26 protein-coding genes, 9 tRNA genes, 3 rRNA genes and 7 pseudogenes (2 of these 45 running past the window's edge) are annotated in these 57,671 nt (G+C 41.5%); 9 read left to right on the plus strand and 36 right to left on the minus strand.

What is annotated here, in order from left to right; genetic code table 11:
- Together SPPN_RS10745 and SPPN_RS10750 are read right to left on the minus strand one after the other, a co-directional pair.
- Positions 1–767 carry the 5' portion of a restriction endonuclease subunit S gene (locus tag SPPN_RS10745; protein ID WP_000162947.1) on the minus strand. The gene continues 445 nt to the left of window position 1, outside the view, so the window shows 767 of its 1,212 coding nt (coding positions 1–767); the start codon lies at positions 765–767; its stop codon lies beyond the left edge, outside the window.
- Complete coding sequence (locus tag SPPN_RS10750) at positions 764–1,840, minus strand: AbiH family protein (protein WP_000413036.1); 1,077 nt, start codon at positions 1,838–1,840, stop codon at positions 764–766. Before SPPN_RS10750 ends, SPPN_RS10745 begins: the two co-directional genes overlap by 4 nt.
- A 260-nt stretch (positions 1,841–2,100) precedes the next feature.
- Between SPPN_RS10750 and SPPN_RS10755 the strand changes: the two genes are divergently transcribed.
- Complete coding sequence (locus tag SPPN_RS10755) at positions 2,101–3,342, plus strand: Fic family protein (protein ID WP_001109411.1); 1,242 nt, start codon at positions 2,101–2,103, stop codon at positions 3,340–3,342.
- Positions 3,343–3,495: 153 nt separating this feature from the next.
- On the opposite strand, the gene SPPN_RS10765 is transcribed toward SPPN_RS10755, so the two are convergent.
- Entirely contained in the window at positions 3,496–6,864 is a 3,369-nt protein-coding gene (locus SPPN_RS10765; RefSeq protein ID WP_237701458.1) for a type I restriction endonuclease subunit R, read from the minus strand.
- Positions 6,865–7,293: 429 nt separating this feature from the next.
- Between SPPN_RS10765 and SPPN_RS10775 the strand changes: the two genes are divergently transcribed.
- Both SPPN_RS10775 and SPPN_RS10780 read left to right on the plus strand, forming a co-directional pair.
- Complete coding sequence (locus SPPN_RS10775) at positions 7,294–7,842, plus strand: ImmA/IrrE family metallo-endopeptidase (RefSeq protein ID WP_000335401.1); 549 nt, start codon at positions 7,294–7,296, stop codon at positions 7,840–7,842.
- Between the two features lie 10 nt (positions 7,843–7,852).
- Positions 7,853–9,130: an FRG domain-containing protein gene (locus tag SPPN_RS10780; protein WP_000926700.1), complete on the plus strand. Its 1,278-nt coding sequence runs from the start codon at positions 7,853–7,855 to the stop codon at positions 9,128–9,130.
- 115 nt (positions 9,131–9,245) lie between these two features.
- Here SPPN_RS10780 and SPPN_RS10785 read toward each other — a convergent pair whose 3' ends face one another.
- The 13 genes and pseudogenes from SPPN_RS10785 to SPPN_RS12505 all read right to left on the minus strand — a co-directional run.
- On the minus strand, positions 9,246–10,493 hold the full coding sequence (locus SPPN_RS10785) for a toxic anion resistance protein (RefSeq protein ID WP_000134328.1): 1,248 nt from the start codon (positions 10,491–10,493) through the stop codon (positions 9,246–9,248).
- A 21-nt stretch (positions 10,494–10,514) separates the two neighbouring features.
- The gene (locus SPPN_RS10790; protein ID WP_000834992.1) at positions 10,515–11,321 is read right to left on the minus strand and encodes a hypothetical protein; all 807 of its coding nucleotides are present in this window, start codon (positions 11,319–11,321) and stop codon (positions 10,515–10,517) included.
- A 661-nt stretch (positions 11,322–11,982) separates the two neighbouring features.
- A pseudogene (locus SPPN_RS12500) lies at positions 11,983–12,393 on the minus strand (transposase); the annotation flags it as partial.
- Positions 12,394–12,467 (minus strand) — tRNA-Pro (locus SPPN_RS10805).
- 15 nt (positions 12,468–12,482) lie between these two features.
- Positions 12,483–12,556 (minus strand) — tRNA-Arg (locus tag SPPN_RS10810).
- 11 nt (positions 12,557–12,567) lie between these two features.
- Positions 12,568–12,653: transfer RNA gene (locus SPPN_RS10815), tRNA-Leu, on the minus strand.
- A 7-nt stretch (positions 12,654–12,660) separates the two neighbouring features.
- Positions 12,661–12,732 (minus strand) — tRNA-Gly (locus tag SPPN_RS10820).
- Between the two features lie 22 nt (positions 12,733–12,754).
- Positions 12,755–12,827, minus strand: a tRNA-Thr gene (locus SPPN_RS10825).
- A gap of 18 nt (positions 12,828–12,845) precedes the next feature.
- Positions 12,846–12,927, minus strand: a tRNA-Leu gene (locus SPPN_RS10830).
- Positions 12,928–12,932: 5 nt separating this feature from the next.
- Positions 12,933–13,005, minus strand: a tRNA-Lys gene (locus tag SPPN_RS10835).
- A 24-nt stretch (positions 13,006–13,029) separates the two neighbouring features.
- Positions 13,030–13,102: transfer RNA gene (locus tag SPPN_RS10840), tRNA-Asp, on the minus strand.
- A gap of 69 nt (positions 13,103–13,171) precedes the next feature.
- A pseudogene (locus SPPN_RS10845) lies at positions 13,172–13,900 on the minus strand (group II intron maturase-specific domain-containing protein); the annotation flags it as partial.
- 30 nt (positions 13,901–13,930) lie between these two features.
- A pseudogene (locus SPPN_RS12505) lies at positions 13,931–14,131 on the minus strand (helix-turn-helix domain-containing protein); the annotation flags it as partial.
- A 255-nt stretch (positions 14,132–14,386) separates the two neighbouring features.
- Here SPPN_RS12505 and SPPN_RS12510 point away from each other — a divergent pair.
- The 4 genes and pseudogenes from SPPN_RS12510 to SPPN_RS10870 all read left to right on the plus strand — a co-directional run bounded on the left by SPPN_RS12510 (position 14,387) and on the right by SPPN_RS10870 (position 17,268).
- Positions 14,387–15,189 (plus strand): IS5 family transposase gene (locus SPPN_RS12510; protein ID WP_148255728.1). Its coding sequence is split into 2 segments (ribosomal slippage): positions 14,387–14,480 and positions 14,480–15,189, totalling 804 coding nucleotides; the frame shifts between segments, so codons are not numbered across the junction.
- A gap of 128 nt (positions 15,190–15,317) precedes the next feature.
- Positions 15,318–15,795: pseudogene (locus tag SPPN_RS10860) on the plus strand (DUF4231 domain-containing protein).
- 274 nt (positions 15,796–16,069) lie between these two features.
- Positions 16,070–16,312, plus strand: coding sequence for a hypothetical protein (locus SPPN_RS10865; protein ID WP_000851052.1), 243 nt, complete (start codon positions 16,070–16,072; stop codon positions 16,310–16,312).
- Positions 16,313–16,419: 107 nt separating this feature from the next.
- Positions 16,420–17,268 carry a YSIRK-type signal peptide-containing protein gene (locus SPPN_RS10870; protein WP_000916010.1) on the plus strand — a complete coding sequence of 283 codons (849 nt, stop codon included), beginning with the start codon at positions 16,420–16,422 and terminating at the stop codon, positions 17,266–17,268.
- Here SPPN_RS10870 and rrf read toward each other — a convergent pair.
- The 14 genes from rrf to SPPN_RS10940 all read right to left on the minus strand — a co-directional run bounded on the left by rrf (position 17,268) and on the right by SPPN_RS10940 (position 35,296).
- Positions 17,268–17,383: ribosomal RNA gene (rrf, locus tag SPPN_RS10875) — 5S ribosomal RNA — on the minus strand. The genes SPPN_RS10870 and rrf overlap by 1 nt on opposite strands.
- Before the next feature lie 76 nt (positions 17,384–17,459).
- Positions 17,460–20,361 (minus strand): 23S ribosomal RNA (locus SPPN_RS10880).
- Positions 20,362–20,486: 125 nt separating this feature from the next.
- Positions 20,487–20,559: transfer RNA gene (locus SPPN_RS10885), tRNA-Ala, on the minus strand.
- 51 nt (positions 20,560–20,610) lie between these two features.
- A 16S ribosomal RNA gene (locus tag SPPN_RS10890) occupies positions 20,611–22,156 on the minus strand.
- The 16S, 23S and 5S rRNA genes sit together here with 1 tRNA gene alongside, the layout of an rRNA operon.
- Complete coding sequence (locus SPPN_RS12515; protein ID WP_000499440.1) at positions 22,152–24,401, minus strand: YSIRK-type signal peptide-containing protein; 2,250 nt, start codon at positions 24,399–24,401, stop codon at positions 22,152–22,154. Before SPPN_RS12515 ends, SPPN_RS10890 begins: the two co-directional genes overlap by 5 nt.
- Before the next feature lie 558 nt (positions 24,402–24,959).
- Entirely contained in the window at positions 24,960–25,394 is a 435-nt protein-coding gene (locus SPPN_RS10900) for a protein-export chaperone SecB (protein ID WP_000096817.1), read from the minus strand.
- A complete protein-coding gene (locus SPPN_RS10905; RefSeq protein WP_000055346.1) occupies positions 25,394–25,738 on the minus strand; it encodes a hypothetical protein in 345 nt (114 codons plus the stop codon). The genes SPPN_RS10900 and SPPN_RS10905 overlap by 1 nt, the downstream gene beginning before the upstream one ends.
- Before the next feature lie 14 nt (positions 25,739–25,752).
- Positions 25,753–26,322: a hypothetical protein gene (locus SPPN_RS10910; protein WP_000509515.1), complete on the minus strand. Its 570-nt coding sequence runs from the start codon at positions 26,320–26,322 to the stop codon at positions 25,753–25,755.
- Positions 26,323–26,644: 322 nt separating this feature from the next.
- Positions 26,645–27,160, minus strand: a complete 516-nt coding sequence (locus SPPN_RS10915) for a hypothetical protein (RefSeq protein ID WP_000837197.1) — start codon at positions 27,158–27,160, stop codon at positions 26,645–26,647.
- A gap of 668 nt (positions 27,161–27,828) precedes the next feature.
- A complete protein-coding gene (locus tag SPPN_RS10920) occupies positions 27,829–28,152 on the minus strand; it encodes an IS1096 element passenger TnpR family protein (protein ID WP_420173521.1) in 324 nt (107 codons plus the stop codon).
- Positions 28,153–28,452: 300 nt separating this feature from the next.
- Positions 28,453–30,333 carry a beta-N-acetylhexosaminidase gene (locus tag SPPN_RS10925; protein ID WP_000251428.1) on the minus strand — a complete coding sequence of 627 codons (1,881 nt, stop codon included), beginning with the start codon at positions 30,331–30,333 and terminating at the stop codon, positions 28,453–28,455.
- Positions 30,327–31,196, minus strand: a complete 870-nt coding sequence (locus SPPN_RS10930) for an ROK family protein (RefSeq protein WP_014017372.1) — start codon at positions 31,194–31,196, stop codon at positions 30,327–30,329. Before SPPN_RS10930 ends, SPPN_RS10925 begins: the two co-directional genes overlap by 7 nt.
- Before the next feature lie 83 nt (positions 31,197–31,279).
- Positions 31,280–33,925: an alpha-mannosidase gene (locus SPPN_RS10935; protein WP_000432738.1), complete on the minus strand. Its 2,646-nt coding sequence runs from the start codon at positions 33,923–33,925 to the stop codon at positions 31,280–31,282.
- Between the two features lie 90 nt (positions 33,926–34,015).
- Complete coding sequence (locus SPPN_RS10940) at positions 34,016–35,296, minus strand: glycoside hydrolase family 125 protein (RefSeq protein WP_000640545.1); 1,281 nt, start codon at positions 35,294–35,296, stop codon at positions 34,016–34,018.
- Positions 35,297–35,466: 170 nt separating this feature from the next.
- Here SPPN_RS10940 and SPPN_RS10945 point away from each other — a divergent pair, with 170 nt between their 5' ends.
- Positions 35,467–37,563, plus strand: a complete 2,097-nt coding sequence (locus tag SPPN_RS10945) for a GH92 family glycosyl hydrolase (RefSeq protein WP_000803388.1) — start codon at positions 35,467–35,469, stop codon at positions 37,561–37,563.
- Between the two features lie 113 nt (positions 37,564–37,676).
- Here the strand turns inward: SPPN_RS10945 and SPPN_RS11450 are convergent, their stop codons facing one another.
- The gene (locus tag SPPN_RS11450) at positions 37,677–44,528 is read right to left on the minus strand and encodes a DUF1542 domain-containing protein (protein WP_000359091.1); all 6,852 of its coding nucleotides are present in this window, start codon (positions 44,526–44,528) and stop codon (positions 37,677–37,679) included.
- A 591-nt stretch (positions 44,529–45,119) separates the two neighbouring features.
- On the opposite strand from SPPN_RS11450, the gene SPPN_RS13620 reads away from it, so the two are divergent.
- The gene (locus SPPN_RS13620) at positions 45,120–45,371 is read left to right on the plus strand and encodes a hypothetical protein (protein ID WP_014017373.1); all 252 of its coding nucleotides are present in this window, start codon (positions 45,120–45,122) and stop codon (positions 45,369–45,371) included.
- A 308-nt stretch (positions 45,372–45,679) separates the two neighbouring features.
- Here the strand turns inward: SPPN_RS13620 and SPPN_RS14450 are convergent.
- From SPPN_RS14450 to SPPN_RS10975, 5 genes and pseudogenes are all read right to left on the minus strand, one after another.
- Positions 45,680–46,399, minus strand: a pseudogene (locus SPPN_RS14450) (hypothetical protein); the annotation flags it as partial.
- A 177-nt stretch (positions 46,400–46,576) separates the two neighbouring features.
- Positions 46,577–47,101: pseudogene (locus SPPN_RS10960) on the minus strand (PD-(D/E)XK nuclease family transposase); the annotation flags it as partial.
- A 100-nt stretch (positions 47,102–47,201) separates the two neighbouring features.
- Positions 47,202–48,890, minus strand: coding sequence for an alpha-L-fucosidase (locus SPPN_RS10965; protein WP_000251210.1), 1,689 nt, complete (start codon positions 48,888–48,890; stop codon positions 47,202–47,204).
- Position 48,891: 1 nt separating this feature from the next.
- A pseudogene (locus SPPN_RS14455) lies at positions 48,892–52,680 on the minus strand (DUF4982 domain-containing protein).
- A 237-nt stretch (positions 52,681–52,917) separates the two neighbouring features.
- On the minus strand, positions 52,918–57,671 hold the 3' portion of the coding sequence (locus tag SPPN_RS10975; RefSeq protein ID WP_014017374.1) for a ZmpA/ZmpB/ZmpC family metallo-endopeptidase. 982 nt of this gene lie beyond the right edge of the window; the window shows 4,754 of its 5,736 coding nt (coding positions 983–5,736); the start codon falls outside the window, past its right edge; its stop codon occupies positions 52,918–52,920.

Genomic DNA, 57,671 nt, shown 5'->3' on the forward strand with positions numbered 1-57,671 from the left:
TCTGTTAATGGATTATTGAACACGTTCACATAAGTTATAAATTTTCCTTCCCCATGTCCAAAGTCTTCTTTAGTTTTACCCGATAATCCTGTATAAGTTTCTCCAACTTCCCCCAACTTCACTTCCTTCCAGTCATCTTCAAATCCTGCGAAGCGAAGGGCTGGTTTGGTTTGTCCTTTGGCTGGGAAGAGGAGCTTGAGGTAGGTTTTTTTCTGCTCTTTGAGTACCTCTAACTTACGCTGTTGAAGGCTAATAAGCTGGTCAATATCTTGGAAGAAAGAACCAATAGCAGTTTGCTCGGAGAGGGAGGGGAGGGAAATATCTGTCTCTAAAATATTCTTATTGTATAATCTTTTTATTGTAGTTCCTTCAATTCCTGACCAAGATACAATCTTATAAAAAGCTTTAAGAAACTTGTTGTTAATTTTACCATGGTGATTCAACCAAACAATATTTGAATCTTGGTAGTAAGCTTCATCTCCATCGTACTCAACAACGCGGCCAATACTTCCTGAAGCAGATAACAGTAAATCTCCTCTTTGAGGATAAGCAAATTTTGTTTTATATTCTTCAAATTTTTCTCTAGTTATATAAGTATCAGCTTCCCCTCCAAAAGTACCAATTTTGAAAAAAGGAATTTCAAACTCCGCAGAAGTTTCCTCTTTGAAAATCCTCCTACACATTTCAACTGACCCAAGATTTCCCAACTTCTTCTCTTCCCAAACTTCAGTATACCCCGTAAAGCGATAACTTGGTTTTTTTGTCATATTACTCCTCCAACTATTTCATCTTTATTTGTATCTATAAATTGCAATTGATAAGCTTTACGAGCCCCCCATGCCTTAAGTGTTTTCTTAATAGTATATTCATTCTGCTTATCGAACTGGTCTACATAAATGCTCACATCCGGTGTCTGTTTAAAAATTTCTTTAAAGTACGGAGCATCCACTCCATCCTCATCCCGAATACCAAAACCAATGAAGTAGATTTCTTTGATAGAGCTTAAACTTTTGAAAAACTGTATATTATTAGTTAATATACTATCAACTGGTTTCTTTAACTTATTAACAACTTCTTCCATATATGCTCCTACATCTAGAGGATTGAAATCACTTACTTCATCATCAAAACCATGTCCAAAAATAAATTTTTCCCCACCAATAACTCCATGTAAATGAAAAACTTGCTCTTCAGGGATTCTATATAAATCCTCTAACGTTTTTGTATAATTGAAATTTAGAAATGTTGCATCAGAGTTTTTCAAAACTGTAGCTTTTAACAATTTATAACACGAATTTTCACCATTTCTAAGAATTCTATCAGTCCATTCAAAATATGTTTCTTCTATCCACAATTTAAATAATTTATTTAAAGAATATAATACATATTTAGCTAGAATTTCTCCTATTTCATTAGCATTACTAGCCATTATACTGCCATCCAAATCTCTAGCGTTATATATACAATCTGTATTAACAATAGACACTTCATTAAAATCTGCTAATTTCTCTTCAAAATCAGACCAAAATTTCTCAGTTTCCGTAATTTGACTCATTAGCTGATACAGTAACTTATACAAAATTACATCATCTGGATATAGATCTCCTCCATCTGGTGCCATTTCCATTTCAGGTATGGTATCATCATCAATTTCTTCTAGCAATATTTCTTTATCAATTCTATTTAGATATAATTTTATGGCATTTTCACTTTGCAACGACTCTAACAGTTCATCTTTCCCATAAGCCTGCTGATAAACGAACTTCTTGAAATATAGATAATTCGTCCTTAAATCATGTGCTATATCAAAACCATTTCCGATAATAAATAATTTTTCCACTATATCCCCTCCTTTCTATTACTCAATTTTCTTATTTCTACACTTTAGGTTTTCTTTTTTGATTTCTATTCTTCAATTTTACCTATTTTTGCACTTTAGAATGTCTATCTGTCATTTCTATTGTTCAATTTTGGCTATTTTTGCACTTTAGATAGGCAACTATGCTATTCTATTATTCAATTTTACCTATTTTGAAACAATAGATAGGCTGATTTTGTGATATAATGTTAAAAAACGTTGAAATGCGAGGATGACTACATATGAACTATAGAGAACTTAGAAAAATCTACTACAGTCATCGTGACCGATATGAGGAAGAGTATCAACTACGCTTACAGGGATACAGCTCCATTAGGACATCTCTTTATCCTCATTTAATGCAACGCGATACTGTCAAAACAAGCCAATACCCTCTATTTGTTACCCTGCATCTTGGGATTTCCCAACTAATGGAAACTATCTCACAGCAGTCTCAACGAATTAGTGAAATAGCTGATACCCTCCCTAAGATTGCCCACGATCAGTTTTATAAAGAACAGCTCTACCAATCGATTATTTCCACAAATGAGATTGAGGGTATCCATACAACTCGTAAAGAGTTGGTCGATGTGGAGAAACTCCTAGAGGAAGACCCCTATAAGACCGAACAAATCAAACATCTTTCCACCTTGCGAATGTACCAACAAATCTTGAAGGATGAATTTCTCCAAATCCAATCTCTTGAAGATATCAGAGGGATTTATGACCAATTAACACAGGGAGAAATATCGCCAGAGGATGAACTCGATGGAGAGTTTTTTAGACAGAAATCGGTCTTTATCCAAGACGACAAGACTGGCAAAGTCATCTATATCCCACCTCAAAAGGAGGAACAGATTCAGGTTATGCTGACAGAGTGGATTCGTTTTATCAACGACCATTCTATCCCAAACCTTATCAAGGCTTGTGCTGGACACTATTTTTTTGAAAATATTCATCCATTCTACGATGGGAACGGTCGGACAGGACGCTACATCCTCGCCAAGTACTTGTCTAGAAAGCTCGATAAATTCTCAGGTCTGGTTTTGTCCCAACAAATCAATCACCATAAGCAAGACTATTATAAGGCTTTTAGGAATACTGGCGATCATCTCAACCGTGCCGATGCTACTTTCTTCGTTGAAACTTTATTGACTTTTATCAAGGAAGGGCAGGAAAATATTATCCAAACCCTCCTTGAAAAACAAGAGCAACTGCATCGCTATAAAGTTAAGATAGAGCAAACAGAAGGGCTGGAGGAAGTTGAGAAATACATCTTGTTTCTCCTCGCTCAGTCCAAGCTCTTTGTCGATGATAAGAGAGATGGCATAGAAGATAGAAGCATCATCCAACTGGCCAATCAGTCCAACCATCATTACTCTAAGAAAAAGATCAAGGATGCTTTCTTGCATCTTGAAGAGAGGGGAATTTTGACCCTAATTGGTCGAAAACCTTCCCAACATTATCTTTCTGACTATTTTTAATACTCAATGAAAATCAAAGAGCAAACTAGGAAACTAGCTGCAGGCTGCTCAAAACACTGTTTTGAGGTTGCAGATAAGACTGACGAAGTCAGTCACATATATACGGCAAGACGACGTTGACGTGGTTTGAAGAGATTTTCGAAGAGTATAAACCTATCTCCCCCTTAGCGATAAGATATCCTCTGAAATCATGCGCATATAGTCCTCTTTGAGGGCTTTTTTGTATTTGAGTTTTGGTAGTGCCTTGTCTCCGTGGGCTTCCTTATAGGCCAGATAGTCCTGAGATTCCGTAATGGCTTTTTCACCATTTTGCTTGTCTCGTCCGATGCGGTAGTTGTCCACTACGAACTGGAGTTCATCCTCTCCTATCTGCCAATAATCTGCCGTTTCACTAATCTTTTTCTGGGTTGTTAGCTCAATCATCTCATCCAACTTATGGGTCACAGACTGCCCCTGATAGCTCTTAGCATCTGCTTGGACATTCTGCCAGAGTTTGGAGATGAGGCTGGATAACTTGGGATTGGATTTGTTCAAATCTTCGATATAGTTATCTACCAGACCCTTTTCCTTTTTACCGATAAGGTTTTCCCGATTTTCGATCAAGGCTTGGATGAGAGAGAGGATATAGTGATAGTTTATCTCGTCGGTGCGGATGGATTCGAGCTCATACTCGATATCCAGCAGCACACCTTCCTCTTCTTGGTCTTCTTTTCTGCGTCTGCGGAGTTCTTCGATGACATTTTGATATTGGCCGGCAAAGTTCTCGATGTCTTCTAGGCTAAGTCCAATCTCTCTGAGGATGACTTTCTCATCATAGTCAGAATAGACTTGTATAGAGGATAGGAGCTTGTCAAATTCTTGGAAGGCCTTGGCAAAGCGTTTTAATTCTGCATCTGTCGCTGTATCCAAATCCGGCACCTGCTCTGGACTTGGAGCGATGGCTAATAGTTGATGAACCTTCTCCAGAAACTTGGCCTTCTCCTCCTGCCATTCTGGGGCTAAAACACTGCTTTCGCCACCATTTGAGTAGAGGCTCAGAGCTTCATCCACCTTTTCTTTAAAACGGTCAGGCGTTTGGAAAGTAACGATTTGGCCGAATTTCTTGCCTTCATCAAAGAGGCGATTGGTTCGTGAAAAGGCCTGAATGATGTGCTGGGGTTTCATGGGCTGACGGTCCATGAATAGGGTCGATAGGCAAGGGGCATCAAAGCCTGTCAACAAGCGGTCCACAACGATAACCAAGTCCAACTGTTCCTCACGGAAGGCAAAGCGTTCTTTCTTACGGGCCAGACGGTCGTTGAGGTCACTATTGTAGGATGCAATGGTTGCTAGGCTAAAATGGGTACCAAACATGGCATTGTAGTCTTCTAAACTCTCCTCCATATAGGCTTGGTTGACATAGGAGTTTGCTTCATTTTCTGTCACAGAGTAAGTAATGGCAACCTTAGGGAAGTCTGGCAAAACCTTTTTAACATTTTCCGAAATGCTTAGAGACTTCTCTCCATTTTTGACTTGCTTAATCAGGTTATAATAGGCCTGCGCACGGACAATGCTTTTGACAGTCAAAATGGCTTCATAGGTTTTTCCTACCCCATTTTGGAAACCGAGTTTGCGTCTTGAGCGATTGAGAATAGCATCTAAAACGGCAAGCATATGTCCTTCGTCATCATAACGCTCCTCGTCAATCTCATCTTCTGCCCAACCAGGCATGGTCGTCTGATACTCCACATTAAAACCAAGAACCGCCTTGTCATGGATGGCTTCTTTGACGGTATATTGGTGGAGGCAGTCACCGTACTGCTCTTCGGTCGTCTGAGCAAGGTCTCCTTTTTGTTCACGTTTATTTTCTGTAAAGATAGGAGTTCCTGTAAACCCATACCAGAGAGAATTTGTAAAGAAGTGCTCTAGGTGGCGCTGGCGTTCAGGAGTCACTGCGCGATGGCATTCATCAACAACAAAGCCTAGTTTGAGTTGTTTGATACGATTGTAGACCTTTTGGTGACGGCCTTCATCAAACTGACGAATCATAGCATTGATTTTCTGGATGGTCGTCACAACGACACGGCGGTCATCAGAAGCTAGATTTTTAACCAATTCCTGTGTATCATCGGTCTCGTCGATATCAATCATATCGTTCTCTGCGTAAGACTGAAAAGAACTGGTCGTCTGCTGATCAAGGTCTGTCCTATCAATCACAAAGATTGTCTTCTCAATGGATGGTATCTGGAGCAGATTGCGCGAAACCTTATAGGAAGTCAGGGTTTTTCCTGAACCAGTCGTATGCCAAATATAGCCCGACTGGCGCTTGCGACTGGCTTCACGGATAGCCTCAATGGCATGTACCTGATAGGGGCGTAATAAAATCAAGGCCTTCTTGTCATCATCAATGACAGAATACTGCATGACCATCTCGTGGGCTCTCGGTATCGACAAGACAGACTCTGCAAAGTCAAATAGTTGAGGTTGAGGTCTATTTTCACTATCCACCCACTTGGTCAAGAAGCGCTCATTTAGCTTGTTGGCTTTGGCAGCTGCGATGTAGCGGGTGTCTGTGACATTAGAGACGACAAACATCTGAAGACTTGAAAAAATGCCTCTGAACTGTCCTTCTTGGTCGTATTTTTTAATCTGACGGAAGGCATCCATGTAAGGATGAGAACGGCTTTTTAGTTCAATCTGAATCATAGGCAGACCATTGATCAGCAAAGTCACATCCCCACGACGCTGGCGAATCCCTTCTCCGCCTGTGATGACTTGATTGACAACCTCATAGCTGGATTTGCCACCAGCGACATTGTTTCTCCACAAGACTTCCAAGCGAATGGTGCCTAAACTAGCATCTTCACGTTGAACCTGCACCTTGGCAATGCCATTTTCCCCTGCTATCCACTTGGCTGCTTCGTAGAAGTTGACGAAATTGAGCTGGTTTTTAATTTGATTTTTCTCTAAATTTGTAAGGGGATGGTCTTGCAAAATGCGGACATTATTGGCTTCCAGCTTGGCAAAAAAGTTTCCCCATAGGAGGTCTTCTGTATTTAACTCAGGTCGATACACCCATTGACTTTCTCCCTTTGTCAACTGGTTGATCAAATCTCGCTCGATAGCCAATTCCTGTTTGGTTTTGGCTTTACCTGCTACAGGGATAGCAGTCTCATCTTTGGGAGAGAGTCTCTGGCTGATATGGAAATCCTGCAAGGCGGCTTGATTGAGATATTGCAATTTTTTGAGAAGATCTTGCTCCGTCCCTTTAATGGCTTGATAGGCTGCCGTCAAGTCTTTATCTGCATCTAGGTAGTGATGGGGATTCTTCTTTATTTGAATATAACCCTGCACTAAATCTTCTAAACGTCTCAGCTGAATAGCAAGCTGGTTCTGGAGTTCCTGAGAATTGCTTCCAGATGCTCCTTTCTGGTTGATAGCTTCTAGGTATTCTACGATGGCAGTATAACTAGGCTGTAACTCAGGTGCTGAAACGATGAGTTCTTGTTCTAATTCTTTTGATAAGGTGTAAGCCATGTTCATACCCCATTTCTACAACGCAAAAAGCCTACCAAAAAGATTGGCAGGTTTTGAAAATGGGTATGAAAACGCGAGTTTATATATATATATATATATATATATATATGTGTGTGTGCAAGCTAGTTATTTGCTTAAATCTGAAAACCATAGGGACTCTTCCTTTTCATTCATCCAAGGCGTTGCGACATCGAAAAAACAGCGCCTTTACTTCCTTCTATTGTATCATAAAAGACTAGTAGTGAAAAGGTTTCCCATGGTTTTATCTCTTATTTCAGAGTAAAGGTAGTTTCTTTCTTAAATTTTCAATCTATCTATAGACTAAAAGATCTTTTTAGTTTAGAATAGTAATATAAACTATTTTTGTATCATGATAACTTAGAATAATTCATAATTTTTTAATAAAAATAAAAAATATAAATAGGAGAATTTATAATGTGTAAAGTCTATAAATATAGCGAACTATACTCAACAGATTTTATGTCTTATTTTGACAATAAAAAAGAAGTAATATCAGACATTGAACTTCAATCAGATGAATATAGTATAGATATTGATAAAATTATTGCTGAATTAGGAATTGAGGTTATAGAAACATACTTCGATTCGCATTCTGGAAAATATGATGCTGACACTAAAAAAATGTATGTTAATATTTTGGAACCGCTACAGCGTCAACGATTTACTAAGTCTCATGAATTAGGCCATTTTGTGTTAAAACATGAAGGAATTTCTGAACGTGAACAAACACCAGTAGCGAATGCTAAAGAAAGAGCTGCTAACCAGTTTGCAGCAGAACTACTAATGCCGCAAAAGTTAATCATAAAAGCAATCGATAGAATGGCAATAGATTATTCTATGACCTGGGAGGAATTAGATACTTTAAATGATGAAATTATTATTACTTATCTTGCTGAAAAATTAAATGTGTCCAATCCGGCTATGAAATATAGACTTATTAATTTGGGTGTATTGTCCATTTAAGGAGAATTTTATGTTACTTAGGGATAAATTCTATGAAAATTTAGGGACCTATTATTCATCCCCTGAAGAAATAAAAAATCAACTGAATTCAAAAATCTTTAATGATTTTAAAATAGTAATAAATATAATTGGAATAAACCAACCTCAGGAAGATTTAACACCAATTTACAAAATTCAAAATCTAGAACTCTCATCAACAAATAAAAACTCTAAATTGCAAGATGAAATCGATGATATCAATAAATATTTATTAAGTGCAGGTACGGGATTAGGATATAAAGATGAAAAAAATTCATGGAGTTTATTTTACTTAATAAAAGAAATGATTACATCGTTTCAAAGACAAGGCTATAATTACTATAGGGGACAAAGAGAAGATTGGGAAACAGTACCAGGGATATTTAGAAATTTACAAAATAGTGAAGGAAATAAATACTGTAACACTTTTGAATCTCTTTATCTAAATATCTCTAGAGAATTTCCTGATGAAGTTAAATATGTCCCTTTAAATCAAGAAATGTTAGATATCCGAGCTGATGAATTAGCTATCTTACAACATTATGGTTTGCCAACAAGTCTACTAGATATTTCCGAAAATCCATTCATAGCCATGTTGTTTATGTTAGGTTTTGGGAAAATAAAAAATCCTCAGTTAGAGTTCTATAAAATTGACTCCAGCAATGATAGTGAGAATGGAATAATTTCTTTAGTTCATAAGAAAATTACAAATAAGAGAATACGGGCACAAAAAGGTGCTTTTATAAATTTTGATAAACTTATTAAATTTATAAATTTTAAAAAAAATGAAATAGAATTAGAAAATTATAAACCTATCGATAGAATTATTCTAAATATCAAATTTAATATAGAGGCCTCTATTAAGTCTTTAAAAAATCAGCAAAGCTCTAATCATACTAAGCCAGAAGATGATCTATCTTCTAAAAATTTAGACGGAGTAATTAAATTTTTAGAAGGAAAGTCTGTCAAATCAGGTTCTGATAAAAATAATCAAGAGGAAAGAATTTCTGGCGACTACTATGAATTAATTCAAAGAGAACTTTTACGAAAGTTAAAAGAGTACAATTATGAAACAAATGCCTTATTTCCAGATTTTTCAGACTATTTGATTTATAAATCTAAAGAATTCGAATTAAAAGATGATAAAAAATCTAATAGAGCGGTACTTAATGAATTAAAAAAAAATTCAAATAACCTGCCTTATCATAAAAGCAAAAAGAATAGAAAAGGTAAATATAGAATCACAAGAATCTGGAGAAAAAGTCTTTGAAATCAAAAAAACGCATAGTATCAAGAATTAAACAACCTTGATATTATGCGTTTTATTGTAGAAAGATTTACTTCATTTTCTCCTGAAATTGAGTTTTTCCCAGCATCCTTGTGTATTATTCTTGTACTTCTTTCTGAGCAGCCTTGCCTTGGTCGAGAAGGGCTTGGACGATTTTCTCATCGCGTAGTTTGACAGAATCGTTGATCATTTCTGCGGACTTGACGATGGTTGTTTCTAGTTGGGCACGTTTCTGGCGTCCCAATTCAATAGCTGCGACGATACCTTGGTTTTGAGCGACCAGACTTTCAGCCAATTTGGTAACAGACTCAACAGCGACTGTCGGGCTTTGGGCAATTCTTTCCATCTGCGGAATCACTTCCTTGCTGGTCTCAGCTAGCATCTGAAGGGCAGCATTATTGGCATTGACAATGGCATCTGCCACGACACCTGATTTCATGGATTGTTGCAAAATACCCAGTTGGGCAATGGAAAGTTTCATTGTCGGAATCGTATTACGACGAAGCATTCCCAATTTTTGGCGCATATCAGATGACACCTTCACAAGATTGCGCATCTGAGGTGTTGTTGCCCAGGCAACATAGAGACGGCTGACATACTCAGTGTGCTGTTGTTCAAGGGTATTGACCACTTCAGCCATGCGGGCCAATTCTTGTGACTTGGTTTGGTATTCTACCGTACTTGTATCGAGTTGGTCAGCTTGAGCTTTCAGTTCTGCAGCGCGCTTGCCAGCTTCTGTCTGGCTGGCTTCGATAAAGGAAATCACTCCCACTAGATTTTCAATGGATTTGGTATTGTCCTCAATCAACATCTCAGCAGAGACGATATTTCGAGCTAGCACATCTTCTTGCTTGACCACTGCGGCAGCCATGCCATCGAGCTTTTGCTCTACTGTTTTTGAGTCAAAGTAAAATTCCTGTAGGGTATTCTTGCTCTTGTTAAACAATCGTTGCAAAAAGTTTGGCTTTTCTTCTAACTCAGCAATTTCAGCGTTCTTGTATTTGACTACAAAGCCTTGCAACTCACGGTTGGTATTCTTGAGAAGATCATCCACTTGGGGAATCTGCAGTTTCTTTTGTTCTGACAAGATACGGTTGACCGTATTGTTCACACCTTCTACAGCAGATTGGCCAAAATCCAAAAGAGCATTTTGATTGGTGACAAACTGGTCTACCAACTGGGGCACGTGCGCCTTAATCCCTTCTTGTTGCTCAGGGCTCAGCTTCTCAAGGAAGGTCAAGGTCTTGTCTGAGCCAGTATTGGTCTCGATGATTTGGGTTGTCTTATCCACCTTAGCTACCGTATTATTGGCAATCTGGTCAATATCAAAATTAAATTCTGTCATGGTTACTCCTTTGTTTCTAACCTATTCTTTACGATCTTTTTCTAGGATACGCAAACTAATATCAAAATCACGCATATCTGTTTCATTGAGTTCTCTCAACACCTGGTCCAGCTCAAGGTCAAATTGTTCGATAGCTGATTTAGCTTGCTGTAAACGTTCTTCTGCTCGATTATAGTTTTTAGGATTGGCCTTAATCTTTAAATAGCCTTCTAAAATCGTTTTGAATTTCTCCATCTTCAAACTATGAATGGCCGTCAATTCTTCCTTATCCCCCTCGGCAGAGGTGGCAATCTTGTCTAAAATAGCCTGATGGTCAACGGCAATATTATCCAAGGTCTGAGACAATTCTGGAGCTAGTTCCTCTGGCTCCGCATTTTCAAGTTCTACCTGACTTTCTCTATCCAAACGTTCTAGCTGAACATCGATGTTTGCCCTTACTGTACGAACCTTTTTGTCAATACGGTTGTAGATATCAGCATCGATATAGGACTTGAGACAATCCGCCTCCTGATGGATTTCCCTCAGTTCGATCAATACTTGATTGGCCAGACTCTTATAGGAATCTGAACCTTTTTCTACTAAAGTTCCCTCCAATTGCTGAATATCCTTGTCCGCCTGACGAATCCTGGCTTTTAAAAGCTCAATCCGATCATCGAGCGAACGATCCTGCAAAAGAGGATAGCGCCAACGTTTATAGAGACGATAACCACCATAGCCTAGCAGGACACAAGCCGCAAGTGGGAGAGCATATTGAACCAAAAGGCCCAGTAAGAACAAGAAGCCCCAAAAATAGAGACAGCCTTTCCAAAAACCATTACCTGATTTCATAAACATTCCTTATTTTCAATTTATAAATCTATTTTAGCACAAAAGAGCAAAATGAGGGCGGAAATCCCCTAGAAAAGAGTTGATTTCTTTGCTGTAGAATGGAGGCTAGTAGAGCGTGGGCTAATTTCAGTAAAGCGGACTCAAACCACAGGCTTCAGTGTTATAAGATTGCGAAATGACCTCTGAGGACATATCAAAACAAAAGCTTGAAATATCGGAGGGGTTGTGTTAGAATGAACTTACAATGTGAGTAAAGTTACAGCATATGTAACTAAAAAGCCCCACCGTGCCACCGATGGTTTTTTTTGCTACCCTCTTAAAGGGTTAACCATTACTTCTTACGTTTCTTAAGCCATAACTTGAAAAGCTCAGATAACACGTTAATAAGTAACAGAGCTAGAAACACTGTGAGTAAAGTTTCTAGCATATGTAACACCTCCCTTCCTTAAATTGAGGGGGCCAAAATATAGTAGATTGAAACTAGAATAGTACATCTGGATTTCTAAAATATTACTAGAAATTGATTTGATTGTCCTGATTGATTTGTCCTATTTTTATTTTATTTCACTATATTATATCATCAAGATCACGTAATTCCCAAACAAAAACGCCTTTATGTGTATGTACTGATGTACTGACCCCAAAAAGTTAGACAATTAATTTAAGCAAAGGATTTAGTTCTGTATTGCACAGGGCTAAGTCCTTTTAGTTTTACCTTAATTCGTTTATTGTTGCAGTAATCAATATAGTCTACAATAGCTTGTTCCAATTGATTAAGCGATTGAAACGACTTCTCATAACCGTAAAACATTTCCGATTTCAGAATCCCAAAGAAGGACTCCATCATACCATTGTCTGGGCTGTTACCCTTACGTGACATAGATGGTTAGATTCCCTTATTCTTTAAAAAATGACGATAGAAATCGTGTTGGTATTGCCATCCTTGGTCACTATGGAGAATTGTATTTTCGTAATGGTTCTCTGTAAAGGCTTGTTCTAGCATAGCTTTCATTTGTACTAAGTTCGGCAAATAGGAGATAATTTCACTGTTAAAGCCATCTAAAACTGGTGATCGGGAAGACAGGATTCGAACCTGCGACACCTTGGTCCCAAACCAAGTACTCTACCAAGCTGAGCTACTTCCCGAGTTAAATAGAAAAATGCACCCTAGAGGAGTCGAACCTCTAACCGCCTGATTCGTAGTCAGGTACTCTATCCAGTTGAGCTAAGGGTGCTCATTAGTTTATGCCGAAGACCGGAATCGAACCGGTACGATCGTTACCAATCGCAGGATTTTAAGTCCTGTGCGTCTGCCAGTTCCGCCACCCCGGCCTCTCTAAGCGAACGACGGGATTCGAACCCGCGACCCCCACCTTGGCAAGGTGGTGTTCTACCACTGAACTACGTTCGCACTATTTTCTTCTATCTAAAAATGCCGGCTACATGACTTGAACACGCGACCCTCTGATTACAAATCAGATGCTCTACCAACTGAGCTAAGCCGGCTCATCTATTATATCTCAATGCGGGTTAAGGGACTTGAACCCCCACGCCGTTAAGCGCCAGATCCTAAATCTGGTGCGTCTGCCAATTCCGCCAAACCCGCAGATATGACCCGTACTGGGCTCGAACCAGTGACCCATTGATTAAAAGTCAATTGCTCTACCAACTGAGCTAACGAGTCTAAAATAACTTGCGTTACCTTAAACGGTCCCGACGGGAATCGAACCCGCGATCTTCGCCGTGACAGGGCGACGTGATAACCGCTACACTACGGGACCTTTAATCGAGTAGGAGATAATCTCTAGCCCCTCTCACACCACCGTACGTGCCGTTCGGCATACGGCGGTTCAACTAACTTTTAACGCATGTCGTTCAAGGTAATAATCCAAACACGAAACCAGTCCACGTTTTTCAAGGACTGGTTTTGATATAGCACGTTTAAGTACCGACTTCTGAGCTACTAATTGATAATGGTCACCCCAGCCAGATACCTTATCTGCTATCCATTTAGGAACTCCTAACTTAAGCAATCCCCATAGTCGTCTCGATTTTTTCTTCCATTGCTTCCAGATAATCACTCGTAGGCGAGTACGCAAGCGCTCATCTATGCTGGTGACAATACTTTTCATATTTCCCAATGAGAAATAGTTTATCCATCCTCGAATGGACAAATTCAGTTGTTCAATACGTCTTGTTAGGTCTATACTCCATTTCCTCTGTGTTAGTTTCTTCAATTTAAACTTAAATCTCCGAACACTATCTTGATGTGGACGACTTTTCCAACCAGATGATGATTTCCAGAACCCAAAACCTAAGTATTTCAGCTCTCTTGGTCTGGTAATCTTAGTCTTGGTCATATTTACTTTCAAACCTAGCCGTTTCTCAATAAAACGACTAACTGAATACATCACACGCTTAGCGGCTGCCTCGCTTCCGACCGTCATCACACAATCATCTGCGTAGCGCACAAATCGAAGTCCCCTCTTTTCTAATTCCTTGTCCAATTCATTAAGCATGATATTGGATAAGAGAGGAGATACATTTCCTCCCTGTGGTGTGCCAACTAGCGTTTTATGACAAAAAATGGTGAGATTGAGGGCAATTATTTTGCTTTCATCAGGGATTGCATGTTTTGGTTTTCGATTTCTGTTTCCGTGTCTGAAGGCTTCTTTTCCTTTCTGTTGATAGGCTAGTAGCAGACGATTGATTTGTCTTTCAGAAAGATTCAGTTCGACACAGGCTCGATTCTTTGTTTTCTTTCCTTGGTCTATAGCTTTTATCACAAGATATTTTTTCGTTTTATTCATATTCAGTTGGATACTTTTCATACGACTATTTTATCAAATGGGACATTTTCACGTTCGATTTACTAAAGACATTCTCACATTCGAATTACAAAACCGAAAAAATAAAATGTTTTTCCTTGCAAAATTCGGGGGGGGGGTGGTATAATTATCACTAGACTGTATATTCTTCATAGGAGGTACAGTGGGGTAAATAGTCGTAAGTTGCTATTTATATATTAGACTTTCCTGCGAAACAAAATATGGTACAATAGTTCTATGAATTATGAAGCAAGTAAACAACTAACTGATGCACGATTCAAGCGTCTTGTTGGTGTTCAGCGCACGACTTTTAAAGAGATGTTAGCTGTATTAAAACAGCTTATCAACTTAAACACGCAAAAGGTGGAAGAAAACCTAAACTAAGCCTAGAAGACCTTCTTATGGTCACTCTTCAATATGTGCGAGAATATCGAACTTATGAACAAATTGCGGCTGATTTTGGTATCCACGAAAGCAACTTACTCCGTCGGAGCCAATGGGTTGAAGTAACTCTTGTTCAAAGTGGTTTTACGATTTCAAGAACTCCTCTCAGTTCTGAGGACACGGTAATGATTGATGCGACGGAAGTAAAAATCAATCGCCCTAAAAAACAATTAGCGAATGATTCTGGTAAAAAGAAATGCCACGCTATGAAGGCTCAAGCGATTGTCACAAGTCAAGGGAGAATTGTTTCTTTGGAGCTCGCTGTGAACTATTGTCATGATATGAAGTTGTTCAAAATGAGTCGCAGAAATATCGGACAAGCTGGTAAAATCTTGGCTGACAGTGCTTATCAAGGGCTCATGAAGATATATCCTCAAGCACAAACTCCACGTAAATCTAGCAAACTCAAGCCGCTAACAGCTGAAGATAAAGCCTGTAACCATGCGCTATCTAAGGAGAGAAGCAAGGTTGAGAACATCTTTGCCAAAGTAAAAACGTTTAAAATGTTTTCAACAACCTATCGAAATCATCGTAAACGCTTCGGCTTACGAATGAACTCGATTGCTGGCATTATCAACCGTGAACTAGGATTCTAGTTTTGCAGGAAGTCTAGTTTTACAATCTACAAGTTGATTCACTTTCTATTATGTATTATTATGATAGTGGTAAACAAAACAGAGAGGAGTTCTATATGACACCAGAAGAAGTCTATATGACAGAGTGATTGGAAAAGCAAATCACCTGCTTTCAGGGGAAAAGTTTCCAGCATCGCAGACGCTACAAGGTCTTGGAGATTGCTGAGATTGTTTCCGGTTTTTTGATTGCGATTTTTTGTGCCATTCCCATGCCGGGCGATTACTATCGCCTTGTCTCTGTTGTGCTTTCAAGCATGGGGTTGCTTTGTGAGGGATTGCTTGGTATTTATAATAGCAAGGAACACTGGATATCCTATCAGAAGGCAGCGCAACTTTTAGAACGAGAAAAGTTTCTCTACCAGTGTCTGACTGAGAAATAAATACGCAGGTGAAAGCAAGCCTTTTACATTCTTTGTCAAGATCTGTGAAGGGATAATCTCTGACGAAATAATCAAGTGGGAAGGCATCCAGTCTAAAGAAGCGGGTGTGCCTGCGGAAACTCCACTCCAATGCAAGAAAAATCGAGGGGGTAAAAGAAAACCTATAGTCAGGGAAAGAATAGCCTGACTGGAAAGCAGTATGAAAAAATGGAATTTACAGCGTAAAACAACTCAAGGTCCGGTTTGTTTTTTGTGCTTAAAAGACAGGAACTTCCTTGAAACTTGAGTTTGTCTCGGTGCATTTGAAAGAAAACTCAGTTTAGACGGAGACTGTTAAACAAGCTTATGGTCTAACCAGTACGGATGTGGTTGAGTAGCTAGTAGATGGTTTTTTAGAAATGGAAAGAGTGCAGATTTCAATGTTTCAACACCTAAAGGAAGATAACTAGGAGGTGATTAAGGTGAAAACAAAACGGATAAATGGTGATTTATTTTCAGGTCTTATCGCTGATGTCGACGAAGAAATCATGAATAGCGATGACAATCGTTTAGCTATCGATAGGATTGTCATCCAACATAATGGCGGTTTGAGCGATGAAGGAGCACCTGGTATGTATCTACAGGCGTTGGTACCTCTGCTTATTACCAGGCTTGGACTATCCAGAGCATGTTTTTTGCCCTGTAGGAGTCTTTGCCATCATTGATACTCAGGAAGCAGACGGCTACACTTGAGGCTTTCTGAAGTCAGAAAAAAGCTGGCTGGCCTTGGAGTTCACAGAAAGAATTACTTAGAACATAAGGAGAAAAATAATTGTTGAAATTGATACAAAATAAGAAAAAAGGTGGAGAGAAAGCCTTTCGCTACTCTCTCAGAAAATTTAAATTTGGCGCGGCATCGGTTTTAGTCGGACTTGCATTTTTAGGTCTTGGTGCGGAGTCAGTGTCTGCAAGCTTTGAAACGTTAGGAAATGTAACCTATCTTGGTGACACTGATTCCGAGGTTCAAGAAACGAAGAAATCAGTTAAGGTAACTACTGAAATAACGAACAATGGACAACATGTGAAGTATACAGTGATTTTTAATGAGCAGCATGAGAGATGGAGCAGACCTGGGCTCACTGTCTGGTTGCCAAAAGGTTTGGATGCATCTACAATTAAAATCAGAACCTATAACAGCGATGCTGTGACGGGGGGAGGAGGACGACCATGGAAACAAATTCATGATCGGAATTTAGATAGTTTCCCAGGTGCTACAAGAACGTTGGTTAAGAATCCAGAGTTAGATCCTAAAAACAGAGGAAGATGGGATGAATTTTGGAGTAAAATAACAGGAACTGGCCAAGGTTCAGAGATTCCTACTCAATGGAAAAATCAAAATTTATTAGCCTATGGTCTCGATTCTTGGGAAAATATTTCAAGGAATGCCTATAAGTGGGAACTTGAAGCGGATGTTTTGCCCGGTGTAACAATTTCGCAAATGCCTTTTGTGGCAGGGATGAAGAGTCCAACAGGATACCCTCGATACGTCGCAATAGGAGCAGATGAACAATTCGATACAGATGGCGATGGCGTCACTGATAAGGTAGAAAAGAGGCAGGATCAGATCCAAAAGATCCAGCATCTACTCCAGACACTGTCGATACAGATGGCGATGGCGTAGCTAAGCGACTTCCCTATCTCACAGGGGGCAACCCCCAACTACTTCCGGCGTTCTAGGGCTTAACTTCTGTGTTCGGCATGGGTACAGGTGTATCTCCTAGGCTATCGTCACTTAACTCTGAGTAATACCTACTCAAAATTGAATATCTATTCAAACCAAGAAAACCGTTCGCTTTCGTATTCTCAGTTACTTTGGATAAGTCCTCGAGCTATTAGTATTAGTCCGCTACATGTGTCGCCACACTTCCACTTCTAACCTATCTACCTGATCATCTCTCAGGGCTCTTACTGATATAAAATCATGGGAAATCTCATCTTGAGGTGGGTTTCACACTTAGATGCTTTCAGCGTTTATCCCTTCCCTACATAGCTACCCAGCGATGCCTTTGGCAAGACAACTGGTACACCAGCGGTAAGTCCACTCTGGTCCTCTCGTACTAGGAGCAGATCCTCTCAAATTTCCTACGCCCGCGACGGATAGGGACCGAACTGTCTCACGACGTTCTGAACCCAGCTCGCGTGCCGCTTTAATGGGCGAACAGCCCAACCCTTGGGACCGACTACAGCCCCAGGATGCGACGAGCCGACATCGAGGTGCCAAACCTCCCCGTCGATGTGAACTCTTGGGGGAGATAAGCCTGTTATCCCCAGGGTAGCTTTTATCCGTTGAGCGATGGCCCTTCCATACGGAACCACCGGATCACTAAGCCCGACTTTCGTCCCTGCTCGAGTTGTAGCTCTCGCAGTCAAGCTCCCTTATACCTTTACACTCTGCGAATGATTTCCAACCATTCTGAGGGAACCTTTGGGCGCCTCCGTTACCTTTTAGGAGGCGACCGCCCCAGTCAAACTGCCCGTCAGACACTGTCTCCGATAGGGATCACCTATCTGGGTTAGAGTGGCCATAACACAAGGGTAGTATCCCAACAACGTCTCCTTCGAAACTGGCGTCCCGATCTCGTAGACTCCTACCTATCCTGTACATGTGGTACAGACACTCAATATCAAACTGCAGTAAAGCTCCATGGGGTCTTTCCGTCCTGTCGCGGGTAACCTGCATCTTCACAGGTACTAAAATTTCACCGAGTCTCTCGTTGAGACAGTGCCCAAATCATTACGCCTTTCGTGCGGGTCGGAACTTACCCGACAAGGAATTTCGCTACCTTAGGACCGTTATAGTTACGGCCGCCGTTTACTGGGGCTTCAATTCATACCTTCGCTTACGCTAAGCACTCCTCTTAACCTTCCAGCACCGGGCAGGCGTCACCCCCTATACATCATCTTACGATTTAGCAGAGAGCTGTGTTTTTGATAAACAGTTGCTTGGGCCTATTCACTGCGGCTGACTTAAAGTCAGCACCCCTTCTCCCGAAGTTACGGGGTCATTTTGCCGAGTTCCTTAACGAGAGTTCTCTCGCTCACCTGAGGCTACTCGCCTCGACTACCTGTGTCGGTTTGCGGTACGGGTAGAGTATGTTTAAACGCTAGAAGCTTTTCTTGGCAGTGTGACGTCACTAACTTCGCTACTAAACTTCGCTCCCCATCACAGCTCAATGTTATAGAATTAAGCATTTGACTCAATTCACACCTCACTGCTTAGACAGACTCTTCCAATCGTCTGCTTTAGTTAGCCTACTGCGTCCCTCCATCACTACATACTCTAGTACAGGAATATCAACCTGTTGTCCATCGGATACACCTTTCGGTCTCTCCTTAGGTCCCGACTAACCCAGGGCGGACGAGCCTTCCCCTGGAAACCTTAGTCTTACGGTGGACAGGATTCTCACCTGTCTTTCGCTACTCATACCGGCATTCTCACTTCTATGCGTTCCAGCGCTCCTCACGGTACACCTTCATCACACATAGAACGCTCTCCTACCATACCTATAAAGGTATCCACAGCTTCGGTAAATTGTTTTAGCCCCGGTACATTTTCGGCGCAGGGTCACTCGACTAGTGAGCTATTACGCACTCTTTGAATGAATAGCTGCTTCTAAGCTAACATCCTAGTTGTCTGTGCAACCCCACATCCTTTTCCACTTAACAATTATTTTGGGACCTTAGCTGGTGGTCTGGGCTGTTTCCCTTTCGACTACGGATCTTAGCACTCGCAGTCTGACTGCCGACCATAATTCTTTGGCATTCGGAGTTTATCTGAGATTGGTAATCCGGGATGGACCCCTCACCCAAACAGTGCTCTACCTCCAAGAATCTCTAATGTCGACGCTAGCCCTAAAGCTATTTCGGAGAGAACCAGCTATCTCCAAGTTCGTTTGGAATTTCTCCGCTACCCACAAGTCATCCAAGCACTTTTCAACGTGCCCTGGTTCGGTCCTCCAGTGCGTCTTACCGCACCTTCAACCTGCTCATGGGTAGGTCACATGGTTTCGGGTCTACGTCATGATACTAAGGCGCCCTATTCAGACTCGGTTTCCCTACGGCTCCGTCTCTTCAACTTAACCTCGCATCATAACGTAACTCGCCGGTTCATTCTACAAAAGGCACGCTCTCACCCATTAACGGGCTCGAACTTGTTGTAGGCACACGGTTTCAGGTTCTATTTCACTCCCCTCCCGGGGTGCTTTTCACCTTTCCCTCACGGTACTGGTTCACTATCGGTCACTAGGGAGTATTTAGGGTTGGGAGATGGTCCTCCCAGATTCCGACGGGATTTCACGTGTCCCGCCGTACTCAGGATACTGCTAGGTACAAAGACTATTTTAAATACGAGGCTATTACTCTCTTTGGCTGATCTTCCCAAATCATTCTTCTATAATCTTTGAATCCACATTGCAGTCCTACAACCCCGAAGAGTAAACTCTTCGGTTTGCCCTCCTGCCGTTTCGCTCGCCGCTACTAAGGCAATCGCTTTTGCTTTCTCTTCCTGCAGCTACTTAGATGTTTCAGTTCACTGCGTCTTCCTCCTCACATCCTTAACAGATGTGGGTAACAGGTAGTACCTGTTGGGTTCCCCCATTCGGAAATCCCTGGATCATCGCTTACTTACAGCTACCCAAGGCATATCGTCGTTTGTCACGTCCTTCTTCGGCTCCTAGTGCCAAGGCATCCACCGTGCGCCCTTATTAACTTAACCTTATTTTCTGACCTTTTCAGTCATAAACTCTTATTAATACTACAGCGTTTTCGGTTTATTTTCTTGTTACTATTTGATATAGATATTCAATTTTCAATGTGCATTACTTGGTAATCTCTCACCAATGGAGCCTAGCGGGATCGAACCGCTGACCTCCTGCGTGCAAAGCAGGCGCTCTCCCAGCTGAGCTAAGGCCCCACAAGACCTCTCAAGACTAAACAAGACCAATGCGCAGTTCCTTTTCCTTAGAAAGGAGGTGATCCAGCCGCACCTTCCGATACGGCTACCTTGTTACGACTTCACCCCAATCATCTATCCCACCTTAGGCGGCTGGCTCCTTACGGTTACCTCACCGACTTCGGGTGTTACAAACTCTCGTGGTGTGACGGGCGGTGTGTACAAGGCCCGGGAACGTATTCACCGCGGCGTGCTGATCCGCGATTACTAGCGATTCCGACTTCATGTAGGCGAGTTGCAGCCTACAATCCGAACTGAGACTGGCTTTAAGAGATTAGCTTGCCGTCACCGGCTTGCGACTCGTTGTACCAGCCATTGTAGCACGTGTGTAGCCCAGGTCATAAGGGGCATGATGATTTGACGTCATCCCCACCTTCCTCCGGTTTATTACCGGCAGTCTCGCTAGAGTGCCCAACTGAATGATGGCAACTAACAATAGGGGTTGCGCTCGTTGCGGGACTTAACCCAACATCTCACGACACGAGCTGACGACAACCATGCACCACCTGTCACCTCTGTCCCGAAGGAAAGCTCTATCTCTAGAGCGGTCAGAGGGATGTCAAGACCTGGTAAGGTTCTTCGCGTTGCTTCGAATTAAACCACATGCTCCACCGCTTGTGCGGGCCCCCGTCAATTCCTTTGAGTTTCAACCTTGCGGTCGTACTCCCCAGGCGGAGTGCTTAATGCGTTAGCTACGGCACTAAACCCCGGAAAGGGTCTAACACCTAGCACTCATCGTTTACGGCGTGGACTACCAGGGTATCTAATCCTGTTTGCTCCCCACGCTTTCGAGCCTCAGCGTCAGTTACAAGCCAGAGAGCCGCTTTCGCCACCGGTGTTCCTCCATATATCTACGCATTTCACCGCTACACATGGAATTCCACTCTCCCCTCTTGCACTCAAGTTAAACAGTTTCCAAAGCCTACTATGGTTAAGCCACAGCCTTTAACTTCAGACTTATCTAACCGCCTGCGCTCGCTTTACGCCCAATAAATCCGGACAACGCTCGGGACCTACGTATTACCGCGGCTGCTGGCACGTAGTTAGCCGTCCCTTTCTGGTAAGATACCGTCACAGTGTGAACTTTCCACTCTCACACTCGTTCTTCTCTTACAACAGAGCTTTACGATCCGAAAACCTTCTTCACTCACGCGGCGTTGCTCGGTCAGACTTCCGTCCATTGCCGAAGATTCCCTACTGCTGCCTCCCGTAGGAGTCTGGGCCGTGTCTCAGTCCCAGTGTGGCCGATCACCCTCTCAGGTCGGCTATGTATCGTCGCCTTGGTGAGCCGTTACCCCACCAACTAGCTAATACAACGCAGGTCCATCTGGTAGTGATGCATTTGCACCTTTTAAGCAAATGTCATGCAACATCTACTCTTATGCGGTATTAGCTATCGTTTCCAATAGTTATCCCCCGCTACCAGGCAGGTTACCTACGCGTTACTCACCCGTTCGCAACTCATCCAGAGAAGCAAGCTCCTCCTTCAGCGTTCTACTTGCATGTATTAGGCACGCCGCCAGCGTTCGTCCTGAGCCAGGATCAAACTCTCATTAAAAGTTTGAGTTCTCACTCATTTCTGTCACTGACAGATTTATTGTTTTTTCATTGTTCAGTACTACAACGAGCGCTTCATCTACTTGGGTTTGATCTGCATTAGCATCAGCTATTACTGTTTGTCCATTTTTTATCGCTTCATCATACGCATCCTTCTTTGTTTTGTCTGCGTTATAATATTTAAAGTTTCCTTTAACGTCAGCCTCTTGACCTACTACTTGTCTTAACTCTGTCTTGTTTCCTTTTTCAACTAACAAGCTTTTAGCGTCATCTAATTTGCGTTTTACTTCCTCTACTTTTTGTAATACTTGACTGACCTCATCTTTAGTTGCATTTCCTTGTTTTTCTAAGATAGTCCTTAGTTCTTCTTTTAGTGACTGGATATCCTGACTATACTTATCAAACTCCTCATTGTATTTATCAATGCTTTTAGGCGTTTTATTTTCTGTTGATACCTTTTTCAACTGCTCAACTTGCGCAGATAGATTACTCTTTTCTTCATTTGTTGCAGCAGGTACTAAAGCTTCTTGTTTTTCTAAAAGCGCCGAAAGAGCTTTTTTATAATCTGCTGTTGTTTTTAACTGTCCAGTAAGAAGATTATTTACTGTTTCAAGCTCAGCTGTATATGCATTGACAGTATCATCCGTTTTCCCCGCCTTATCTGCCGTTTCCGTTTCAAGTGATTTATTATAAATTCTTTGTAAGAGGTTTTTGGCTAATTTTCGAGTATCTTGTTCAATTGAAAAGCCTGTTCCTGTTACAGGTAACGCATAATGTCTAAGCGGAGACTGGTATCCCATCCCTAGTCTTTCTGTATCTGTTACTTTAATTCGAACTGTAAAGTCAGTAACTCCTATCGGCAAATCTATATCCGAACTTGTAAACGTTCCAGCTTGACCGTTTGGTCTATTTGCTGCTTCTGCCATTTTTGTCTCTACTTCACTCTTGTTCAAAGTATGATTATTAAAGTTACTTCTTACATACAACCATCCTGTACCATCCTTAGCAGGAGTTACTGTTCCTTGTTCATTTGTCACAATACTCCTAGGTTGCGGTTCAAAAATATATTTGTAAGCTACTACTTCTTTATTATTCTGACGATATACAACCTCTACTAAATATTTTGCTTTTGTACCATTTAAGTCCCCAGTAAATCCCGTTTTAAAGGCAACTTTTACCTTAGACCCCGTTGCTGGTGAATGAGCCTTGAAAGTTTTCTCAATCCCACTAAAACTCTTAATCCCAAAAGAGTCACTTCCTCCTAAACCTGTTCGCCTATAAGACTGTCCATTAAATGTTTCTTCTGTTTGACTAGCAATAGTTCTAACTTTCGCTAGGAATAACATATATTCTTTTGTTCTATCGAAAGCTTGTTCCCCTACATAAGTATCGTATGTTCTTGCCCCATTATTATATACTGTATTTACAGTTTCAATTGGGAAAATACCACTTTCTGTTTTTCTAGCAATAGCAAGTTTTCCAGCTGTGCCATCTGACTGACTAATTGCATTCCAACCACCAAATGATTGAATTTCTAGCACTTCACCTTTTACAACCCCAGTTTGATTCCCTAATTCATCCATATCTTGAATCTTTTTATTATTTTCAACTACATCAGGTAATTCTGACAAAGCTGTTGCTAATGTTTTTAAATCAGCATTTTCTACAGGTGCTGTGTAAGTCTGGTTTGCCGATGGGTCATCCGTTGCAACATCTGCATCTGGAGTGGCACTTATATCACGTTTTTTACGTGATTTTGGTTTCTTGCTTTCTGTTGTTGCTGCTGATGTAGTAGATGTCTCTTCAGTTTTTACTCTTGTTTTGTCTTTATTTTCTACGCTATTTGCTTCTGTAGATGGCACCTCAGTATTTTTCTCTGCTGACTTTTCTTCTGTTGCTGAAACAGTAGGTGATTCGACTGATGGTGCGCTTGCATCAGTAGATGTTGGAGTACTTGTTTCTTCTTGACCTTCCGAAGCAGTAGTCTCACTACTACCAGAATTTCCATCCAACTGACTGACTACTGGAGTCGCCCCGTAGGTTCCATTCTGGACATCTGGGTCTTTCAGTGGTGAGCCTTGTCTTCCCTCATTAGTTGGGGTTACACCTTGCTCTGTGGCAGACACTGTCCCATTTCCTGGAAACATGAACAAGGCTGCTACTGCAACACTAGCAGCTCCAAAACTAACCTTACGAATCGAAAACCGCAAGCGCTTTTCTCTATCTTCATTACCTTTATAAAACATATATCATTTTGCTCCTTTTCCGATAATTATCGGTTAATATATAATGGAAGGGCAAATAAAAAGCCCCCCTAAAATATTTGAGCATACTTTAGGTAGGTTTAACTCATTATACTCTCTTTCTTTTTATAAATCAAACATTATGAACTAAGCTTGATATCATATATCTTATCGTGGAAATATTGACTTCATTTTCTCCTGAAATTTGTTTTTTACCCAGCCTCAACATATATACGGCAAGCTGAAACCAACATTGTTTGACTTGATCGTCAAGCTTTTCACTTCACCACCTGCTAGCTGTTTTAAAAGAAAAAACGCTTGAAAAATCAGCGTTATTCTTCGTATATTATTAAAATATATGATTCTATCAGTTTTTTAGAAATATTTTATAGTTCAAGAACGATAAGCTCGAGAAACAGCTAGAGTTTCAAATTGCAACTACTATCATACAAAACTCTTTGATCCTATTTATTTTTATCACAATTTTGATTTATAGTTCTCCGAATACCTTTTAAATGTGAAAGCATTTCATTGGAGCTTTGAAAAATACATACACTGTTTTTATTCGTATGTTAACTTGATAGAATCTTTGTCTTCAAGCATTTTTTTAATGTTAACGACAGGCAATATGAAGTTGGGGAACTCATTACCCCGAGTAATCATATCAGATACGATAGGCCGAATATAGGACCAAAGAATTGCTAAGCCATTCTCTTTAAGAAAAGTTTCAAAATCAATATCAAATTCTGTATCGTCATATATAAATGAAAATTCTCCAACAATATCTACAATAAGCTCAAAAGCAGAATCATCTGAATCTATATTTCCTTGCTTTGTTATCAAGTTAACATAAGCAAGGTTTTCAGATTTTCTTATTAAAATCTGTGCAGACAATTCAGGCTGTAAATTAATAGTACTATTTGTTTGGTCAAAACTAGGATTTCTTCGATACGATACTTCATTTAAAAAGTAATCTTTAAATTGTAAAGAGGACATTAAGCTGCCACCTCACTATTTTCTTTTGTTGTAATTAAGTTTTCAGAATCTATTGGTAAATATGAAAAACATGACTTCTTGTTTTTTATATTATATTTAGGCATTACATTTACTTTAGTTATAGAATTCAAATCATAAAACTCTTTTTGATTATTTAATTGAGAAGTAAAATGGATTTCATCTTTATATTTTTTAAGACTTCCTGATATATTCAAATCATAATCAAATTCATTGTTTACTGAATAAATTTTGTTGGCCTTAATATTTTCAACTAATTCTTGGAACATTGGAGAATCCATCAAAGAAAATTCTTCAGTTCCTAAAAAGTTTGACAATAAACTCATAAAAGCCTCCTTATTTATAAAATGTTTGTCATACAATTTAAATCACGGATACAAATTTCCTCTCCGTTCTTTCCGTTAATTACTGGTAAAAATGGAATATCTGTATATGTTTTAGACTGCACGGCTTCATAATTCTTCCCATGCTGAGACGCTAAATCAAGCAACAGTTCAATAATTAATCCTTGATTTTGGTTAAGAAGAGTAGCTCTATTTTTGGCTCCGCTACCTGAAATACCTGCAATCTCACGTTCAATTTGAATAAATGCCGCTTGTCGATATTCTTCTAATAAGCTTTGGTTTGCTGGGTCATCCAACATAAAAATATTGTTCATAGAGCTTAGGATGATTTTAGCATGAATTAACTCAGACCTAACCCCGGGTTTGCTTAGTTCAAATGACTTATACTTTGCTACATAAGCAGAAGCAATCGTTTTACCAGTATCTTTGTCAAAAGGTAGAAAAAAGTAAATACCATTACCCAAGTCGTTCGGATGTCTCTGTTTATGAATACCAGGTTTATATTTCTCATAAGAAAAACCAGCAGATAGAATCTTTTCTTTTATTGGTGGTGCCGTGCCACCCACTATATTGTAGCATAGAACCTCCTTATGAAGCTACTAACTTGATTATACTGTTAAAGCTTAGATAATTCAACTATTACGGGATTTTTTGAAAACATTCTAGCGATTTCCAGAACGGAACTGAGCATTAAGACAATAACTACCTCACCTTATCATGCCGAAATTATCGGATTTTATCAGAATTAAAACCCCATAAAATCGGGCTTTTTCTATTCTTCAAGAAAACGCTTTTTTGAAGAATAGGATTGTAATTTCTGGTTCTAATCGTTCAAAATGCGTGTTTTTGCAAAATAGAAATGCAAGCCAGAACCTGCAAAAACATTATCTATTCTAAATAGTCTTTTTCTGTTATGACTCTTAATCTAGTAGAATAATTCTGGAATGTTGAGAATTTAAAGCGTTTAGGATCTTCAAGTTTGTTTCTATCGTTCATTTCTAAAGCACGGTTATAGTCTATAATAGCTTTCACTAACTTATTGATTATAGCTTTATCATTATCCATTACTTTATAATAATCTTCGACTTTCCGAAGGCGAAAAGTGGTATTTAGTAAATAACTTTTATCTTCTAAAATCAAGGTTTTACCCATATCTAATCCTTCAACATATCCTTCTTTTGCTGAATTTCGAAACTTATGCTTCAACTGATACTTTTTAGGAATATAACTTCTAAATGGAATCAAGAAAGTTAGCCCCTGTATTTTGACAAGAGTTACCGCAAATCCCCTTCCTTTATTCATTACTTCCTTCGTCTTAAAGTCATAGTCCATCGCTTGAATAAGGTCGTAATCCTTGCACATTTTTAAATCAATTTGACCTAATTTTAACTTTTTGCTTTTCATTTCTATTCCCTAGATAAAAAGCTCACTAAAAAGTGAGCAACATTTCCAATGAGATACTTCTGTTGACGAGCGCGTCTCTCCGCCCCCTCATTGCCTCACGAAAAGGCTAGACGAATCGAAAGGAGGTGAGTTTTCCTGTTTTCAATTCTCCTTATTCTTACACATTTTTTTAATTTTGTCAAACAAAAAAAAACGCAAGCCTAAGCCTGCGGTGAGTGTAATCTATTTTGAAATTTTTAAATAAAAAAGAGCATTTAAGCCCCTCCCTTGAAATAACGGACCCTTGGCTGGTCGGTGTACCCAGCATCTCAGATACCTTTTTGCAAGGTGTGGCAGGAACCTTTCTGCCCTCAAATGTCTTTCGTTAATGTTATTCTAGCACTATCTAATTTTTTGTCAAGTTTTCTCAATCTACCAGACTTGATACGTATTAGCTACACCCTCAACAAATTTATACTCTTCGAAAATCTCTTCAAACCTCCTCAGCTTCCATCTGAAGCCTCAAAACAGTGTTTTGAGCAACCTACAGCTAGCTTCCTAGTTTGCTCTTTGATTTTCATTGAGTATTAAAAAACTCTCTTATCTGAAACCATCACAAAAAAACAATTGAAATACTAAGCCTACACAGACTGATTCCAATTGTTTTTTAGATTGTTTAACAATCAATTTTACCATTCTTCATAGTCAAAACCATCATAATCTGGATATTGTTCTGGCGGCGTTCCAACCGAACGTACGAGATAAGCTTCTTCGTCTTCCGCCTCGATTTCTCTCAGCACTTGGCATTCAAAACGCCATTCATCACCGAAGTCGAAAATAAACTTAAATTTTTGTTTGACACTTAGGGTATCCAGATAGACATTTTCTGTGTAACGTTCTTCAACATCGTCACTAACAAAGCTAAGAAAGTAAGAATCTGCATGACTCCACGCAACATTATCCACGAAAAATGCATGAGCATGATCATTTGCAAAATCAAAACTCCATAAAATCACATCTGCTAGTTCTACTAACGTTTTTGTTTTTAGAATTTATATATGTCGGTAGCAACCTTTTTAAAATTTGACGAAAATGACCCAGGCTTCTACAGATGCTGGCTTTTCAGCTTCTATTTCTTGTTTTACTAATTTTAAGTGTACCACAATACCTCCAATTGCTCATCGATAGAATTGCTCTTAGGAAACATTCCCTTTCTGCTATTCTATCATAAGTTTGTCTAACTGTGGCATTTGAAACTAGATAATTCTTCTGTTTCACGCGAAACACCCTGCGCCAGGCAAGGTGTTCTTGTTTTAGGTCGTATAAATGGTTGAAGCTGTCGCAATGGTATGCCATTGGTTGGCTGTTGTGGCTGCGAAGCCCTTGTCTGCGTAGAAGTCGTTAAATGGCAGGATTTCCACTTCTAGTTCGTCGATGCGGTCAAGCTGGCCAGCCAGATAAGCCTCGATGCGGCTTTCTGCTCTCTTGATGCGTTGCAAGAGTCCGCCCATGCGGATGTCAACTGTATCCAAGCCAAAGACCTTGTTTTCTTTCAGCCATTGGTGGCTAAAGAGGGCATGGAAGTCTTCAATTTGGCTTCTGAGTTCTGGTAATTCTTGCCTTGCGATTTCTTGTAGACTTTCTTTATCGCCCACTTGGTAAGCCTGACGAATGCGTCGTCCCACATCCACTTTGCTACTTAAAATAGCATTCAACTGAGCCTGAGTTTCAAAGAGGTAAGAGTAAGCACCAGCTTTTTCTTTGATTTCAGCAAGGGTCTCAGCTGCCTGAGCAAAGTGTGGTTTGTCCTGTTCAGGTGTCATGTGTCGGTCAAGGATCGGACAGAGAACATCCTGATAAAAGACATAGCGGTTGGGATTGATGCCACTGAGATTGCCTGGTAGATCTGGCAAGAGGTTGGCTAGGTCAATCTGCATAAAATCTTCAATCGATAGACCAGTATTGGTCTTGAAGTGAGCAGACAAACGGTCTAGGTCATTGCGATAGCTGAGTTCTGCCCAGATTTGCAAGCTTGGAAGGATAGAGAACTGGGCAGTTTCACCACCATTGTCCCCCCAACCCGTCACAATGACTTCTTTTATCTGATTAGCACGGCAGGCTTTGTTGGCCTCAATAGCTACTAGACGGCTGAAATGGTTATTGGGTGTGAAACCGATCCATTTCCAAGCACCTCCTGCAAAGGCAAGGTCATGACTAATCTTGTGATGGTTGCGGAAATTACGGTTGTATTTTTCCTCGCTATCCTGATAATAGTCCCAGTAAACCAAAGTTACTCGGTCTTTGAGACGATCTAGGTAGACACGAGTTTCTTCTGGAATTTCCACATCACGGTCGTACTGGCCATCTGCTGACATAAGTTTAAAGAACATATCGCTCCACATCTGGCAGTGGAAACCATATTTATCAGCAATATCCAGCACGCGCTCCAAGTGTTGACACATTAGGAGACTACGATCCACAACACCGTTCAATATCAAATAACGTCCCAAGCCAACCAAGTGGGCTTCGTCCATCCCGATATTGACCTTGCGGGTTTGCAGTTTAGACAAAGTAGCAAACATACCATCAATCAGGTCATAAACCTTTTCTTCGCCAATGAGGAGAATGTCCTCTACATCACGGAGTTCCTGCACTTCCTTGACACCCCATTTAACAAAGGCCGACAAATGGGCCAAGGTCTGGATACAAGGCACAAAGGTCATATCAAACTGCTGGGCGTAGGCTTCTATTTCCTGCAACTCCTCAGCCGAATAAGCCCCACGGAAATAACCAAAATAAGGCTGTCCCTCAATCTGGTAGGTGTCCTCCATGTAGAGCTCAAAGGTTGAGTAGCCCATGAGAGCCAAGACCTCAATCATCTGCTTGGCAGAAGCCACATTCAGCACCGCATTTCGAGAACAGTCAGCCATGTAGGCTAAATCTTCATAAGCTACCTGCTCCTCAATCTCTACTTTGTCACCTTCTACTAGAGCTGTTGCTAACAAAGACAAGGCACGATAAAGTTGGTGAGGTTTGCGATAGGTTAGTTGATAGTGGCCACCCTCACCCTTGATAGAGATAGAGGCTTGGTCAGACTGAGCGACTGCTACCTCTACATCTGGTAGCAGAATGTGCTTTTTAAGCAACTCTAATGCTTTCTCTTGTTTGGAACTAAGTCCTGTAAATCTTACCATTGATTTTCCTCCTGTAGCCAGTTGACAAGGGCACCATAGAGATTGGCATCTGCATGATAGGTGCAGGCTTGGATAAGAGGTGCGACCGTGTATTCTTCGTAAGTATCAACAAAGTCATCTACAGCCTTCTTGACACCTTGAATAAAATCTGGATTTTGACTGATAGAGCCTCCCAGACTAATGACATCTGGATCGATCAGATATTGGATATTGAGCAAGCCTTGAGCCAGATTACGATTCATGCGCTCAATTGCTTCTTGGCAAAGGGTATTTCCTGCTGCGGCCTCTTGGTAAATCTTGCGACCGTCCCAATCAGTCTGACCAGATTTTTCAATCACGTATCGTACCATATTCCCAGTTGACGCTAGTTGCGACCAGTTGTTGAGCTTTTCAGCAGGGGCAAGGGTTGTCATGTAGCCAAATTCTCCACCCAGACCGTGGCGACCTCGATGAAGTCTACCATTGATCATCATGGCTCCGCCAATCCCTGTCCCAATCACGACACAGGCTGCATTTTCAAGTTCTGGATGAGCCAGCAATTCACTGAGTCCAACGCAGTTGGCATCATTTTCCAGATGGACAGGTAGTTGATGATGAGCAAGCGCCTCATACCACGAAAAGCCGTGGATATAAGGGACGGCACTGAAGCCATCAATCACACCTGTCTCTTGATTGACCGCGCCTGGAGCGCTCATAGCAATCCCGCTATAATCCTGCTCTGACAAGCGCTGGTCTAGCCAAGCTAGTAAATCCTCCAAGTTTTCTGGTGTTGAGATACTTGTCTTATTCAGTATTTTCCCATCAGGAGTCAGACTGGCAAACTTAATCCCAGTCCCTCCGATATCAATCGTTGCAATGGTCATTGTTTTTACCATAAAAAGGGGCAAATCAGCAATTAATTCTTACCTTTTCGCCCCTCCTTTCTTTTTATGTTTACTTGTTGAAATTAAATTTCTTCTTTTTTGATGAATTCTGTACGAATCTCTTGTGGTGAAATGAGACCTCTATGAACTGGGTATGGTCGTTCAAGTAGGTCAAGGAAGAGATGTTGACTTTCTGGTACACGCACATTTTCACTACACATATTGTAGTAACGAAGAACATAGCCTTCTTCATTTTCAGCTACCTTAAAGGCTGTTGGGCAGATTTGCGGTATGCTGAGAACGGAATGGCTCAAGAGGCTACCAGTCGCAGCCACGCTTCCTTCCTGTCTAGCAAGCTGAAGGCTGGTAAATGGTGTCTGCAAGACTTTAGCACGACGATAGGCTGAGAAGCGTTCTTGGGCTTGGTGGCATTCGAGAGCAAATTCGACTTCAAATTCACGCAAGCATTGTGCTTCTGGCGTTGGGAAGTAACCCCAGTCTCCCAACTCACCTGATGCACGCAGAATGGTCACTGCAATAGTGTCGTCTCCAAGGATTTCGTATTCATTCAATCCCTTGTTGGATACAGTCACACCTTTTTCATCATCATACAGACTAACAAAGGCTTGTTGGTGTTGAGGATTTTCAGGATTTTCCCATGAAGCTGCTGGTTTGTTTGGTCGTGTCACCACCTCATAGATGCTTTCAGAATCATTGCTTGGACGCGTGTTGTGAGTCTTGACCAAGAGACGGATACGATGGTCTTTGGCAGTGTTGGTAAAGCGAGTCTTGCAACGGATTTGTGGATTGTCAACAAAGACAGTCATCTCAGTTTCCAGAGGAATGCTTGTCATTTCTTCTGACCGTCCAGCTTCACGCTTCATAAACTCGATGATACCTTTTTGCTCTTCTTCTAGCTTTTCATCGGCACTGACAGGCACGGTCAATTCATGTTTGAGCAAAATCTTAGCGTAGCGAGCTGTGTTTTCCAAGACCTCGTAGCCCTTAAGCTCTGCATAGATTGGCTCTGTTCCTTTTGGTTGGAAATAGATATACTCGTTTCCGATGTCTCCACGGTCTTCGAAGCGGATAAAATCTTCGTAGGCTTCGTGAGTTGTCTTATCATAAACTGTGATATTGTCATCCACACTCACCGTTACGAATGGTGTATCAATCACTCCGTTTTGGTAAATACCCTCACGGTGTTCTTGCTCTCCTTCCAGCAATTGGAAAGTTGTCCAAGAAAGCGGCGCTAGGTGAACTGGAATGGTCACGCGCACTTGTCGAGCGATACGAGCTTGGCGGAACTTGTCTTTTGGTAAATCGTACTCAAAATTAGCCCCAAGGTCTTCGATTTTAGCCTCTACAGGACGCCCATCCAAGTCCTCCACACGATAACTTGGCAAGGTTAAGGCAGCCATCTTCTTGTAACCTTCTGTTGGGTGCAATTCCTTGAAATCACAAGTCGCAACATCAATCACTGTGCTGACAGTATCGACCTTATCATGCAGGCCTGTGTTAATAACCGTAAAGAGATAGTCACTTTGAGCTTCGTGAGTTGCAATTTTGCCCTTCCACTCGTTGAGAAGATTGGTCTTAACAAAGGTTCCGACTTGGTTAACCTTGGCAAAACGAGTTTCCATCTCACGGTGAACTTCGTCCACGCTACAGCCACAGATACTATCATGCGGCGCATTCTGCAAAAGAGTTTTCCAAGCATAGGTCAACTGGTCCTTATGGTTATGACCCCCAGTGATAATCGTCAAGGGTTCTACAACTTGCTCTAGGAGGTTGCTATTTTCTTGGAAGGCTTGTTTGAGATAAATACGAGATGAAGAAGTATTGGCAAGTGTGTACCAGCCGTCTGTTTCCTGACTGGTCAACTCGCCTGTCACCGTTGATAAGTGTTCTGGTAGGGCACTTTCCACGGCTTGGACATACTCATCAAAAGAACTATGAACAAAGGTTACATCTGGGAAGAGTTCATTTGCCACACGAATGGCTTCACTCAAATTTTTCTGGACAGGCTGGTGGTCACAGCCGTTCATCATCAACCACTGGTTGGTCGAAGCATAGTCACGCACGTCTGACAATTTTTGTTTCCAGAAGGTCAAGGCCTCGTCTCTATCAACTGGAATTTCATTCCCATTACTATACCAGTTGGCAAAGAGGATACCGAGGACACGACTACCATCCGCACCCTGCCAGTACATTTCTGAAAACTGGGATGTAAACTGCTCATCTTCGAGAACTTGGTTATCAAATCCAATCGGCTTCACACCACGCCCAAAGGCTGCCACGTGAATGCCTGATTTTTGAAGAATTTGAGGCGCTTGTCCCATATTTCCAAAGGTATCTGGGAAGTAACCAATCTGAGTAGATTTGCCCCATTTTGCAGCCTCCTGCTGACCGATAAGAGTATTACGGACATTGGCTTCACTTGAAATCAAGTAGTCATCCTGCAAGATGTAAAAGGGACCAATTTTAAGCTTGCCCTCGTCAATGTAACGTTGGACTTTATCGCGATTTTCAGGGCGAATCTCCAAGTAGTCATCAAGGACAATGGTTTGACCATCCAAGTGGAAGCTCTTGAACTCAGGGTCATTTTCAAAGAGATCAAAGAGATTGTCAAATAATTCCACCAACTGCATACGGTGGCTTTCAAAAGGCAAGTACCACTCACGGTCCCAGTGACTATGTGAGATAATATGTACAACAACATTTTCCATGAAGTAAAACCTCATTCTAAATTAAATTTTTAATGTTTTAAATGTAAACTTGTGATTCTGACAAGAATCAGTTGCGCTAAAGCATGTTCCTTAGCGAATATCTAGGTAATCCAAGACCAATTCACAGAACATCATGTTGGCCCAAGAGAACCATTCACGAGAGTAGAGAGTTGGGTCATCCACGTGGAAGCTTTCGTGCATGACACCTGTACCACCATCGCAAGCAACCAGCTGATCCAGCAAGAATTTTTTCTCTGCCTTATCTCTTGTTGTCAATCCTTGGATAGAAAGGGCGATTGGCCAGATATAGCGATAGAAGGTATGAGAACTTCCGAGACCGCTAGCGTATTCTCCTTGGTAGAAATAGGGATTTTCAGGGCTCAGAATGGTGCGGCGAGTAGCTTGATACACTTCATCATCGACCGAACAGTAGCCCAGATAAGGCGCAGCCAACAAACTTGGTACATTTGGATCATCCATGATGCTAGCATTTCCTAGACCATCCACTTCAAAAGCGTAAATCTTTTCGCCCTTGCTGTTGGTGGTGTAGGCGTAGTTGTCGATTCCTTCTTGGATTTCAGACTGGAGACGCTTAGCATCAGCAATAACACTCTGGCTATCAGCTAGGTTTAATGCTGCAAATATTTCTTGCACATAACCCAAGACTACTACAGCAAACATATTTGACGGAATCAAGTAGCTATACTGGCAGCAGTCATCGCTCGGACGAAAAGCTGACCAAGTCATACCTGTCACTGCAAAATCAGGGCCAAAGCCATCATTTACCAAGGTATCTTCCTTGCGGTCCGTATCTCGGACAAAACGATAAGGAGAGTTCTTGTGGTCTTGTTCAACTGTCCATAGATGGAGAATTTCCTTAATCGCTACGACAAAAATCTCATCAAACTGACTAGTCTCGCCAGTCTCTTTCCAGAGGAGATAAGCCAACTGCAAAGGATAGCAAAGCGAGTCCACCTCATACTTGCGTTCCCAAATCCAGCCATTAAGGTCTGTGTGGTCAGTCTCATGGTGCCCCTTCCAGTTTTCCTCAATGTTGAAGGAATTGGCATAAGGATCCTTGAGTACCAAGGTCATCTGACGTTTGACCAAACCTGCAATGGTCTGACGCAGGAGGGAATCTCTTTTAGCCACATGCAGGTAGGGTCTGAGTTGGGCTGTCGAATCCCGAAGCCACATTGCAGGAATATCTCCTGTGAGCACAAAGGTTGAACCATCTTCAAGGATTTCAACCGTATTGTCCAAGGTGTCGGTGTAGCAACGCTCGAAAACATCCACCCACTCTGGATGGTCCTTAGCCCGCTCTGCCACTTCATCTAGCCATTCTCTAACAATTTCTTTTGAATAAATCATCGTGCAGTATCCTCTTTCAAACAAGTTTCATTTTCAGTATATAGCTTTTGAGACAGAAAATACATACACAAATGATAGTCATTTTTCTACAAAATAGTTATCTTTGAAACTCCTTTTCTAAAGGTCCTCTTTTTCTGATATAATGTAGAAAAACAGCTAAAGGAAAGACTATGAAACCACTACTTGAAAGCATCGATACCCGATTTGGAACTGCCAGCAAGCATGCCTTTTCTCGGGGAAATACCCTACCATACACAGGCGTACCTTTTGGGATGAATTACTTTGTACCCCAGACCAGTGACCAGGAGGGCTCTTGGTTTTTCAATCCGCAGCTGCCTATCTTTCAGGGAATTCGACTAACCCACCAGCCTAGTCCTTGGATTGGCGACTACTCTTGGCTCCTTCTGACACCTGTCACCGGTCAACTGGGTGGAGACAGCCTCTTCCATCGTCAGTCTTCCTATGATATGGATAAGGCCTCTTTCCAACCTCATTATCTGAAGATTTTCTCCCTGCGCTATCAGATTGAAACCCAGCTCACACCGACTTGCTATGGTGCTTCTATTCGTTTGGAGCAAAAGCAAGGCAAAGCCCTCTCCCTCTATCTTCACGCAGCAGATGAACTGACCGTGGAGCAAGTAGATGAGCGGACTCTTGCCCTGCAACAAGAAGGAAAAACTGAAACCAACAAAAATCCACTAACTATGTTCACTGCCCTGCAAATGAATACGGATATCCTTACTATCAGCCAAGAAGGTGGAGACTGGCGAATCGACCTGGCAGATAGTCATGCTGAAATTCAGCTAGCGACTTCTTTCATCTCTCCTTCTCAAGCACTGCTTAATCTACCTCAAGAAGATTTTGATAACTGTAAAACAAATGCCCAAGCGGACTGGGAAAATCTCCTCCATCGTTTTGACGTTATAGAGACAGGAGAGGCTGACCGAACCTTCTTTGACCACTGTCTCTACAGACTCTTCCTCTTCCCACAGACTTTTTATGAGATTGATGAATCAGGGCAAGCCATCCACATGGATCTGGCCACTGGCACTGTCAAGCCCGGTGTTCTCTTCAGCAACAATGGTTTCTGGGATACCTTCCGCACTACCTTCCCCCTCTTTGCCCTTATCATACCGGAACACTACCACCGCTTTTTAGAAGGATTTCTCAATAGCTACCGCAATACTGGATTCCTTCCAAAATGGCTGGCTCCAGATGAACGGGGTATGATGCCAGGTACACTTTTAGACGGCATTATCGCAGATAGCGCCTGCAAGGACATGGCTCCTGACTTAGAAGAAGAACTCCTTCAAGCCATGCTCGAAACAGCCAGCAAGTCTGACCCTCTCGGCATCAATGGTCGCCACGGACTAGCCCAATACCAAGAACTGGGCTACCTCTCTACCGACCACCACGAAAGTGTCAGTCATACCCTAGACTATGCCTATAGCGACTTTTGTATCGCCAGCTGTGCCAAAAAACTAGGTCAGAATGACATCGCGGAAATCTATAGGACTGCTTCACAAAATTACCGCCAGCTATTTGACGCTGAGACAGGTTACATACGAGCACGAGACAATCGAGGCAACTTTCGCCCTGACTTCTCTCCTTATAGCTGGGGACGCGACTATGCCGAATGTTCAGCCATCCAAGCAACTTTAGGCGTTCTCCACGACATCCCAGATTTAATCCAACTTATGGGTGGAAAAGAAGCCTTCAGCAACTATCTTTTGAAAACCTGTCAAGATGCTCCCCTCTTTGAGACAACAGGCTATGGTTACGAAATTCACGAAATGAGCGAAATGGCTACTGCTCCTTTTGGACAAGTCGCCATTTCCAACCAACCGAGCTTCCACATTCCTTATCTCTTCCGCTACAGCAACTACCCTGACTACACTGCCCTTCTCATCAAGACTCTCCGTCAGAAGGCCTTTCACCCAAGTTGGCAAGCCTATCCTGGCGATGAAGACAATGGCAGTCTCTCAGCCTGGTATATCTGGTCAGCTCTCGGTTTTTATCCGACCTGTCCAGGCAAACCAAACTATGACCTCGGAATCCCTCTCTTTGACCACCTCCGTATTTACCTAGCTAAAGAAGGTAAATGGCTGGATATTCATACTGAGCAAAACCACAGCCACTTCAACTTTGTCAAAGAATGTCTACTAGATAAGACCTCTATAACTAGCCTTCAACATCAAGACCTCCTAAAAGCTGAGCAGTTAACCTTCACCCTCAGCTGGTTACCAAGTCAGCCGTCCACTTCCTGAAATACAAAAATCTCCTAGCAGACTTTCCTGCTAGGAGATTTTCTTATGAGAGGTACTTGTTTAAGCTTTGAAAATCGGATTTATTATTCGATAAGTATCAAACCATCTACCAATTAAGCTTCTTCGTCTTCTTTACGACGACCTGCAAGACCAAGACCAAGTAAGGCACTTGCGGCAGCTGCTACCATAGCTACAGTAGAATCTGCTGTACCTGTATTTGGCAACTCTTTAGCGACTGTACGCACGTTTGTTGCTGCTTGGTTGGCATTTGCTGCTTGAGCTGGAACTACAGCTGGTGTTTGAGCAGCTTGGTCACTAGCTGGACTTGCATGATTAGTTGCTGGAGAAACTTTCGCCAGGAAGTCTTCGATACGTTTAACCGTTGCAGCCACATCTGCCTGAGTTGCATCTGCATTGGCAAATACTTTCTTAGCGTCTGCCAATAAGTCAGTCGCTTCTTTTGCAGTTTCTGCATCAAGCTTAGCTGATTCTTGGATGATTAGTCCATCTAACTGACGAATAGCGCCTGCTAACTTAGCTTTATCCACTTTTGCTTCAGTGTTAGTAGCTCCGTTATTTTGAGCTGAAGGAGCTTGTTTAAAGATAGCTTCAGCGGTAATTGCTAAAACTTTGCCATCTTTAGTTACAACAGTTGCATTTCCTGCCTTGTCAAAGAGAACATCTACTACATCAGCATTTGCTGCTTTAATCTTAGCTTTTGCAGCTTCTTTTTCTGAATCTGTTAAGTTAGTAAAGTCTGCTACTGTTTCTTTTTCAAAGTCAAGGTTGATGTTATCTCCGCTATTCTTAGCTGTTACATCACTTTCTGTTTTCACTAATTGGTCTTTTGCAATCGATACTGTATTTCCATCTAGTGTTACTGTGGCGTTACCTTTATCGTCTACTACTACAGTCGCTCCTGAATTGACGGATTCAATTGCTTTCTTAACTGCTGCTTTTTCATCTTCCGTTAAGTTATCTTTGTTTCCAACTAATGTACGGAATGCTGGTGTTTTCACTTTAGCAGTCTTAGCTTCGTCAGCTAGGTTTCCAGCTGGGATTACTAGGTCTAAAGCCGGAATATTCAGAACTGTACCATCAGCTTTAGTTACTGTTGCATTACCTTTGTCGTCTACTACTACAGTTGAACCTGAGTTGACTGCTTTAACCTTCTCTTCGATAGCTTTCTTCTCTTCTGGAGTTAAGGCATCTGGATCTGCTACTACAGTTTTAGCTGCTGGTGTATTGACATCATTGCCTGCATTTTCTTTAGTAATATCATCTTGTGTTTTCACTAAATCAGTGGCTGGAATGACCGCTGTCTTACCTTCTGGTGTTGTAACTGTAGCATTACCCTTATCGTCTACTACTACAGTTGAGCCTGGGTTGACTGCTTTAACCTTCTCTTCGATAGCTTTCTTCTCAGCGTCTGTCAACTTGTCTAGGTTCGCTGCTACAGTTTTAGCTGCTGGTGTATTGACATCATTGCCTGCATTTGGTTTAGCTGCATCTGCTGCTGACTTCGTCAAGTCTGTTGCTGGAATAACGGCTGTTTTACCTTCTGGTGTTGTGACTGTGGCATTTCCTTTATCGTCCACTACTACAGTCGCTCCTGGGTTAACTGCTTTAACCTTTTCTTCAATAGCTTTCTTCTCTGCAACTGTCAACTTATCTGAGTTCGCTACAACCGTCTTATCCGCCGGCTTAACGATGTCGTTGCCTGCGTTTGGTTTAGTTGCATCTTCCGGTGATTTGAATAAATCTTTCCATGGAATTGTTGCCACAGTTCCATCATTTAAAGTAACAGTAGCGTTACCTTTATCATCAAATTTAACAGATTTAGCCTCAGGATTGAGTTTTCTTAATTTTTCTTCTACTTTGGCTTGTGCAGCTGAATCAGTCGGTTCACCAACCACTTTATCTGCTGGTTTAACAATTTCACCATTTCCTGCGTCAGATTTAGCTGTATCTTCCTTAGTTCTCACTAACTCAGTTGATGGAATCGTTGCAGTCTGACCTTCTGGTGTAGACACTGAAACAGTTCCGTCTGCATCGAGTAGCACAATAGAATTTGGATTTACAGACTTAACAGCAGCAATAATTTGAGCTTTTTCTGACTCTGTCAACATCGATTTATCCTTGATGATAACTTTATCAAGTGGTTTGTTAATATCGTTTCCACCTTTACCATTATCTAGATTCTCCAACGTTTTCACCAGATCAGTTGGATTAATGATTCCCTTATCACCATTTGCTGTAGTAACTTCAATATTTCCAGCGTCGTTATATTTAACCTCATTGGCTGTTGGGTTCACTTTCTTCACTTCTTCTAAGATTTTAGCTTTTTCCTCAGCTTTTAGGTTGGCTGGATCATTAACTAGCACTTTATCAATTGGTCTGTTAATATCCCCAACTGCTCTAATTGCCGATTTATCCGCGTCTTGAATCTTATTAACATCTGCTTCTTTATTCGCAGCATCTACTAATTTCTTAGCTTCGGCTGCTATTTGATCTGCTTTATCTTTAAGATTCTCTTTCGCTTTAGGAGATAAGTCAGTACGCGCGTCAATCTCTTCTTTCTTCGCTTTTGTTTGCTCATCAATGGCTTTACGAGCATTTGGTTTATCTTCTACAACAGGTAAAACTTTCCCTATTTCAGCATTTGCATCATCTTGAAGTTTCTTAACCTCTGAATCTGTTGTAGCAATATCAATTGCTTGCTTAGCTTCTTTGGCTAAGGCTGTCGCTTTTTCAGCAGCTTCAGCTTTTTCTTCATCCGTGGCATCTGGTGTGTTTTCAATGGCTTTTAGTTGTTCAGCTAGCTTATCATCAATAGCTTTCTTGGCTGCAGCTTTAGTTGTTGTTTCTGGATTCACAGCTTTAATCGCTGCTACACCGTGTTCCTTAGCACTATCTACTGCTCCTTGAACCTTCCTTGATTCCTCTGGTGTTGTGGTTACATCTGGTTGAGCATCAATGGCCTTGTTCGCTTCGGCTGCTCGAGCTTGAGCTTCTGCTTTAACTTTCGCTTTTTCTTCAGCTGTTAGATCTTGGCGAGCATCAATTTCTGCTTCTTTCTTAGCTAGTTCATCTGCGACTGCTTTCTTAGCAGCTGCTTTGGCTACTGGATTCACAGCACCAACTGCAGACTCACCGGCTTCTTTGGCTTTGGCTACTTCTGCATCACTTGTTGCGGCTGCTACTGCTGCCTTAGCCTTGTCTGCTTCTTCCTTAGCCTTGTCTTTAGCAGCTTTCTTCTCTGCATCTGTCAAGTCTGTACGCTCATCAATGGCCTTGTTCTTAGCAGCAAGAGCGTCATCAATGGCTTTGTCAGCGGCTGCTTTAGCAGTTGTTTCTGGATTCACAGCTTTAATCGCTTCTACACCTTGTGTCTTAGCGGCATCTACTTTATCTTGAGCTGCTTTGGCTTCTTCTGGTGTTGCGGCTACATCTGGTTGAGCATCGATAGCCTTGTTCGCTTCGTCAGCAGCTGCTTGAGCTTCTTTCTTAGCTGCATCTTTTTCTTCAGCTGTTAGATCTTGACGGGCATCGATTTCTGCTTCTTTCTTAGCTAATTCATCTGCCACTGCTTTCTTAGCAGCATCTTTGGCTACTGGATTCACAGCACCAACTGCAGACTCACCGGCTTCTTTGGCTTTAGCTACTTCTGCATCACTTGTTGCGGCTGCTACTGCTGCCTTAGCCTTGTCTGCTTCTGCCTTAGCCTTGTCTTTAGCAGCTTTCTTCTCTGCATCTGTCAAGTCTGTACGCTCATCAATGGCCTTGTTCTTAGCAGCAAGAGCGTCATCAATGGCTTTGTCAGCGGCTGCTTTAGCAGTTGTTTCTGGATTCACAGCTTTAATCGCTTCTACACCTTGTGTCTTAGCGGCTTCTACTTTATCTTGAGCTGCTTTGGCTTCTTCTGCATCAGCTAATTTTTTGGCTTCTGCTTTAGCTGCGTCTTTTTCTGCTTGACTTAGGTCTGTGCGCTTATCAATCTCATCATTTTTAGCTGTTAAGGCATTGGCAATTGCTGCCTTAGCATTCTCTTTAGCGATTGGGTTTACTTTAGAAATGGCTGTAGTGGCTTCTGTTTGCGCTTCATCTACAGCTGCATCTGTCGTCGCTGCATCGATTTTCTCAGTTGCTGCCCGAGCTGCTTCATTGGCTTTAGCAATAGCGGCTGTTTTTTCAGCTTCTGATAGATTTATGTCTGCATTAATAGCATCTTCTTTGGCCTTACGTGCTGCTTCAATTGCCGCTTTGGCTTCAGCTTTTTTAGCTACTACTGGATTGTCTGCTGCAATGGCGGTTGTCCCTGCAGTTTGAGCTTGATCCAAGGCAGCTTTTGTTGTTAGGTTAGGATCATTAATGGCTGCTAATGCTTTCTCTTTATCTGCATTTACCTTAGCGATAGCGGCTTGTTTTTCATCATCGGTAGTATTAGGATCTGTAATAGCATTAATTTCTGCAATCTTATCTTCTGCAGCCTTGTTCACTGCATCAATCGCAGGTTGTTTATCAAGAGTTACAAATTCTGATAATGGTCTTTTATCTGTAGATCCATCTGTATATGTTACAACAAGATTTCCATTAGCATCTTTTGTTAATGACTTGATTTTAGAATCTTTATCTGTAACTGGAGAATCTTTTGAGATATTCGCATCATCATTATTCTTATTGTATTCAAGTTGTAGTTTTTCTTTGATTTTAGCTAAGTCATCTTCTGTTACGTTAGCTGGGTCTGCTACAGCAACTTTTTCAGTTGGAGCTGCTATATCATATTTAGATGTTTGATTTTTAACTATAAATTGAACATATCCTGGTTTTTGTCTCGCATTAGAATCTTTATCTAGCGCTCTATAATCATTATTTGAAAGTTTGCCATCATTGTCTTTAGAAACAATAAAACTTGTCCAACGATTTGGAGCTTTAAGTGTTGTAACACCAGTCATCTTGATAGTAGCTGTTCTCTTATCGTCAGAGATTGATCCTTCGCCAGTTACCGCACCATTCTCAACTTTACCTGTTGTAAATCCATATTTATTCGCGTTATTCGATGTAACATCTCCAGGACCACGTAGGTAAAGATTTTTAACTTCATTTTCATCTGTACCTTTGAAAGTTAAATCAGTGTTTTCACCTGTGTAAACATAGATTTGTTTATTAGCTTCATTTGAGTATGGAATCTCAACTGTCGGAGCAGCATTTGTACGCGCAAACTCTGTTAATGGTTTTCTGTCTATAGATCCGTCTTTATAGGTTACTAGTAAATCATTTCCATCTTTTGTGATTGATTGAATCTTACTATCTTTATCCTCTACTTCTTGACCGCGCTTAGACTCTAACCTTCTATCTGGATTGGTTTTAGAATATTCAAGCTTGACTTTTTCTTTTACTTTTGCAAACTCTTCATCCGTTACAGCTGCAAGGTCGGTAACAATAACCTTGTCGGCTTCCTCAGGAGTTTTTATATCATATTTTTGCCTCTGAGGTTTATTGACAACGTTGAAAGCATGATCATTATCTTTTCCCGTTCCAGACCCAGTGAAGTCTGTTCCTTCAAGATCTGTAACCCGCACATAACGCCAACCCAAAGCCAGGCGTTTAGGATTTTCCCCTTGTGTCCCTTCGTTCAATTTAGATTGTGACAATCCACTTGTTGCAGTTGTCCTACCCGAATAGGTAATAACTGCTGGACTAGTCTCTGATGCTGGTGTTTCAGTTTTAAACTCATTGGCTGTATATCCATACTCAGTATCAACTTTATCATTTTCACCTGAAACAGGTCGAAAAGCGTTATTTCCACCTTTCAGCAGTTTAGCAGACTTAATCTTATCTGCATCATCTTTAATTTTGATATCAAATGAGTTGTCTTCTCCACTATACACATAGATTTCTCTTTCAGTAGGATCAGAATATGGAATATCTACTGTTGGAGGTTGATTGGTACGTGCTACACGATCAACTGGAACCACATCTGTTGAACCGTCTTTATAGGTTACAGTGACGTTTCCATCCGCTACATTTACACTCTCCACTACTGAATCACGATTTGTTAAAGCAGTCCCTCTTTGCGACGCTAGTCTAGCATCCTGGCTAGTTTTAGAATATTCAACTTTAAGCTGAGTTTTAATTTTTTCAATGTCTTGTTCAGTTAAATTGTCAATATTTGAGACACTGATTTTATCAGCATTGGTTTCTGGTTCCTGGATGCTATATTTATAGGTTTGAGATTTAAGGATAAGGGATATATAGCCTGGATCTCTTATTGTCCCAGAGTCTCCAACATTATTCACACCTTGTTTATCACCAACCTTTACAAAACGTGTCCCAATTTTTAGTGCTTGTTCCTCATTTTTTGTATATTTTTGATTTTCTTTTAGCTTCTCATTCGGTTTTCCTGAAATAGTAATTTTAGCAGGAGCAGCTTGAGTAGCAGGAGTAGCAGAAGCATTAGGAGTAGCAGTTGTAGTGTTAGACATAGCCTCATTAATTACCGTTCCAGTATAGCCAAACTCAAGGTCAAGTTTATTGTCACCTTCGTTAGACTTTTTAAATGCCTGATTCGAACCCTTTTTGAATGTTGCATAAAGAATTTCCCCACTGTCATCGTAGACAGGAATTTCAATATTTGCATCTTCCTCATTATAAACAAAAATTTCCTTTTCATTCTGACGAGAGTAGGAGATTTCCGCTACAGGTTTTTGGTTTTCTGTGCCAGTAGACGTTGCTCCACCTCCTGGGTCAGCATCCCCCCCTCCGTTAGGGTTAGCTGCCACAGCGGCTCCGCCTTGTGAGTCTGCGCCATTCTCAGCAGCTGACACTGCTCCGTTCCCCAAAAACATAAATAGAGCCGCTACTGCCACACTGGCTGCACCAAAGCTATATTTACGAATAGAATAACGCGTGACCTTCTCACGACGCAGGCGCTCAGAACGACTCATGGATACTTTCTTGTCCATTACTTAAAATCTCCTTTAGGATTATATTTTTCTACATAAGAGAGGCTCCTCCTTCCTTATAGAAGGAGACTTCCTCTATGCATAGATTTACGTTACTATGATACATAATTACCAAGATATATGCAACTTTTTTGTTTGCTAATATTTTGCTAAAAAAAAAACATTTTTTCGATTTTCGTGAATTTTATTCGGTTTTTTATCCATATTTTTCATTATTTTATGAATTTGTTAAGGATTTACCGATTCTTATGACATCTTATGCTCTGATTCTTTAGGATTCAATCAGCCCTTAATTTCTATAAATATTATTTTTTCAAAATAACTCTATCTTTTTCACTAGCCTCGACACAATAAGTAGAAAAAATGTAAGGGGTTGCGCCTTTTTCATTGGCATCATTTGAAGATGACAACATGCAAAGAGCCTAAAAAAGAGAAACTGCCAGTGATATCACTAACTATTCTGATTGCTTGCCATAGAACAGAAGATAGCGGCTCCTTGCCTCTCCTGACTACTTACTATAGCTGCTCAGTTTTAAACAAGCAGCTTATCATAAAGCCATGACCTAGTCTACTGATTTTAAACAAGGATCATTGGATGGCATCAAAAAGAACACAGGCCTGCCGAGGCAGCCAAAGTTTTTAATCTTGGTCTCAGAACTCTCTTCAGCTAGGAAAAGAAATGAGGTGAACAAGGACACTGAGAGCGGAAAGAGCGAGTCATCAAAAATCGAAAGCTTCCTTATAGAGGAGTCGAAAGCTTTTGTAAAGGCTCATCTCGAGGCTGCTTTTAGGGAAATTGCGGCACAGTTTGATTGTGCTCTCCCTTCAGTAGGGCAGCTTTAAAGCAGATTCAGGTCACTTGAAAAAGACGACTAGCTTTAAGGAACAAGATTCAAAGAAAGTCGCTGACTTCTCTAGTCTGGAGATTTTCCAATCTCCCTCCTTATGGGACGGTTCTATAGTAAAATGAAATAGAAATAGGACAAATCAATCAGGACAATCAAATCGATTTCTAACCATGTTTTAGAAGCAGAGGTGTACTATTCTAGTTTCAATCTATTATATTTTTTAGCAAAGGGCTTTGATATAACATAAAAATCAAAGTTCTGCTACTCCTATAAATGGAGTCATAGAAATTCGATTTTTTCTAATTATCCTAATCCTAGACGTTCAAAGATAGGCTCCACTCGTTTGGTATAGTAAAGATGGTTGAAAATCTCATCGATTTCCTCTTGTGTCAAACGTGATGTCACCTCTGGATCTGCTTCCAGAAGTAGTTTGAAGTCTACTTGCTTGTCCCAAGAGTAGGCTGTTTTTGGTTGTACCAAGTCATAGGCTTGCTCACGGGTCATGCCTTGTTCAATCAAGGTCAACATGGCACGTTGGCTAAAGATCAGACCAAAAGTCGCGTTCATGTTGCGGATCATGTTTTCTGGTAAGACCGTCAAGTTCTTGACGATATTTCCAAAACGGTTGAGCATGTAGTCAATCAAGATGGTCGTATCAGGTGTGATGATACGCTCAGCTGATGAGTGGGAAATGTCGTGTTCATGCCAGAGAGCCACATTCTCATAGGCTGTAATCATGTGACCACGCTCTAAACCCTGTTCAATCCCTTCTGCACGACCGCGTTCCAACCCTTTTTCCTCAGCTTGTTCCAAGGCATAGTCCTGCGCTAGCAAGGCTTGTTCTTCGCGTCTGCGTTGTTCACTAAACATCTCCCTGTCCTCCTCGGACCAGCTCTTGTAGTCTAGCAGTTGGTCTGCTTGGCTGATGGCTCGCTCGGGTTCCTGGGTAAAAGGTTTATTCCCAAAAAACTCCAACCATGCTTTGCGAACCTCGTCTTTGCTGGTTTCTCTGTATTTTTTTAGGTCTTATTTATGATGCTCTTTCAATAGTTCTTCAAACTCAGCGACGCTCATACCCAGCTGATGGCTGGCAACCTCGGAAGTCAGAAGTCCTTGGCGAACCATATCCAGAAAGGCAAAAAGTTTTCCACGTTCAAGTCCACGCTCTAAACCTTTTTCGATGCCCTGTTCAATCCCCAGTTCCAAGAACGCCATCTTAACCAGATGATTTTCTTGTCCATTATTGGTGATGGTTAAAACCTCACCTGTCGTATCCTCGCGCATACTAAAACTATGAAAAGCTAGGTCATCTGAAAAGTAATTGCTGTCCACAATTGCGATAGCGTATACTGGTGCAATGTGTTTGTAACTCTGGTGGGTGTCACCTTCACGTTGGCGAATTTTTTCTAGGTTTTGATTGACCTGACTACACAAATAAGCCCACAGGCGATTGATGAAAAAATTCTGATGATGGACTTGAATCTCAATGATTACTTGAGTGCCATTATCTAGTTCAGCTAAAACATCTATACTGGTATAGAAATCCTGTGCCGAGTACGGCAGGGAAGGCAAGACGTGAATGTTGCTTCCCTCCAAAATGGTCACATTTTTGGCTGGCAAGTCCAGCATATCGCGAATAAACTGACAAGTGATTTCTGGGTTGCTGAAAATTTTCTTAGCAACCAAGTCATTAGTTGGGCTAATGCCCGGATGACGTAATGTCATATTTCTTCTCCTTTCATTATAGCACATTTTTAAATCTAGGTTTACTAGATTCACTGCTACTATCTATTTATTCGGAAAAGAAATGAGTTGTTAAGATATTTTATCTCGTTTCAACTAAAATATGAGCTTGATCAATCAGCTGTCCATCAACAGTCAGATTCAGATAGAAATCCAAGGTCTTATCGGCAGCAAAATACAGGGTTGGTATGGTCAAATCTTTTTTGCTTTCCCCAGCTTGGAATTGAAGGACTTGAATCTCGTCCTGATAGACGACACCATGGACACCTGTCCCCGGTTGAATCGAAATCTTAGCTTCCAAAGGAGTACTACTTTCGCTACGTTCAATCCTAAAATGAAGAGTCTCTCCCTTTGCCACAGCTAGGCTTTTTTCTGCAAATGCTAATCCCTGAACAACTTCTTTTTTTGATAAGCTAGGAGTTTTATAGAGGGAAATCTTGGTCAGTACAGGTAAATCCTGTGTCTCTGTAATCATCACGCGCACCTTCTGTGCCTCTACTATCGGCCCTCGCAAGAGGCGCTTATGACCAACTGTGAAGCCCCTGCCAAATTCCTGCCAGACACCATCCACCTCTACTTGCACATGAAAAGCAGCGATTCGTTGCCCTAGCTTCAAATCTTCTCTTAACTCAATTACATCAAAAGTTTTAGGAGATCCTAGGTCTAGTTCTAACTGGATTGGCAAGCCTACGTCGCTTGCCCAAGAGCTGGTCTCAAGACCATCTGTCAGATGGTGACAAGCAAAGTCTGCGGAAAGAGCTGGACCAGATACCCCAGCTCCCAAAGCCAAATCTTCTTTATAGAGCTCATTGCGATAGGCCGCAAATTCATAGAGGCGTTCAATATCCTTTCCATCAAATAGACCATCTTGATTCGGCGGAATATTGAGCAAGAGAGGCATGCCCCTCCCTACCGAGTGAAAATAAATCTCGACCAACTCCTCAAGAGACTTAGGATCCTGATCTTCATGGTAAAACCAACCCGGCCGGATGGAAACATCTGCCTCACCGATTGAAAAAATCGTGCCCAAGGGATCTCCGTGCTGAAGATAGTCCAGCTCTGCTTCTGTTCCTAGTTTATCAGGATTCACCTTTTGCCACAGGGGATCACCTGCATATCCTCTTTCATTGCCAATCCATCGGATACTGGTGCCTTCTGTTGAAAAAATCAAGCAGTCGCCCTGCAGGTCACGAATGGTTTCAAACCATTTTTCAAATTCATAACTGACCTTTTGCGCGCCCTCTCCTCTGGCTCCATCCATCCAGACCTCAGCAAATTTTCCTGCATTACCATAAGCAGGATTTGATAAGATTTCCTCCAGCTGAGCCAGATAATAGGCATTATAGTCCGCCTCTCGCTCCACATGATAGAGCGGGCTGTGGGCATCCCAGGGTGACAGGTAGACCCCCATATCCATATCAAACTCTGTGGCAGCTTGGGATACTTCAAGGAGCAAGTCCCCCTCTCCATCCCTCCAAGGACTGGCCTTAACCGAATAATCTGTGTGAGCCGTCGGATAGAGGACAAAGCCATCGTGGTGCTTGACCACCAAAATCAACTTCTTAAAGCCCGTTTCCTTGAGCACGCGAATCCACTCACGCGCATCTAACTGTGTCGGGTTAAAGCGTTCAGGATTCTCCTGACCTGTCCCCCATTCCTGGTCATAAAAGGTATTGGGTCCAAAATGGATAAAGGCTGCTAGTTCATCCTCTAAATAAGCTAGCTGGGCCTGACTAGGCAAGGGGCCATGCGGTTTTATTTCTCTTACCATATTACTTCCTATCTACATTTTTCTTTACTTTTTTTGCATACACTTGCAATTCTGTTAAGGCTAGGGGACTGGTCAAGCCTTCAAATCGAAGACGAAGGGCATAAGTCTCCACCTTGTCAAATTCAAAACGAAGCTCCTCATCCTTGTCGCTTGACACTTTTCGAATGCCTGATACAGGTTGCCAATTCTCCTCTTGCTTGAGCAGGGAATCCTTATCCAAATGATTTGGAGTCCGAGGCAAGGCAGGCTCATTCCCTACATAATAATCAATAAAAGTAGGCTCCATCGCCACATATTCTTGATTTTCAACATAATACAAGGTCACGTTATCCACAAATCGCGGTTTTAAAATCCCTGCATCTCCAAAAAGAATGCCGACGCCGGCTTGCTCTGACTTGGCAATCCAAGTATTGGCTGTTGATTTCTTACGTGCAATGACCTTGTCATTGAGGTAAGAGGCTGGGTGATTAGGCTCTGAATGGGAAGCAAAGACCAGAGGCAGGTTGGACCCTGTCCACTGATTGGAAATGACTTCCCCATCTACACTGGCATCTGTCACATGAATGGTGACTGTTGCTGGCAATTCACATACCGCTACTTGTCCTATAAGTACACACTCTCCTACCTGAGCATAGACTTGGGGTTCAAGTTCATCCCAAGTCACCTTGGCCGTATCTCGTCTGCCATCTGATAAGACTAGCTTGACTCGGTCTGGTAAGTGTGGGACTTCCTTGACAAGCGTCCAAACCCTTTCAGGCTCAATAGCGCAAATTCCTTGGACACAAACCTGAGCAGAAGCCTTTAAATCCAGCCCTTCCAGCTGACCAGATACCGTAAACTCATGAAATCTTGCCAAATCTTCTTCAGGAATCTCCTCCCAAATAACCTTGACTCGTTTTGCACCACCAGACTCATAGTCCACCAAGACCGAAGATGGAAGCTGTGGATAAGTCCCCTTATCTGTATACAAGCGAAGTGGTCTTACAGAAACTGCCTGCCCTAGTGAGCTATTTTCTGAAACCTGCAAATGAGTTTGATAGGTTTTCCCTTGATAAAAGGCGCGAATAGCCAAGTCCCCTGCAGACAAGCAATGAAGCACTCCCTGATTGATAATGGCGTGGGCACTACCACTTGTCTCCCAAATCACTTCACTATTCCCCACCTTGTTCACAGGGTTATCCACAGTTTGTGGATAAAGTCCAATAGCTGGGGAATCCCCTTCTTGTAATCCTGCCTGCTTGTCCACTCGAATCTCAAATAAGCGCTGATTTTTCACTGGTTGGGTAGCCAAAGCCTCTCCCACTAAGATATCAAAACTTGCTGGCTCTAGACCTCTAGCACTAGCTTTTACTCTGACTTGGCCTGCCTGCTCCAAGCTCTGAACTAAGAGGACACCTCTGCCATGAAAGGCTTTCCGCTTAAACCGACCATTTTTCTGGGCTTGGTAACGTTCACGACTGGCCTGCCTGCCGTTATCCACACCTACAATACGAGCAGGGCCTTCAATTTTAAAATGAATCTGATTGGAAGCAGTCGGCACCCAATTTCCATCCTTGTCCAATACATCAAAATAGAGATAGAGGAGGTCTTGCCCATCTGGCTCCAGTTGTGTTTTCTCGGCATGTAACCCGATTTTGGCTGACTTGCCTGCAGTCACCACCCTATCTTCTGCCACAAGCTGACCTTGATGGTCATAGGCTACAGCATGCAATTCTCCTGGTTGATAAGGCAAACGCCATTCGAGATAGAGTTGGTCAGAACCTTGTCCCTCTTGATATTTTATGCCATCTGAAGTCCATTTCTCCTGAAAGGTCTTCCTACCTTGGGATTTTCCATTGAGAAATAGCTCTACAGAACGGGCATTTGAATACACTCGAACAGGGATATCCCCATACTTATCCACAACTTGTTGATAACTCTTGTGGATTTCCCAATTCCAATGGGGTAGGATATGAACCATGGGATACTGATCTAGGTCCAACCACTGACTTTGATAGAAATAATAGTCATTTTTAGGAATCCCTGCCGTATCCACAAGCCCAAAATAGGAACTCTTTACAGGCATGTCATTTTGATTGTGCCAAGGAGTGGGCTCACCAATATAGTCCACTCCTGTCCAAATAAACTGACCCGCATAGTCTAGCCGATTTCGATCTGCTATCCAAGAAGCCGTCGCTGTCTTCCCCCAAGGAACTCGATCATTGCCATAGTCTGACTGTTCAAAATTCCGCACGCGACGATTATCCCCAACCTATTCCTTATCTGGGCGAAAATAGCTATCACGCGTCCTTGTAGCCGATGAGGTTTCAGACCCATAAAGTCGCCACTTGGGATGTCTTTTGCGAATCCCGTCAATATTGTCTTCTGAGTAATTCAAGCCCACCACATCCAGCAAATCAGCAATCTTTTCATGGCCCCCAGACCCATCTCCAAAGCGAAACTGGTCCATTCCCATGGTCACAAAACGACTCTCATCCACTTCCTTAACCCTTCCCAGCAAGCGTTTGATAGTCTTCAATGAATGAGCATCTCCATTTGCTTCGCTGACTTCATTTCCCAAGGACCACATAAAAATCGCTGGATTGTTCTTGCCACGCTCAATCATGGTGCGCAAATCGTAATCTGACCAGAAATCGCCTGCTTTCGCTTCTGGATGAGTCTCTTCTTCTTCAAAAAAGCGACCATAGTCATATTCTTTCTTGCCTCCATACCAGGTATCAAAGGCTTCTTCTTGGATGAGTAGTCCCATTTTAGAAGCTAGAGCCAGTAAAATGCTACTGGCTGGATTATGGGTAATTCGAATAGCATTGACGCCCATTTCCTTCATCTGGCGCAAGCGTCTCTCAGCAGCTGACCTGTTTTCCACAGCTCCCAGCGCTCCGTAGTCATGGTGCAAACAAACCCCATGAATCTTCAACCAGCGACCATTTAGAAAGAAGCCCTTATCCACTTGCCAATCCATATAGCGGTAACCAAAGGTCTCCTCTTCTTCATCAACCAAAATGCCATCTTTGTAAAGGCGAGTCTTCAATTGGTAAAGGTAAGGATGGTCAATATCCCAAAGCAAAGGTTGGAAAATTGATATGGCTTGTTGGAAAGAATATTTGTCCCCAGACTCAATCACTAGAGAGTCTGTCGCCTGCCAGTCTGAAACCTGTTGTCCATCATACCAGATACTCTGCTCCAAATACACCGACACAGACTGAGAGCCATCATTTGAAACCTTACTTGTAAGCTGAGTCTCCACCCATCTATCTCTTTGTTCCTTTAGCTTAGGACTTGCTATCGTAATCCCATACAAATCCAGATGCACCGAATCTGTAATCAATAATTTTACTTCTCGGTAAATACCGCTACCAGAGTACCAACGACTGCTAGGTTGCTGATTTTCCACAAAAACCGCAAGCTGGTTGGCCGTCCCATCATTTCTTAGATAAGGCGTGATATCATAAGAAAAGGGTGTATAGCCATTGGGATAATAGCCCAGCACTTGCCCGTTGATATAGACTTGGGCATTCATGTAAACCCCGTCAAAGAGCAAACGCACCGATACAAGACTGGCATCTTCTTCCAAGTAAAACTGCGTCCGATACCAGGCTTGACCCCCGTTTAACTGACCACCCTCATTTTGCGCTGGCGAATACTGATCAAAATCATTGTAAATACTCCAGTCATGTGGCACTTGAATGGCCTGCCAATTTCCCCTCTGAAAATCCGACGCCAAGGCCTCTTCCTTCCCCACCTCTTGGCTAAAAAACCAGTGATTTCGTAAAACTTCTTCTCTTCTCATACAAGCATTCCTCTTTAAACGACTCGATTTACTTGACTATAGCACAAAACAAAAGCGCTTTCAAGATTTCCTCTATCACTCCCTAAATACTCAGAAAAGATTCTATAATTTGTGGAAAAGTCTGAACATCACTCCATGTTCAAGCAAACTGTCATTTTCAAGAAATAAGGTCAAACCTTACAAGAGCGCAAAAAACACCTCTCTGAATGTTCATTCCAGAGAGATGTCCCTTTTGTCTTAACTATTGTAAATCGACTGTCTAAAGTCATCTGAATCTTTGAGATAAGCTTTATAAATCGCTTTTTTCAGTTTTTGAACTGGGGTTTCGATAAACTCAAACTTTTTAGCCGTGGTATTGCCTGCTTTTATCTGGGCTAGTTCAGCTAAAACAGCTTTATTCATAAGCTCTTGTAATTTTTCTTTACTATCAATCACTTCTTCTTTTCCATTGTAATTTATAGTAATTAGTTTTAACTTACCTAATTTCTCAACACGCTCAGTTATTTGCTCTTTTTTGAAAGCTGCGTAAGATTTTCCTAGAATTTTTTCAAAAATATACTTATCGGATAATGGTTTTCCTGCCGCTTCTGCTTCTACTTTAAACTGATTCGATACATAAGGTACGAATCCCTCATAATATCCTAGAGCACCCATAAGTTCAAAGGCTTGTTTTCTAAAGGTGATGTCCCCACTCATACCAGAGTCATTTTGACTAACACCATAAATGGTATCAAACATATCAACGGTATAGTAACCATTTGGTGCAATTTTATCTTTATCCTTAAAACCAGCAATGATATAACGATTGACCAGGATATGATTGTCAATCAAACTATCAATACCTGTCAATTTTTTGGCATCTTCTAAGGTCAGAGCTTGAATCTCCTCACTCTTATGAGTTGCTGGAATTACTGTATTACGATAATCTATCCATCTTCTAAATGGTGAACTAATCGGAACTATTTTCTTGAAATATTTAGTTTTTTCTTCATCAGTTAGATTTTTCGTTGCCTCAGCTTCTAGATAATCTAGAGTATAAAGGACATCAAAACTTCCCTTCATGTAAGATTGCAAATCTTCTGCCGTTTTAAATCGATCAGGTGTCTTATTGTAAAATCCATCCTTATCACTCTCATCATATACAAAGTTGAGATTGAAATAAGTATCCTTTTCTGGATTATAGGAGTTTTCAAAAATACCACGCGCATAAAACTCTGCGGCTGTACCATCTCGACGACCGTGATTATTAAACAAGACCGTTCTATCTAGTAAGTGCGTCATTTCATGAGAATAAGTCGCTGAACCTCTATCATCCAGAACTCTATCTATAAAGTAACGGACACCTAATCCATTAGCCTCAGCTCCCACCTTACTTACTGGAGAATAGTAATTCATAGGAGTCATAAACTGGTCGACCCCCTTATCAGCTCCACTACCAGTAGCTGGTGACCAAGTGCTATCAATCTGGGCATTCGGATTACTTGTATATTTCTTCATCGTATCAATAATCAAGCGATTTGTCAGCAACTTATCACGATTTTCTGGTTTTGTTATACGATAAAGAGTATCGACATAGTTGGCTTGTTGTACAGCCGCCTTTTCAATTAAAGACTTGACTCTAGCAAGCTCAGCCTGGTACTTAGTTGGATTAGACTGGGCGAGAGAAGTATCTATATAGGAACCAATATTACCGTAAGTAATCGTCGCCATATTACTAATCACATAAACATTTGGTTCTTTCACATTCAAAAGTCCCAAAATAGCAGCCATATTAGCCTCTTGTTTACGAGGATCCTTTTCCCCAGCTGTCAACTTGCTATACAGCCCGACATGCGCTGAAGGATTTTCCTTAGATGGTTTTTCAACAATCATAGCTTGGCTAGATTTTTTAAGCCAGGTATCCGCATCATCTGACGTAAAGAGTTGGCGATTGCTGTCTAAAAATTCCTTCAAGCTAGCCTTACCTGTAATGGTAGATAAATACTTTGTAAATGTTTGAGGACTATTGGTCAATTTCATCTCTTCATAAGACATGGATCCTAATTTTTTCAAACTATCCAAGGCTGTCATTGTCTTATTACCAAATGAGCTTGGATTAAAGGCCAGAATATCACGAATATTCGTGTCCCCAAATTGAATATTATAAAAACGATTGATATAAGACAGTCCCAACAAAATCTGCTCTTTGTATTGCTCCAGCTCTTGTTTGACCTTGCTGCGATTTTCAGGGGTATCTCCTATAATTCCTAATGTATGCGAGGCAATCTTTTTGAAACTTGACTCAGCTTGCCTCTTCGTCTGATCAAAGCTTTCTTGGATTGACAGTTTTTGAAGATACTCTATGCGCAACATATCTTTGACCTCTTGGTCAGTGATATTTGGGTGTGTTTTTCTGAGCGCAATTCTCCTTGTTATAATATCTCGAGGATCATAGGTAGGCTCTAACTGTGCTTTTAGTTTACTGTCATGTAAGAAGTCTACTGACCTCGCGCTTGTGGTCAGAGCAGACACATCCACAGCATCTTCTCTCTCACTATTTGTTGGAAGGATGTGTGGTTTATCCTCCTGACTACCAACTAAAACAACTCTCGGTTTCATTGGTTTTGTTATTTGACTCACTTCTCGAGGATTAACCAATTCACCAGTTTGTTCATTGATAGCGTAGGTTCTGGTCAGTGTATTCTCACCAACTTCTCCTTCAGAGGCTACCTTTTCCATCTTTTTAGCAAGAGAAGAATCCTCTCTTCGTTCCTCAGTAACAGCAATCGGTTGTATTACTTTTTCCACATTACCAACTTGAATCACTTTATCGACTGCTGGATTTACTTGTCTAGTGGTGTCAGATACCGTCACCTGACCTGTTGCCTGGTCTAGTTGATAAGTCGTCCTAGTTTCCACCGAACCATCACGCCCTGCAACCGCTACTTCCTCTTTTCTGAACTCCAAAGCAGGATTCACCTGGTAGATCATTTTATGAGATAGGACAGTGGTTTCAACACTCGGTTTAGTTCCAACTTCTACAACTTGATCAACTTTGTTGGCTACTATTTTGACAGTTTTACTCTCAGAAATATTGCCACTTGCTTGATCTTTGGTATAGGTAGTAGTAACTTGTTCTTGTCCCTCAACACCCGAAATTTTTACTCTTGTAACGCCGTGGTCTAACGCCTCATTCTTTTCATAAATGGTTTCATAGGGAACAGCTTTAGTCTCTACTTTGGTCTGAGGAAGTTGAGTGTCTTCTTTAGTACCAACCAAGATTACTTTTTGGCGCATAGTTTTAGTTGTTTCAGTCTTCTCTACTGGATTTGTTAACTCTCCTGTCTCCGGATTAACTTCATAAGTTTTAGTGACGGTTGTTTCCCCTTGCTCGCCTTCACTTTGAACCTCTTCTTTTCCTTTCGGAAGTTCAGGATCATCTTTTCTTTCCTCAGTAATATCAATAGGTGACACGATCTTTTCCACATTTCCAACTTTTACTACTTTGCCTTTAGCTGGAATATTTTCAGTTGTAGTTTCTTCTGAGATAGCTCCTGTTTCTTGATTTACTGTGTATTTTGTAGTTGATACTGTACGCCCTTTTTCACCTGGTGTTTCTACTTGTTGCACATTGTAACTTAAATCTGACGATGCTTTATAAATTGTCTTAAAAGGAATTTCTTGTGATTGAACTGTTGGTTTTGTTCCTACTGCCGTTATTTTCGCTTGCATTGCTTTGGCTACTTTTGTTGAAACTTCTGGATCAGTTAATTCTCCTGTCGTCGAATTTACTTTATAAACACTTATAGTCGTTGTTTCTTCATCTTGACCTTGTTCTCTAACTACTTTAACCCCTTTATCAAGTGACTCATCCGCGATAAACTGTTCACGTCTTTTGGTTGTTGATCTTGTTTCTTCTACATTTCCAACCTTAACAACTCTATCTACTGGATGTTTTTCTATTTTTGTTGAAGTGTTTTCTACTATTTTCCCAGTACTTTCATCAAAACTGTAAGAAGTAGTTGTCACTTCCTTACCATTTTCGCCTGCTACTTCTACTCGTTGCTCTTTGTAATTTAAGGCTGGTGAAGCTTTATATGTTGTTTTATATTCCAATACTTTTTCTTTCGTTACTGGACTTGGGACAGTTGGTTGCTCTTGTGAATCTGACTGTTCTTGGGGAGATAAGGGTTCAGGCTGAACAGCTGATTCTGGTTCGTTTCCTTGACTTGGGTTGACCTCTGGAGATGGAGCCGTTTGTTCTGGTTGTTTTTGGGGTTCTTGTGGGGCAGACTCACCAACATCCTTTACCCCCTCAACTGGATTCTCCAGCTGGTTCTCCTCACCCTTTTGTTCCGCAGGAGATTGATCTTCTTCGCGTCCTGATTCCATGGCTGGGGTTGCTGGTTCAGAATCTTTGGTCTCAGCAGTTGCTTTAGATGGATGATTAGACTCACCAACATCTTTTACCCCCTCAACTGAATTCTCCAGCTGTTTCTCCTCACCCTTTTGTTCCGCAAGAGATTGATCTTCTTCGCGTCCTGATTCCACGGCTGGGATTGCTGGTTCAGAATCTTTGGTCTCAGCAGTTTCTTTAGATGGTTGATTAGACTCAGTACCTTGTGGGGCATGAGTTTGATTCTCCTCGCCCCCTGATTCCACGACTGGGGTTGCTGGCTCTGGTTGCTTCGGCTCGGCTTCGGGTTTGTCAGGTGTTTGTTTCTCGCCCGATGTCGCTTCTGTACCCGGCGTTTCTTCTGCTCCTGGTGTTGGTTGTCCTATTCCATCAACTGGTTTTGTCTCTGTTTCATTCTCTACTATTGGAGTTTTTTCAGGTTGAACTGGTTTAACTTCCTCTGGCTCTGGAGTTACAGGTTGTGTTGGTTTTGGTGCAACTTCTTCCTTAGTCCCAACTGCAATCACCTTGTTCACTGGTTCTTTTGTGATTATATTTTCTATAACTTTGCTAGACTTTTCCCCATTAACGACAGTGACTTCCGTATAGATGGTGC

The organism is Streptococcus pseudopneumoniae IS7493 (assembly GCF_000221985.1).
Lineage (GTDB): Bacteria > Bacillota > Bacilli > Lactobacillales > Streptococcaceae > Streptococcus > Streptococcus pseudopneumoniae.

Excerpts from the sequence above, each read along its gene's own strand:
- SPPN_RS10755 (WP_001109411.1), top strand. The coding sequence starts at position 2,101 with ATGAACTATAGAGAACTTAGAAAAATCTACTACAGTCATCGTGACCGA.
- SPPN_RS10765 (WP_237701458.1), bottom strand. The coding sequence starts at position 6,864 with ATGAACATGGCTTACACCTTATCAAAAGAATTAGAACAAGAACTCATC.
- SPPN_RS10775 (WP_000335401.1), top strand. The coding sequence starts at position 7,294 with ATGTGTAAAGTCTATAAATATAGCGAACTATACTCAACAGATTTTATG.
- SPPN_RS10780 (WP_000926700.1), top strand. The coding sequence starts at position 7,853 with ATGTTACTTAGGGATAAATTCTATGAAAATTTAGGGACCTATTATTCA.
- SPPN_RS10785 (WP_000134328.1), bottom strand. The coding sequence starts at position 10,493 with ATGACAGAATTTAATTTTGATATTGACCAGATTGCCAATAATACGGTA.
- SPPN_RS10790 (WP_000834992.1), bottom strand. The coding sequence starts at position 11,321 with ATGAAATCAGGTAATGGTTTTTGGAAAGGCTGTCTCTATTTTTGGGGC.
- SPPN_RS12515 (WP_000499440.1), bottom strand. The coding sequence starts at position 24,401 with ATGTTTTATAAAGGTAATGAAGATAGAGAAAAGCGCTTGCGGTTTTCG.
- SPPN_RS10900 (WP_000096817.1), bottom strand. The coding sequence starts at position 25,394 with ATGTCCTCTTTACAATTTAAAGATTACTTTTTAAATGAAGTATCGTAT.
- SPPN_RS10905 (WP_000055346.1), bottom strand. The coding sequence starts at position 25,738 with ATGAGTTTATTGTCAAACTTTTTAGGAACTGAAGAATTTTCTTTGATG.
- SPPN_RS10915 (WP_000837197.1), bottom strand. The coding sequence starts at position 27,160 with ATGAAAAGCAAAAAGTTAAAATTAGGTCAAATTGATTTAAAAATGTGC.
- SPPN_RS10925 (WP_000251428.1), bottom strand. The coding sequence starts at position 30,333 with ATGGTAAGATTTACAGGACTTAGTTCCAAACAAGAGAAAGCATTAGAG.
- SPPN_RS10930 (WP_014017372.1), bottom strand. The coding sequence starts at position 31,196 with ATGACCATTGCAACGATTGATATCGGAGGGACTGGGATTAAGTTTGCC.
- SPPN_RS10935 (WP_000432738.1), bottom strand. The coding sequence starts at position 33,925 with ATGGAAAATGTTGTTGTACATATTATCTCACATAGTCACTGGGACCGT.
- SPPN_RS10940 (WP_000640545.1), bottom strand. The coding sequence starts at position 35,296 with ATGATTTATTCAAAAGAAATTGTTAGAGAATGGCTAGATGAAGTGGCA.
- SPPN_RS10945 (WP_000803388.1), top strand. The coding sequence starts at position 35,467 with ATGAAACCACTACTTGAAAGCATCGATACCCGATTTGGAACTGCCAGC.
- SPPN_RS11450 (WP_000359091.1), bottom strand. The coding sequence starts at position 44,528 with ATGGACAAGAAAGTATCCATGAGTCGTTCTGAGCGCCTGCGTCGTGAG.
- SPPN_RS10965 (WP_000251210.1), bottom strand. The coding sequence starts at position 48,890 with ATGGTAAGAGAAATAAAACCGCATGGCCCCTTGCCTAGTCAGGCCCAG.